General features: G+C 45.1%; 51 protein-coding genes, 6 tRNA genes and 1 other RNA gene (2 of these 58 running past the window's edge). 11 read left to right on the forward strand and 47 right to left on the reverse strand.

Annotated features, from left to right (window positions below):
* On the forward strand, positions 1-391 hold the 3' portion of the coding sequence (locus MKS89_RS12040) for a DUF721 domain-containing protein (RefSeq protein WP_072956019.1). The gene continues 74 nt to the left of window position 1, outside the view; the window shows 391 of its 465 coding nt (coding positions 75-465); its start codon lies beyond the left edge, outside the window; the stop codon is at positions 389-391.
* Between the two features lie 87 nt (positions 392-478).
* Here MKS89_RS12040 and lpxC read toward each other — a convergent pair whose 3' ends face one another.
* The 16 genes from lpxC to MKS89_RS12120 form a co-directional block, all read right to left on the reverse strand.
* Positions 479-1,396 carry a UDP-3-O-acyl-N-acetylglucosamine deacetylase gene (gene lpxC / locus MKS89_RS12045; RefSeq protein ID WP_072956016.1) on the reverse strand — a complete coding sequence of 306 codons (918 nt, stop codon included), beginning with the start codon at positions 1,394-1,396 and terminating at the stop codon, positions 479-481.
* A 95-nt stretch (positions 1,397-1,491) separates the two neighbouring features.
* On the reverse strand, positions 1,492-2,721 hold the full coding sequence (gene ftsZ / locus MKS89_RS12050; protein WP_072956014.1) for a cell division protein FtsZ: 1,230 nt from the start codon (positions 2,719-2,721) through the stop codon (positions 1,492-1,494).
* Positions 2,722-2,751: 30 nt separating this feature from the next.
* The gene (ftsA, locus tag MKS89_RS12055; RefSeq protein WP_072956012.1) at positions 2,752-4,014 is read right to left on the reverse strand and encodes a cell division protein FtsA; all 1,263 of its coding nucleotides are present in this window, start codon (positions 4,012-4,014) and stop codon (positions 2,752-2,754) included.
* Positions 3,995-4,789, reverse strand: coding sequence for a cell division protein FtsQ/DivIB (locus tag MKS89_RS12060; RefSeq protein WP_072956010.1), 795 nt, complete (start codon positions 4,787-4,789; stop codon positions 3,995-3,997). Before MKS89_RS12060 ends, ftsA begins: the two co-directional genes overlap by 20 nt.
* A 183-nt stretch (positions 4,790-4,972) precedes the next feature.
* The gene (murC, locus tag MKS89_RS12065; RefSeq protein ID WP_072956007.1) at positions 4,973-6,436 is read right to left on the reverse strand and encodes a UDP-N-acetylmuramate--L-alanine ligase; all 1,464 of its coding nucleotides are present in this window, start codon (positions 6,434-6,436) and stop codon (positions 4,973-4,975) included.
* 11 nt (positions 6,437-6,447) lie between these two features.
* Positions 6,448-7,512, reverse strand: coding sequence for an undecaprenyldiphospho-muramoylpentapeptide beta-N-acetylglucosaminyltransferase (murG, locus tag MKS89_RS12070; RefSeq protein ID WP_072956004.1), 1,065 nt, complete (start codon positions 7,510-7,512; stop codon positions 6,448-6,450).
* Positions 7,499-8,668, reverse strand: coding sequence for a cell division protein FtsW (ftsW, locus tag MKS89_RS12075; protein ID WP_072956001.1), 1,170 nt, complete (start codon positions 8,666-8,668; stop codon positions 7,499-7,501). Before ftsW ends, murG begins: the two co-directional genes overlap by 14 nt.
* 42 nt (positions 8,669-8,710) lie before the next feature.
* Positions 8,711-10,030 carry a UDP-N-acetylmuramoyl-L-alanine--D-glutamate ligase gene (gene murD, locus MKS89_RS12080; RefSeq protein ID WP_072955998.1) on the reverse strand — a complete coding sequence of 440 codons (1,320 nt, stop codon included), beginning with the start codon at positions 10,028-10,030 and terminating at the stop codon, positions 8,711-8,713.
* Between the two features lie 131 nt (positions 10,031-10,161).
* Positions 10,162-11,244, reverse strand: a complete 1,083-nt coding sequence (gene mraY, locus MKS89_RS12085) for a phospho-N-acetylmuramoyl-pentapeptide-transferase (RefSeq protein ID WP_072955995.1) — start codon at positions 11,242-11,244, stop codon at positions 10,162-10,164.
* Positions 11,241-12,602, reverse strand: coding sequence for a UDP-N-acetylmuramoyl-tripeptide--D-alanyl-D-alanine ligase (locus MKS89_RS12090; RefSeq protein WP_072955992.1), 1,362 nt, complete (start codon positions 12,600-12,602; stop codon positions 11,241-11,243). Before MKS89_RS12090 ends, mraY begins: the two co-directional genes overlap by 4 nt.
* Positions 12,599-14,092: a UDP-N-acetylmuramoyl-L-alanyl-D-glutamate--2,6-diaminopimelate ligase gene (gene murE / locus MKS89_RS12095; protein WP_072955990.1), complete on the reverse strand. Its 1,494-nt coding sequence runs from the start codon at positions 14,090-14,092 to the stop codon at positions 12,599-12,601. The genes MKS89_RS12090 and murE overlap by 4 nt, the downstream gene beginning before the upstream one ends.
* Positions 14,093-14,101: 9 nt before the next feature.
* A complete protein-coding gene (locus MKS89_RS12100; protein ID WP_072955987.1) occupies positions 14,102-15,823 on the reverse strand; it encodes a penicillin-binding transpeptidase domain-containing protein in 1,722 nt (573 codons plus the stop codon).
* Complete coding sequence (gene ftsL, locus MKS89_RS12105) at positions 15,820-16,152, reverse strand: cell division protein FtsL (protein WP_072955985.1); 333 nt, start codon at positions 16,150-16,152, stop codon at positions 15,820-15,822. The genes MKS89_RS12100 and ftsL overlap by 4 nt, the downstream gene beginning before the upstream one ends.
* Positions 16,149-17,105 carry a 16S rRNA (cytosine(1402)-N(4))-methyltransferase RsmH gene (gene rsmH / locus MKS89_RS12110; RefSeq protein ID WP_072955982.1) on the reverse strand — a complete coding sequence of 319 codons (957 nt, stop codon included), beginning with the start codon at positions 17,103-17,105 and terminating at the stop codon, positions 16,149-16,151. The genes ftsL and rsmH overlap by 4 nt, the downstream gene beginning before the upstream one ends.
* Positions 17,106-17,335: 230 nt before the next feature.
* An RNA gene (rnpB, locus tag MKS89_RS12115) (RNase P RNA component class A) lies at positions 17,336-17,727 on the reverse strand.
* Positions 17,728-17,844: 117 nt separating this feature from the next.
* Positions 17,845-19,224 carry an MATE family efflux transporter gene (locus MKS89_RS12120; RefSeq protein ID WP_072955979.1) on the reverse strand — a complete coding sequence of 460 codons (1,380 nt, stop codon included), beginning with the start codon at positions 19,222-19,224 and terminating at the stop codon, positions 17,845-17,847.
* Between the two features lie 129 nt (positions 19,225-19,353).
* Between MKS89_RS12120 and MKS89_RS12125 the strand changes: the two genes are divergently transcribed.
* Positions 19,354-20,250, forward strand: coding sequence for a LysR family transcriptional regulator (locus MKS89_RS12125; RefSeq protein ID WP_072955976.1), 897 nt, complete (start codon positions 19,354-19,356; stop codon positions 20,248-20,250).
* Between the two features lie 103 nt (positions 20,251-20,353).
* Here MKS89_RS12125 and MKS89_RS12130 read toward each other — a convergent pair whose 3' ends face one another.
* The gene (locus MKS89_RS12130) at positions 20,354-22,459 is read right to left on the reverse strand and encodes a methyl-accepting chemotaxis protein (RefSeq protein ID WP_072955973.1); all 2,106 of its coding nucleotides are present in this window, start codon (positions 22,457-22,459) and stop codon (positions 20,354-20,356) included.
* A gap of 636 nt (positions 22,460-23,095) precedes the next feature.
* A complete protein-coding gene (gene rsmI, locus MKS89_RS12135) occupies positions 23,096-23,959 on the reverse strand; it encodes a 16S rRNA (cytidine(1402)-2'-O)-methyltransferase (protein ID WP_072955971.1) in 864 nt (287 codons plus the stop codon).
* A gap of 61 nt (positions 23,960-24,020) precedes the next feature.
* Between rsmI and MKS89_RS12140 the strand changes: the two genes are divergently transcribed.
* From MKS89_RS12140 to MKS89_RS12155, 4 genes are read left to right on the forward strand one after another with little or no spacing between them, the layout of a single operon-like run.
* Complete coding sequence (locus tag MKS89_RS12140; RefSeq protein ID WP_072955968.1) at positions 24,021-25,829, forward strand: penicillin-binding protein activator; 1,809 nt, start codon at positions 24,021-24,023, stop codon at positions 25,827-25,829.
* Positions 25,816-26,184 (forward strand): YraN family protein, encoded by a 369-nt coding sequence (locus tag MKS89_RS12145; protein ID WP_072955965.1) that lies wholly within the window; start codon positions 25,816-25,818, stop codon positions 26,182-26,184. The genes MKS89_RS12140 and MKS89_RS12145 overlap by 14 nt, the downstream gene beginning before the upstream one ends.
* 3 nt (positions 26,185-26,187) lie before the next feature.
* Positions 26,188-26,778 (forward strand): phosphoheptose isomerase, encoded by a 591-nt coding sequence (locus MKS89_RS12150; RefSeq protein ID WP_072955957.1) that lies wholly within the window; start codon positions 26,188-26,190, stop codon positions 26,776-26,778.
* Positions 26,779-26,781: 3 nt separating this feature from the next.
* Positions 26,782-27,366, forward strand: coding sequence for a BON domain-containing protein (locus tag MKS89_RS12155; RefSeq protein WP_072955954.1), 585 nt, complete (start codon positions 26,782-26,784; stop codon positions 27,364-27,366).
* Positions 27,367-27,465: 99 nt separating this feature from the next.
* Here MKS89_RS12155 and sspB read toward each other — a convergent pair whose 3' ends face one another.
* From sspB to zapE, 5 genes are all read right to left on the reverse strand, one after another.
* A complete protein-coding gene (sspB, locus tag MKS89_RS12160; RefSeq protein ID WP_373636453.1) occupies positions 27,466-27,933 on the reverse strand; it encodes a ClpXP protease specificity-enhancing factor in 468 nt (155 codons plus the stop codon).
* A gap of 30 nt (positions 27,934-27,963) precedes the next feature.
* Positions 27,964-28,599, reverse strand: a complete 636-nt coding sequence (gene sspA, locus MKS89_RS12165) for a stringent starvation protein SspA (RefSeq protein WP_072955948.1) — start codon at positions 28,597-28,599, stop codon at positions 27,964-27,966.
* Between the two features lie 377 nt (positions 28,600-28,976).
* Positions 28,977-29,369, reverse strand: a complete 393-nt coding sequence (gene rpsI / locus MKS89_RS12170; RefSeq protein ID WP_038183163.1) for a 30S ribosomal protein S9 — start codon at positions 29,367-29,369, stop codon at positions 28,977-28,979.
* A 15-nt stretch (positions 29,370-29,384) separates the two neighbouring features.
* A complete protein-coding gene (rplM, locus tag MKS89_RS12175) occupies positions 29,385-29,813 on the reverse strand; it encodes a 50S ribosomal protein L13 (RefSeq protein ID WP_072955946.1) in 429 nt (142 codons plus the stop codon).
* Between the two features lie 227 nt (positions 29,814-30,040).
* On the reverse strand, positions 30,041-31,144 hold the full coding sequence (gene zapE, locus MKS89_RS12180) for a cell division protein ZapE (RefSeq protein WP_072956454.1): 1,104 nt from the start codon (positions 31,142-31,144) through the stop codon (positions 30,041-30,043).
* 150 nt (positions 31,145-31,294) lie between these two features.
* On the opposite strand from zapE, the gene zapG reads away from it, so the two are divergent.
* From zapG to degS, 3 genes are all read left to right on the forward strand, one after another.
* On the forward strand, positions 31,295-31,738 hold the full coding sequence (gene zapG, locus MKS89_RS12185; protein ID WP_072955944.1) for a Z-ring associated protein ZapG: 444 nt from the start codon (positions 31,295-31,297) through the stop codon (positions 31,736-31,738).
* Between the two features lie 116 nt (positions 31,739-31,854).
* On the forward strand, positions 31,855-33,222 hold the full coding sequence (locus MKS89_RS12190; RefSeq protein WP_072955942.1) for a DegQ family serine endoprotease: 1,368 nt from the start codon (positions 31,855-31,857) through the stop codon (positions 33,220-33,222).
* 110 nt (positions 33,223-33,332) lie between these two features.
* Positions 33,333-34,397 (forward strand): outer membrane-stress sensor serine endopeptidase DegS, encoded by a 1,065-nt coding sequence (degS, locus tag MKS89_RS12195; RefSeq protein WP_072955940.1) that lies wholly within the window; start codon positions 33,333-33,335, stop codon positions 34,395-34,397.
* Between the two features lie 95 nt (positions 34,398-34,492).
* On the opposite strand, the gene rplS is transcribed toward degS, so the two are convergent.
* The 5 genes from rplS to ffh all read right to left on the reverse strand — a co-directional run bounded on the left by rplS (position 34,493) and on the right by ffh (position 38,028).
* Positions 34,493-34,846, reverse strand: coding sequence for a 50S ribosomal protein L19 (gene rplS / locus MKS89_RS12200; RefSeq protein ID WP_072955938.1), 354 nt, complete (start codon positions 34,844-34,846; stop codon positions 34,493-34,495).
* Between the two features lie 42 nt (positions 34,847-34,888).
* Positions 34,889-35,632, reverse strand: a complete 744-nt coding sequence (gene trmD / locus MKS89_RS12205; RefSeq protein ID WP_072956452.1) for a tRNA (guanosine(37)-N1)-methyltransferase TrmD — start codon at positions 35,630-35,632, stop codon at positions 34,889-34,891.
* A 25-nt stretch (positions 35,633-35,657) separates the two neighbouring features.
* A complete protein-coding gene (gene rimM, locus MKS89_RS12210; RefSeq protein ID WP_072955936.1) occupies positions 35,658-36,212 on the reverse strand; it encodes a ribosome maturation factor RimM in 555 nt (184 codons plus the stop codon).
* Positions 36,213-36,234: 22 nt separating this feature from the next.
* Positions 36,235-36,483 carry a 30S ribosomal protein S16 gene (gene rpsP / locus MKS89_RS12215; protein WP_059121562.1) on the reverse strand — a complete coding sequence of 83 codons (249 nt, stop codon included), beginning with the start codon at positions 36,481-36,483 and terminating at the stop codon, positions 36,235-36,237.
* A 177-nt stretch (positions 36,484-36,660) separates the two neighbouring features.
* Complete coding sequence (gene ffh / locus MKS89_RS12220; protein ID WP_072955934.1) at positions 36,661-38,028, reverse strand: signal recognition particle protein; 1,368 nt, start codon at positions 38,026-38,028, stop codon at positions 36,661-36,663.
* A 251-nt stretch (positions 38,029-38,279) separates the two neighbouring features.
* On the opposite strand from ffh, the gene MKS89_RS12225 reads away from it, so the two are divergent.
* Together MKS89_RS12225 and MKS89_RS12230 are read left to right on the forward strand one after the other, a co-directional pair.
* Positions 38,280-39,074 (forward strand): cytochrome C assembly family protein, encoded by a 795-nt coding sequence (locus MKS89_RS12225; RefSeq protein ID WP_072955932.1) that lies wholly within the window; start codon positions 38,280-38,282, stop codon positions 39,072-39,074.
* An 82-nt stretch (positions 39,075-39,156) separates the two neighbouring features.
* On the forward strand, positions 39,157-40,431 hold the full coding sequence (locus MKS89_RS12230) for an HlyC/CorC family transporter (RefSeq protein WP_072955930.1): 1,275 nt from the start codon (positions 39,157-39,159) through the stop codon (positions 40,429-40,431).
* Between the two features lie 190 nt (positions 40,432-40,621).
* Here MKS89_RS12230 and luxS read toward each other — a convergent pair whose 3' ends face one another.
* From luxS to recA, 19 genes are all read right to left on the reverse strand, one after another.
* Positions 40,622-41,140 (reverse strand): S-ribosylhomocysteine lyase, encoded by a 519-nt coding sequence (gene luxS, locus MKS89_RS12235; RefSeq protein WP_072956449.1) that lies wholly within the window; start codon positions 41,138-41,140, stop codon positions 40,622-40,624.
* A 149-nt stretch (positions 41,141-41,289) separates the two neighbouring features.
* Complete coding sequence (gene gshA / locus MKS89_RS12240) at positions 41,290-42,891, reverse strand: glutamate--cysteine ligase (RefSeq protein WP_072955929.1); 1,602 nt, start codon at positions 42,889-42,891, stop codon at positions 41,290-41,292.
* A 93-nt stretch (positions 42,892-42,984) separates the two neighbouring features.
* Positions 42,985-45,828 (reverse strand): M16 family metallopeptidase, encoded by a 2,844-nt coding sequence (locus MKS89_RS12245; protein WP_072955927.1) that lies wholly within the window; start codon positions 45,826-45,828, stop codon positions 42,985-42,987.
* 9 nt (positions 45,829-45,837) lie between these two features.
* Complete coding sequence (locus MKS89_RS12250; RefSeq protein ID WP_072955925.1) at positions 45,838-46,299, reverse strand: YqaA family protein; 462 nt, start codon at positions 46,297-46,299, stop codon at positions 45,838-45,840.
* Positions 46,293-47,243 carry an NADP-dependent oxidoreductase gene (locus MKS89_RS12255; protein ID WP_072955922.1) on the reverse strand — a complete coding sequence of 317 codons (951 nt, stop codon included), beginning with the start codon at positions 47,241-47,243 and terminating at the stop codon, positions 46,293-46,295. The genes MKS89_RS12250 and MKS89_RS12255 overlap by 7 nt, the downstream gene beginning before the upstream one ends.
* A gap of 123 nt (positions 47,244-47,366) precedes the next feature.
* A complete protein-coding gene (locus MKS89_RS12260; protein ID WP_072955920.1) occupies positions 47,367-48,497 on the reverse strand; it encodes a sodium ion-translocating decarboxylase subunit beta in 1,131 nt (376 codons plus the stop codon).
* Between the two features lie 9 nt (positions 48,498-48,506).
* On the reverse strand, positions 48,507-50,309 hold the full coding sequence (oadA, locus tag MKS89_RS12265; protein ID WP_072955917.1) for a sodium-extruding oxaloacetate decarboxylase subunit alpha: 1,803 nt from the start codon (positions 50,307-50,309) through the stop codon (positions 48,507-48,509).
* Between the two features lie 18 nt (positions 50,310-50,327).
* Entirely contained in the window at positions 50,328-50,591 is a 264-nt protein-coding gene (locus tag MKS89_RS12270) for an oxaloacetate decarboxylase subunit gamma (RefSeq protein ID WP_072955914.1), read from the reverse strand.
* A 283-nt stretch (positions 50,592-50,874) separates the two neighbouring features.
* Positions 50,875-50,951, reverse strand: a tRNA-Arg gene (locus tag MKS89_RS12275).
* Between the two features lie 37 nt (positions 50,952-50,988).
* A tRNA-Arg gene (locus MKS89_RS12280) sits at positions 50,989-51,065 on the reverse strand.
* A gap of 41 nt (positions 51,066-51,106) precedes the next feature.
* A tRNA-Arg gene (locus tag MKS89_RS12285) sits at positions 51,107-51,183 on the reverse strand.
* Positions 51,184-51,238: 55 nt separating this feature from the next.
* Positions 51,239-51,331 (reverse strand) — tRNA-Ser (locus MKS89_RS12290).
* 17 nt (positions 51,332-51,348) lie between these two features.
* Positions 51,349-51,425: transfer RNA gene (locus tag MKS89_RS12295), tRNA-Arg, on the reverse strand.
* Between the two features lie 27 nt (positions 51,426-51,452).
* A tRNA-Ser gene (locus MKS89_RS12300) sits at positions 51,453-51,545 on the reverse strand.
* A 279-nt stretch (positions 51,546-51,824) separates the two neighbouring features.
* The gene (csrA, locus tag MKS89_RS12305) at positions 51,825-52,025 is read right to left on the reverse strand and encodes a carbon storage regulator CsrA (RefSeq protein ID WP_072955909.1); all 201 of its coding nucleotides are present in this window, start codon (positions 52,023-52,025) and stop codon (positions 51,825-51,827) included.
* 88 nt (positions 52,026-52,113) lie between these two features.
* Positions 52,114-53,301 (reverse strand): aspartate kinase, encoded by a 1,188-nt coding sequence (locus MKS89_RS12310; RefSeq protein ID WP_072955906.1) that lies wholly within the window; start codon positions 53,299-53,301, stop codon positions 52,114-52,116.
* 230 nt (positions 53,302-53,531) lie between these two features.
* A complete protein-coding gene (alaS, locus tag MKS89_RS12315) occupies positions 53,532-56,114 on the reverse strand; it encodes an alanine--tRNA ligase (protein WP_072955903.1) in 2,583 nt (860 codons plus the stop codon).
* A gap of 189 nt (positions 56,115-56,303) precedes the next feature.
* Complete coding sequence (gene recX / locus MKS89_RS12320) at positions 56,304-56,768, reverse strand: recombination regulator RecX (protein ID WP_072955900.1); 465 nt, start codon at positions 56,766-56,768, stop codon at positions 56,304-56,306.
* A 65-nt stretch (positions 56,769-56,833) separates the two neighbouring features.
* Positions 56,834-57,671: the 3' portion of a recombinase RecA gene (recA, locus tag MKS89_RS12325; RefSeq protein WP_072955898.1), read on the reverse strand. It continues 209 nt past the right edge of the window; only the last 838 of its 1,047 coding nucleotides appear in the window; its start codon lies beyond the right edge, outside the window — the gene reads right to left on this strand; the stop codon is at positions 56,834-56,836.

Genomic DNA, 57,671 nt, shown 5'->3' on the forward strand with positions numbered 1-57,671 from the left:
TGAGTCAATCAATCAGCTCAGTCAGATTATTTTACCACTGCTGCCAAAGGGCTCTCAGCCTTATGTCCGTGTGGCAAATCTTCGCCGCAGTCATTTAGTGCTGGAAGTGGCGAGTGCGGCAATCAAGATGAAAGTAGACTATGAGCGCTTACAAATCCTGAGCCATTTGCGCAATCAGGGATTTGCTCACCTGATCAGTCTCGAAGTAGTGATCAACCCATCAATTTATCGAATCAAATCATCTTCAGATGAAGAGAAAGCGCCTAAAAATCCACGAATAATTTCTTCTCAAACGGCAGATCTACTCAAATGCATTGCGGATCATGCTTCACCGAAAGTGAAAAAAAGACTAGAAAATATTGCCTGTCTTGCCAACAAGAAAAACGAGTAAGTCAGCCACTCTCGCGTATAAACAATCGCCTAATGCAAAAAAACCAGACACGAAGTCTGGTTTTTTACGAAAAAGATTGATTGTCAATTAAGCCAATACCGTACTTGGATCGGCGAAAGCAACCGGAGAACCAACGTCTTCACCAAACGTCGCCCATTCCCATGCTTCTTGGTCTGCTAGAAGTGCACGTAGCAATTGATTATTCAGACCGTGTCCTGATTTGTAAGCTCTAAATTCACCGACGATAGAATGACCACACATGTATAGATCGCCAATGGCATCCAACACTTTATGTGTGACAAATTCATTCGCAAAACGAAGTCCATCTTCATTTAGAATTCGATAATCATCCAGAACGATTGCACAATCGAAACTACCGCCCAGACAAAGATTCTGTGACTGTAGGTATTCAATATCACGCATGAAACCGAATGTTCTCGCCCGGGAAATATCCCGAACAAACGATTGAGATGAAAAGTCAAATAATAGTCGCTGCTCATCGGATTCAATTGCTGGATGGTTAAAGTCAATCTCAAAATCCATCCGAAAACCTTGATAAGGAACGAGCTCGGCCCATTTATCACCATCTTCAAAACGAACAGGCTTCTTCACCCGAATGAATCGCTTCGGCGCATTCTGAACTTCAATGCCAGCTTGCTGTAAAAGAAACACAAATGGGCTGGCACTCCCGTCCATAATCGGAATTTCCGGCGCATCGACTTCAACCACCGCATTATCGATTCCCATCCCTGCAAGAGCAGCATTCAAATGCTCCACGGTAGAAATTCGGATGCCTTCGTCATTCACAAGCGCGGTGCACAACATAGTGTCACGTACATCTTCTGGGTTTGCCGGAAAATCAACAGGCGGTGTTACGTCAGTTCGGCGATAAATGATACCGGTGTTTGCAGCGGCAGGGCGAAGAGTTAACGTGACTTTTCGACCAGAGTGAAGTCCCACCCCAGTTGTTTTCACTATCTCTTTCAACGTACGTTGTCTGATCATCTGCTTGCCTCAATGTCAGTGCTACAAAACACGGCCAAAATACCTATTGGCCGCAAATAATATCATAATTGTGAACGGTGTCAAATTATGATAAATCAATCAGCCTGACGACGTAAAAAAGCCGGAATATCAAGATAACCACTTTCTTTCTCTTTCGGAGCTGTACTCTGACCAGCGCCTTGAGAATTTGCCGATGAAGGCTGAGATTTTGACTCAACATTTCCTTGCAATTTCGGGGCCACTTTCTCTTCCGTCTTCGCAGCAACATGAGAAACACCACTTTGCTGTGGTGACGCAGCTTGCTGTTGAGTGCTCGCTGTCTGAGCGTTTGCTTTGCCACCGGCAACAAGCGTGATATCCGGTTTTTTCTCATTGCCGATGCCTGTTGCAACAACCGTCACACGAATCTCATCAGCCATATCCGGGTCAAGCGAGGTACCGATAACCACGGTTGCGTTATCCGAAGCAAATGCTTTTACTGTATTACCAACCGTCTCAAACTCATCCAGACGCATATCAAGACCAGCGGTAATGTTAACCAGTACGCCTCGTGCGCCAGCAAGATCGATATCTTCCAACAGCGGACTGGAGATAGCCATTTCAGCGGCTTCTTCTGCCCGGTCTTCGCCTTTTGCGACACCACTCCCCATCATTGCGTGTCCCATTTCAGACATGACTGTTCTCACATCTGCAAAGTCCACGTTGATCATGCCGGGGCGGGTAATCAATTCAGCAATCCCCTGAACTGCATTCTTCAATACGTCGTTCGCACTGGCAAAGGCTTCAAGTAACGTGATACCGCGTCCCAAGACCTTTAGCAGCTTCTCATTCGGAATCGTAATCAAAGAGTCAACATGTTTTGATAACTCTTCGATGCCTTGTTCTGCAAAGGCGAGTCGTTTCTTTCCTTCAAAGCTAAACGGCTTGGTGACCACAGCAACTGTTAATACGCCCAGTTCTTTTGCGACTTCAGCAATCACTGGTGCCGCTCCAGTACCGGTTCCGCCACCCATACCAGCTGCGATAAACACCATATCGGCACCCGTTAGGTATTCTTTAATTTTTTCTTTATCTTCAAGAGCAGCATCACGCCCCACTTGAGGATTTGCACCAGCACCTAACCCTTTGGTGATATCACCACCAATTTGAATTACAGCACTTACACTCGTTTTACGAAGTGCCTGCGCATCTGTGTTAACACTGATGAATTCCACGCCTTCGATGGATTCACGCACCATGTGTTCTACAGCGTTACCGCCGCCGCCACCAACTCCAACGACTTTAATTACAGCATCGTCAGACATTTCCATCATCGGTTCAAACATGTGTTATCTCCGTTTTTCCTGCAACTCAGGTTAAAACTCTTTCTGTATCCAATTACGCAAACGACCAAATAGTCCGGACATCGATTGGCGTTTAGGTTCGCTATATTCCGTCTCGTCGCTAATTTGACTATCCCTTGCATAATGAAGTAAACCAACCGCCGTAGAATGATACGGCTCTTTCACGTAGTCCGTGAGTCCACTCACTTCAAGTGGCTTTCCTACACGAACCTGATTGCGGAAAACACGTTCCGCACACTCGACCAGTCCTTCAATCTGAGCAGCACCACCCGTCAGAACGACCCCGGCAGCTAAATGATGTTTGATCCCTTCGGATCGTAATTTTTCCTGCACAGTATCGATAGTCTGATGAACCAGTCCCATTAATTCAGTGTAGCGAGGCTCTATCACTTCCGACAGAGTTTGACGCTGCAAACTACGGGAAGGACGTCCTCCGACACTGGGTACATTAACCGTGTCATCTTTACTGACTAACTCGCTCAATGCACATCCATATTTTACTTTTATCTCTTCAGCATCGCTGACTGGCGTCCCGAATGCAAATGCAATATCACTGGTCACAGCATTGCCGGCATACGAAAAAACTTCCGTATGGCGCAGAGCTCCGCCGGTCCAGATTGCAATATCCATCGTTCCAGCACCAATATCGACCACACAGACACCGAGTTCTCGCTCGTCTTCAGTGATCACGGCGTTGCTGGCAGCTAGTCCTGAATAGACCAGTTGTTCAACCTTCAACCCACAACGCTCGACAGCCTTAATGATATTTCTGGCCATATCATTATGACAGGATATAAGATGTACACTGACTTCCATGCGCACACCTGATAAACCAAGTGGATTTTTAATTCCCTCTTGGTAATCGATCGTAAACTCTTGGGGAATGACGTGCAGAATTCGCTGCTCATCACCAATCTTAATTGATTTCGCAGTATGAATAGCCCGATCCATATCTTCCTGAGAGACTTCTTCCTCAGAAATGGTTCCCATTCCCTTTTCAATTCGACTCGCAATATGTTTACCAGAGATTGATAAAAAGACATTGCTAATCTGACATTCCGCCATCAGTTCAGCTTGGTCGATCGCTCGCTGAACAGACTTTACAACCGATTCCAAATCATTCACACCACCCTTATCCATACCTCTGGATGGGCTTGTCCCTGCGCCGATGATATTAATCTGCCCATCAGGCAATATTTCTCCGACCAAAGCAGAAACAGTTGCCGTGCCAACATCGAGACCTACAATTATGTTGTCATCGGTCATTTTTGTCATCCGTTGTATTCTCTTGATCTAACTCTTGTTCCGAAAACCACCCGACAGCAGCCCCGGTATCATATCTGAGGTCAATATAGCTTATTTTTTCAGCTTTTTGACCAAAATAACGATAAAGTGCAACGAACCTCATGATTCGCTCCTTGATTGATTCTTTCCCCAGCTCAAGGCGAATACCGTTATCCAGTATAATCTGCCAAGCTCTTCGCTCATTAAGCAATAGAGAGGAAATATTCAATCCTAATTTTTGAAACTCAGGGTTATATTTTCGCCACATATCAAGTACTTCAACCGATGAATTTTCCGGGCCATATAATTTGACATGTTCCCCTTGCACAAGCCCCAAATCGCCATGAAACACCACACCATGTTCGTCTAAAAGAGACTGACCATTCCATATCGCCTGAACTTGGTGTTCAGTCAGAAACACTTTAATCGTATCAGGCCATTGCTTACGAATCGACGCATGTTCAACCCATGGGATCATTTGAACACTACGTTGTAACTGATCCACATCCTGAGACATAAATGTTCCGACGTGCTCCAACGAGGCAAAGGCCTGCTGGACATCATGTGCCGTGACATACTTCAAGTGTCCCTGCAAAATGATTCGAGACAGAGGTAATCGGTCTTCATCCCACATCCAACTTAACGCAGAATAAAGTAACAATCCGATGAAGAAAGTCACCGAGAACAGAAAAATCCCACCCCAGACTCGTTCTCTGAGCCATGGTGACAGTGACAACTGATGGCTTCTCATTAATATTTGCTTCATTCAAGTTCACCATCAGCCATCAATTGATTTTGTACACCCTGCTTTCGAATTACAATTGTGGCAAAACATTCACTATAACCTTCGGATTATACTGAGCTCACTCAAAGTATCAAATAAAGAAAAACAGAAATTTAGCCTTGATGCCAACTTCCACATTATTTGAAACAGATAAATATTAGTTTTTTATCCTATTTGTTGCATTTTATCGATATTCAACTGCAATAACGCTAATTGTCTCGCCACTTTGCCAATATCACCTGCACCTTGCGTCAGCACTAAGTCACCATCTTGTAATACATTAGCGAGAATATTCGGTAACGTTTGACTATCGGGAACAAATATGGGGTCTATTTTGCCACGACTCCGAATTGTGCGGCATAATGAACGCCCATCAGCACCGGCAATTGGTTTTTCTCCTGCCGGATAAACATCCAGCATAATCAACACATCAACTTGCTCAAGTACATTGGCAAAATCATCGTATAAGTCTCGGGTGCGACTATAGCGATGCGGTTGAAAAATCATCACTAACCGTTTTTCCGCCCAACCACTTCTGGCAGCCTGAATCGTCACATCAACTTCTGTCGGATGATGACCATAGTCATCAACCAGCATGACCTTTCCGCGTCCAGAATCAAATACACCTAAGTGATCAAAGCGGCGGCCGGTTCCCTGAGTACTTGCCATCGCTTTCAAAATCGCTTCATCACCAATGTCATCTTCAGTCGCAACAGCAATTGCTGCAGCAGCATTCATTGCATTATGACGGCCGGGAATATTCAAAGTAATCGATAAATCAGGTCGATCTTTGCGAACTACCGTAAATTGACCTTGCTGACCACGCTGCTGATAATTTTCGATACGGACGTCAGCATCCTGCGAAAAACCATATGTGACTACATGACGACTCAATTGAGGAATCAGTTCCCGGACGACAGGATCATCAATGCAGAGGATCGCCTGACCATAAAAAGGCAAATTATGTAAAAATTCGATAAACGTCCGTTTCAAGGTTTCAAAATTACCTTGATAAGTGTCCATATGATCCGCTTCAATATTGGTTACAATACTGACCATCGGTTGCAAGTGTAAGAAAGAGGCATCACTTTCATCGGCTTCAGCGATTAGGATCCGGCTACTCCCCAACCGTGCATTTGTACCTGCACTTTTGACCAACCCGCCATTGACGAACGTCGGGTCTAACCCGGCTTCGAAATAAATTTGTGTCACTAAAGCAGTCGTCGTGGTTTTTCCATGCGTTCCTGCGACAGCAATCCCATGACGAAAGCGCATCAGTTCAGCCAACATTTCAGCCCGACGTACAATCGGTACACGTCTTTCTCTGGCTTCAATGAGCTCAGGATTATTCATATCAATGGCAGTCGAAACAACGACAACACTCGCTTGCGCAACATTTTCCGCCTGATGCCCAATATGAATGATCGCACCTTTCGCTTTTAAATTATCGGTGACCGCATTGGCCGCAATATCAGATCCGGTGATCTGATAGCCTTCATTCAACAGAACCTCGGCGATACCACTCATACCGGCGCCACCAATCCCGACAAAGTGAATACTCTTCACCCGACGCATTTCAGGAATGATTGTTCTAAGCTGGGATAAGTCAGGCGTATAGGTCATTGTCATGAAACTTTCCATTATTCAGTTAAAGAGATGATCGCATTCACAACGATCTTATCGGCATCAGGTTGCGCCAGTTGTCTGGCTTTCGCGGCCATATCGAGCAATCGACTGCGATCAAGTTGAGCAATCGCATCAGCCATTTTCTGCGCACTTAGCTGTGGTTGCTCGATCATTATCGCAGCATCTGCCGCAACCAAATGATCAGCATTCAGTGCTTGTTGGCGATCTTTGTGCATAAAGGGAACAAAAATAGCCCCCACCCCGGCGGCTGCAATTTCAGAAACCGTTAATGCGCCAGACCGACAAATCAGCAAATCAGCCCACGCATAAGCTTCGGCCACATCATCAATAAATTCTGTCACACAAACATGCTCAATGTGTTGTTGACGATATTGTTGCGTAACGGACGACTGATTTCCCTTCCCGGCCTGATGACGAATTTCAACCGGATGATTCGCCAACAATGCCATTGCATCAGGCATCGTCTGATTCAAAATTCGAGCGCCTTGGCTCCCGCCCATCACCAATATACGAATAGGGCCATCGCGATCTTTCATTCTCTGCACCGGCTCCGCCAGTCGGGCCACGTCGGTACGTACTGGATTACCAACGACATCAGCATTCGGGAACGCCCCGGGAAAAGCCTGAAAAACACGTCGGGCAATGCGAGCAAGCCAACGATTGGTTAACCCCGCAACCGCATTCTGCTCGTGTAACACAACCGGAATCCCCAACAGCCATGCAGCAACGCCTCCGGGGCCGCTCACATAGCCGCCCATGCCTAACACCACATCAGGTTGCCATTGTTTGATATAGGCTCTGGCCTGAAAAATTGCATTGATGATTTGAAATGGCGCTTTCAATAAGCGCAAAATACCTTGCCCCCGCAATCCTTTGACTTGGATAAAATCAATCTCAATCTGGTGCTTAGGAACCAATTCCGCTTCCATTCGGTCAGCTGTTCCCAACCAACGAATTTCCCATCCTTGCGCTTGTAGTGCTTTGGCAACGGCAAGTCCGGGGAAAACGTGTCCGCCCGTACCACCCGCCATGACCATTAAACGTTTATTCTTGTTCATCTGCGTTCTTTACAACTTCTTTTTCCACATCCGCAAGTCGGCATTCAAAATCAATTCTCAATAAAATTGAAACCGCAACAGACATTACAATTAAGCTCGAACCACCATAGCTGATGAGTGGCAGCGTTAACCCCTTGGTCGGAACAATCCCCGCTGCCGCTCCGACATTGACCAATGTCTGAAAGGCAAACCAAATACCAATCCCGAAGGCAAGATAACCACCAAATTGTCGCTCATGTTCAAATGCCTTTTTACCGATAAATATGGCTTTCATCACGAGCCACATCAGTAACATTAAAACCAGAACAACCCCGACGAATCCAAGTTCCTCGGCTAAGACGGCAAAGACGAAATCGGTATGCGCCTCAGGTAAATACTCCAGTTTTTGAATCGAATTCCCAAGTCCCTGACCAAACCAGCCACCACGACCGAAAGCCATCAGTGATTGCGTCAACTGATAACCACTACCGAAAGGGTCTTCCCATGGGTCGAGAAACGATGTGACCCGGCGAATACGGTACGGTTCAGCAATGATCAGTCCGATGACTGAAATCACCCCGGCAATCATCAACGCAATAAACTGTGACAACTTTGCACCGGCAATAAATAGCATGCCGAATAAAGTCACCAGCATCACAATAACCGTACCGAGGTCTGGCTGAAGCAACAGCAAAATGGCCAGACATGAGAACACCATAATCGGTTTCATGAACCCGCCAAAAAAGGTTTGCCGGACTTCATCATGCTTTCTGACCAAATAGCCAGACATAAAAATAAATAACGTTAATTTTGCAACTTCTGCCGGCTGTAGGTTAAACAGTCCCAAAGGAATCCAACGGGATGCACCATTCACCGATTTTCCGGCAATCAGGACAATAACTAACAGCACAAATGAGAGTGCTAATAACAATGAACTGTACTGAAACCAACGATATAACGGCACTTGCAACACAACAGCAGATACAACCAGAGCTAATGCTAAAAAAGTCGCCTGACGGAACATGAAATGAAACGGTTGATCGGTCAGTCGTGAACTCACAGGAAATGATGCCGAAGTCACCATCACCAAACCGATTAACATCAGTCCCAGTGCAATCCATACTAGTTGCCGATCAAACAACACCTGAGGACTCGGGGTCTTCAGCCATCGGATCATTCTGGCGCTTGCTTTCGATACAAGTGACACAATCAACCTACACTATGCATATTGGTGCGCTAAATCGACAAAAGCATCGCCTCTTGCCATAAAATTCTTAAACTGATCAAAGCTGGCACAGGCAGGTGAAAGCATCACGATATCGCCTTGTAACAACTGAGGTGCAATATCGGCAATCACATCAGCCATCGTTTCGTACTGTTTCGCTGCGGGGTGCAACGGCATAAACTGCTGACCATCACGGCCAAAACAACACAACCGAACATTCAGTGAATCCAGAGCCGGCGCCAACGGCGAGAAATCAGCCCCTTTACCGACACCACCAACCAATAAATACAGTGTGCCTTTTAAAGTCAAACCTGAGAGCGCTGCCAATGTACTGGCAACATTCGTCGCTTTAGAATCATTGACCCATTGAATCCCACGATTATCTTCAACAACCTGGCAACGATGTGTCAATCCAGTGTAAGACTTGAGTACATCAAGGCCTTTTTCATAGGAAATACCGGCGTGTTGTAATAATGCCAATACAGTTAAAACATTAGCCAGATTATGTCGTCCGACTAATTTGAGGTGATCACAGCCAATCACCGGACGTCCATTTGCCACCAAATATTCACATTCATCAATATATTGAAGAGAAAAATTAGCCACTTGTGAGATGGAAAAGGTGGCAACCGCGCCTGAAAATGTATCAGGGAATGTACATGGATCATCACGATTGACAATGGCTGCTTCGGCATGAGCAAAGATCCGCAATTTTGCTTGCCGATATCCCTCAAGATCTTGATACCGGTCCATATGATCTTCAGACAAATTCAAAAATGCCGCAGCTTTCAGTTTGAGATGGCTCGTTGTCTCCAGTTGAAAACTGGAAAGCTCCAAAACATACAAATCAATCGACTCATCAATCAAATCCAATGCCGGTATGCCGATATTACCACCCACAGCAACCTGAAGACCGGCCGCAGCAGCCATTTTCCCGGTTAAATCAGTGACGGTACTCTTACCATTGGAGCCAGTAATGGCAATGACAGGTTTGTTGATGTGCCAGGCAAATAACTCGATGTCGCCAACCACGGGTGTTCCCGTTTTGATAACCTGTTGAATTTCCGGAGTCGATAACGCGATACCGGGATTAATGACGACTAAATCGGCTGCCGCGAGCCACTCACTGCGCCAGCCGCCTTGATGACATTCAACACCAGCCGGTAACTCACTCAATCCCGGTGGATTGTCCCGAGTATCGATGACCCTGACAGAGAGATTCGGATGATATCTACCCAGATATTTCACAACCGAAAGGCCTGTAATCCCCAACCCAACGACAACGACATTGCTTACATCTTGCCAATCATTCATCTTATACCACGCCATTCCAAGTCGATTCTTAAACTGTTACACACATAAACAAATCATCCCAAAACCACCATAGCGCTTACGATTCAATCACACTGCGCCATTCAACTCACAGTACTTACATCGACAATACATTAACGGACTTTCAGCGTTGCCAGACCAATCAGAACCAGCACAATTGAAATAATCCAGAAACGCACAATCACACGAGGCTCGGGCCACCCTTTCAACTCATAGTGATGATGGATAGGTGCCATTCTGAAAATACGTTGTCCACGTAATTTATAAGACCCGACCTGCAGGATCACCGAGAGTGTTTCCATCACAAAGACTCCGCCCATGATCACCAGAACAAATTCCTGACGAACGAGTACAGCAATGGTTCCCAATGCACCACCTAAAGCGAGTGAACCGACATCCCCCATAAATACCTGTGCAGGATATGTATTGAACCATAGAAATCCGAGTCCGGCGCCGACAATGGCGGTACAGACGACAGAAAGCTCTGAAGCATAAGCGATATAAGGAATATGGAGATAATTGGCAAAATTCACATTACCCGTCGCCCAAGAAATAACACCAAAACCGGCAGCGACTAAAACGGTCGGCATAATTGCCAGACCATCCAGTCCATCCGTTAAATTGACCGCGTTACTGGTTCCGACAATCACGAAGTAAGTCAGAACAATATAAAACATCCCCAACTGTGGCATGACATCTTTAAAGAAAGGCACCACCAGTTCCGTTGCACTGGTATCTTTGCCATGAATGTACAAAGCAAATGCAACACATAAAGCAATCAGAGACTGCCAAAAATACTTCCACCGAGCGATCAGGCCATCGGTATTTTTGCGCACAACTTTACGATAATCATCAACAAAACCAATCGCCCCATAGCCGAGTAGAACGACCATCACAGCCCAGACGTAGGGGTTGGACAAATCCGTCCACAGTAACACCGTGATAAAGATGGATGCGAGAATCATCACCCCGCCCATGGTCGGTGTCCCACGCTTGCTGAAGTGAGACTCAGGTCCGTCATTACGAACAACTTGTCCGATTTGCAGCAATTGTAGTTGCTTAATGAGGCGAGGTCCCATCCAGAGGGAAAAACCCAATGCAGTCAAAATACTGAGAATGGCTCTGAATGACAGATATTCAAACAGACGAAAGAAAGAAAAATATGGCTGTAATAGTTCTGCAAGCCAAATAATCATGCGTATTTCTCCTTGAGAGCAGCAACTATATTACCCATACCGGCACTATGCGCACCTTTGACAAGTAAAACATGCTCTTGATTTTGATCATTATCGAGTTGCCGCTCGATATACTCCATCATGTGTTGATGTGAAGAGAAGTGTACGCCTTGACACACCTCACTGATAACTTTGGCATCGTCGCCATATGTCAGCACATAATCAAACCCACAGGGTGCTGCATGTTCACCGACTTGACGGTGAAGTGCAAGACTTTCATCACCGAGCTCAGCCATATTCCCTAATACAAGCCATCGTACCGCAGAGAATGTTGCCAGAAGATCAATGGCAGATTTTACTGCGGGCACACTGGCATTATAGCTATCATCAATCAGACGAATTTTTGGCGTCAGTATCGACACATCCACGCGACCCTGCACATTTTTCGCGTTTTCTAATCCATCTTTTATTTCATCTAACGTTGCACCGGCAGCCGTTGCCAATGCCGCCGCAGCCAGTGCATTGGTAATATTATGTTCACCGATGATATTTAATTGAACATCTCGCTGACCTTGAGGTGAAACCAGCGTAAAACTTGGACGGGCAGAGGCATCTAAATGAACAGACTGCGCATAAAAATCAGCAGACATCTGTTGTCGTGAAAAAGTAACCACGTGCTTATCAGCAAGAACCTTTTCCCACAAGGCATTCCCCTGACTATCGAGATTAATGACCGCTGTCGCTCCGGGGATCAGTCCTTCAAAGATCTCCCCCTTGGCAACCCTAACGCCCTCTAAAGATCCAAAACCTTCTAAATGAGAAGCGGCAACATTATTGACCAATGCTGCATCCGGTTTGACTAATCGAGTCGTATAAGCGATCTCTCCGACATGATTCGCCCCCAGCTCAATAATAGCAAAATCATCTTCAGGGCAAGATCGGAGTAATGTCAAAGGTACGCCAATTTCATTATTGAAATTCCCTTGTGTATACAGCACCCGTCCTTTTTGGGCTAAAATTGCCGCAACCATTTCTTTCACAGTCGTCTTACCACAACTTCCGGTAATTGCGACGGTTTTCGTCTGACACTGCTGATGAACCCACGCAGCGACTGTGCCTAAAGCCTGACACGTATCACGTACGATAATCTGAGGGACATTTACTTTCAATGCCCGACTCACCAGTAACGCCTGAGCCCCTTGAGCGATAGCTTGATCGGCAAAATCATGCGCATCAAAACGTTCACCGACCAAAGCAATGAACAATGCCCCCTTGTCAATATGACGGGTATCCGTTGAAATTGCGTGAATATAAAGATCTTCACCAATCAGTTCTGCTTCAAGAATATTTGCCAATTGTGATAATGAAACCTGAATCATGCTGTTAACTCCAACAGTCTTATCGCCGTCTCTCGATCAGAGTAGTGATGAACCCCTTCAGCCGTAACCTGATAATCTTCATGCCCTTTTCCTGCGAGCAGGATAATATCGTACTCATCTGCATGGCATAGTGCATATTCTATCGCTTTTTGCCGTTGATGCTCGATATGTATATCCGCCGGAGACTGTAAGCCTTGCAACATATCCTGAATAATCAGTTGAGCCGATTCACTGCGTGGATTGTCATCCGTCAGAACAACATGATCAGCCAGCCGCTCCGCAATGGCTGCCATCATCGGCCGCTTACCGCGATCTCGATCACCACCACAGCCAAAGATGGCCCATAGTTTGCCATGGCAATGAACCCTCAGTGCAGAAAGTGCTTTTTCCAGTGCATCTGGGGTATGCGCATAATCAACGACTATTTTCGCGCGTCCCACTTTCTGGAACAACTCCATACGCCCGATGACAGGCGATAAATGCCCGGCTGTCGCGACTAAATCATCTTTATCAAAACCAAGCGCCAGCATCGTCGTAAACGTCAATAATACGTTACTGGCGTTAAATGCCCCGATTAACGGCACCGAAAAACTGCCGCTTCCCCATGAGCTATCAAAAGACAGGTGAATGCCGTCTTCACGATACTGGATATCCGTCGCCCAAACACCAAGCCGGGTCTGGGGCCGCTCCGACAAAGAAACCCCGATCGCTTCATCCAATTCATCACACCATGAACGACCTACCGGGTCATCGACATTGATCACGGCTCGTTGGCAATGATGCGTACAAAATAATAATTTCTTCGCTTGCGCATAACTCGCCATATCACCATGATAATCAAGGTGATCACGACTTAAGTTGGAGAAAACACCCACATCAAAATATACAGCTTTCACTCGCCCTTGAACCAGACCGTGGGATGACACTTCCATCGCTGTATAGTTCGCTCCCTGATTCACCAAAGCGGATAATGTTTCCTGAATTTCAATCGCACTGCCGGTTGTATTACCAACGGGTTGTAATTGTTCAAGAAACCCATTTCCTGTCGTGCCCATCACAGCGCACTGATTTCCCAATACATTCACCCACTGAGCAATCAATTGAGAAATCGTTGTTTTGCCATTTGTTCCGGTAATTCCCACCAACGAGTGATGTTGACTCGGATGATGATACAGTCGCCCGGCTAATTCAGAGAGATGTGCATTCAGTTCATCCAGATAAATGATCGGCACTGAAGCTCGCGATTCGATGGTGCCATGTTGTTTGTGCGAATCAGACTGCGCAATCACCAGATTCGCGCCCGCAGTCACCGCTGCATCGATAAACGCCCGTCCATCGATTTGATGTCCGATGACGGCAACGAACGTATCGCCGGAGTGAACCTGACGACTATCGAGTACCAGTCGGTGAACCGGAATATCAGCATATGTGGTCGCCTCTAATTGAAGCCAAGGAGAAATCAATTCTGCAATCGAGATACTGTCACACATACGTATTCCTTATTTACTTCGGGGCTGGTTATCATCGGGAGCGATGTTCATTATTTGGAGTGCTCCTTTCATGATTTCAGCAAAAACAGGCGCGGCAACCGAGCCGCCATAATATTCATCGCCTTGAGGCTCATTGACGACCACAACCAAAGCCAAACGGGGATCACTGACCGGCGCTATCCCAGCGGTAATCGTGACATACTCATCACTATATCCGCCTCTGGTTGCTTTCCGTGATGTTCCCGTTTTTGCCGCAATCCGATACCCGGGAATCGCAGCCCTTGTCGCGGTTCCTCCGGGTTGGGTTACCGTTTCCATATATCCCAGCACTAACTTTGCGGTATCATGGTCAATCACCTGCTTCGACATGTCCTGCTGGTTATTCTCGATAATATGCAACGGTTGATACAGGCCATAATTCCCCAGCGTCGCATAAGCATGAACCAGTTGAATCGGTGTGACAGAAATGCCATATCCAAATGCTAAAGTTGCGATCTCGAATTTAGACCATCGTGTCCGGTTGGGGAAAATCCCCATGGATTCGCCAACCAAATTCAATCCGGATAGCTCGCCTAACCCGACGGAACCATAGACGCCTAATAACGCCTGAATCGGCATCCTTAAAGCCAGTTTCGCAACCCCGATATTACTCGATTTTTGGAGGATCTTTTGTAGGTTGGCTTTTCCGGCCCGAGACACATCCCGAACACGGCTACCACCAATTCGGAAAACGCCGTTCCCAGTATCAATCACCGTATCCGGCGTGGCGGCACCATTTTCGAGTGCTGCAATCTCCGTAAACGGTTTAATGGTTGAGCCCGGTTCCATGGCATCGGTCAAAACCCGGTTTCTCATGCGAAATGTTTGAAGATCAGTGCGATTATTCGGGTTATACGAGGGGGCATTGACCATTGCCAGAATGGCACCGCTTTTCACATCCACAATCACTGCCGATGCCGATGTTGCCCGGTGATCCGCCTTCGCTTGTTTTACCGCCCGATAAGCAATCGCCTGAATCCTTTGATCGATGGTGAGCTGTAACGGCTTTCCTTCCTGCTTGGCTTCTAAGGCAATATTCTCAACGACCCGCCCATAACGGTCTTTACGAATCACCTGTTTGCCGGCTTCACCGCTGAGCCAGTTGTCATAACTTTTTTCGACCCCTTCTAATCCGTGACCATCAATCCCGGTAACACCAATCAAGTGAGCACTAACTTCACCAGAAGGGTAATAACGTCGCGATTCAGATTTCAGGCCGACACCTTTTAATTTCAGCTCACGGATGTATTTTGCCATCGGTGGATTCACCTGACGCTGCAAGTAGATAAAGCGACGGCTTTTATTGTCAGAAATTTTATCAATCAACGCCTGCCGATCGAGTCCCAGCACATCGGCTAAAGCGTACCAGCGGTTCCGCTCGTCCAATTCATGATATTTAACAATAGTTGCAGGGTCGGCCCATACAGCATCGACAGGGACACTCACGGCCAGCGGCTCTCCGTTTCGATCGGAGATGATCCCCCGTGCTGATGGAATTGTTTTCGCGCGGATTGAGCGCAAGTCGCCTTGATACACCAAGTTATCAGGCTCAATGACCTGAATATAGGCGGTACGCCCAACCAGAATGCCAAAGGCAGAAAAAACAAAAAGTAAGATAATATAGAAGCGCCAACGGATGAAAACATGGCTTTGAGAAAGCTGCTTTTTGGGAGAGGATTCTATCTTTTTCATTTCAGAGGAACTACCACTTCCTTGTCTGCATCGGGACGAATCATATTCAGGTCTTTCTGCGCCAAATCCTGAACTCGGCTGTTATCTGAAAGCGCCGTTTCTTCCAATAGCAGGTTACGCCATTCACTATCTAAGCGCTCTCGTTCAACCATTTCATGTTCTCTGGCAGTGATAGCGAGCCGAGCTTGATGGGTCGTAAACACAATACCCATCGCGGTAACAAACATAATGAAAAGCAAAAACAGCGCTAAACGACCCACGGTAAATAGATCGGTCAAAATCAATCGAACCAGGTTCGGATTGAACTGGCTGTTTTTTGTCTGTGTCATGCCAGCTTTTCCGCAATCCGGAGCACTGAACTTCTGGAGCGGGTATTCTGTGCGACTTCTTGTTCAGAAGGTTTGATAGCCTTACCAATCGTCTTGAGGTGAGCACTGCCCAACGCCTGAATCTGAGCATCCGTTAAAGGAAGTCCATGAGGAACCTCAGGCCCTTTGCTCTCTTTACGCATAAAATGTTTCACCATACGATCTTCTAACGAATGGAAACTAATGACAGATAAACGACCTTGTGGCGCAAGGATCGATAACGCACCTTTTAGCGCACAATCAATTTCTTCTAATTCACTATTGATATAAATCCGAAACGCCTGAAAAGCGCGCGTCGCAGGATGTTTCTTCTCTTTATAATTTTTCGGCACGACATCGGCAATCAGTTGAGCCAATTGCCGGGTCCGCAATAACGGCTCATTCTCTTCATCATCGCGATAATTGATAATTGCTTTAGCGATTCTGCGGGCATAACGATCTTCACCAAATTCACGAATGACCCAAGTGATATCATCTAAATCCGCTTCACTCAGCCACTGCGAAACCGGAATACCTGATGTCGGATCCATGCGCATATCCAACGGACCATCTTTTAAAAAGCTGAATCCGCGGTCAGCGTCATCCAACTGCGGTGAAGAGACGCCTAAATCAAACAGAACACCATCCACTTTACCATTCAAGCCATATTCCTCGGCATAATCAGCGATTGCGGAAAACGGGCCATGAATGATCGTAAAACGGGGGTCGTCGATTTGTCGGGCGACTTCAATCGCCTGTGGATCACGATCGATACTGTAGAGTTTTCCTTGTGGGCCTAATTTGGACAAAATCGTACGCGAATGCCCACCCCGGCCAAACGTGCCGTCGATGTAGATACCGTCCGGTTTGATATCCAGTCCTCGGATTGATTCATCCAACAGGACGGAAATATGCTGAAATGCTGTCTGCGTCATTTGTTCTCTCGTAAAACCTATGCAAGTAACCCATCCCATATGCAACAAATACAGGGGCCGAATACGTTCAACTTGCTCAGAACACTATGGTAGTAGAATGCCTGAAACACTGCTACCATCTTCCCGAATACCAGACGTGATATTGCACCAAGTTTAAACGATCTGGGACAGATAACGTCAATATAAAGCAAAAAACCCATCATGACTGAATATCATGATGGGTCAAGAATAGCCGGAGTTAACCTATAAGCCGGGTTCTGTTCCGTTTTGCAACGGTAGTAGCCATTCCTCTAGGCCAGCAATCGCTCACTGGCTCAAGCAACCTACCCGCTCCCAGACGCGAGCCACGCCATATGAGAGCCTATTTGGTCTTGCTCCGGGTGGAGTTTACCTTGCTACGAACTGTTACCAGACGCACGGTGCGCTCTTACCGCACCCTTTCACCCTTACCTGACCCAAGGGTCATCGGCGGTCTTCTCTCTGCTGCACTTGTCGTGGGCTTACGCCCCCCAGGCGTTACCTGGCACCCTGCTCTATGGAGCCCGGACTTTCCTCCCCTTTATCAGTCTCCCCCAGCAAAACTAAGGGACATCAATAAAGCAGCGACTACCCAGTCAACTCCGAGCGCGAATTGTATAGAGAAAGAGAAACGCTGTCTACCGATGAAAAAGCGACTGGTTGTTTTTCCATCCGATATCAGCATGATTGAACCGTATCAATTCGGATGTTTTGTTCCCACTTATTGCTGACATTTAGATAAAAGACCAGTCTCTGCCGAAAGCAGTTGTTTACTTCTCAAACCGTTTAAATTCATGAATAGCATCGGTAAGACAATCGCCGTGAAAACAATGTTTGATAACGGCACCGACAACCACACGCCTTCAATCCCCCACAGTCTTGGTAAAATAAACAAGAAAGGCAATTGCACCACCATGTTTCCAACTGAAACAAACAAGGCTTGACCGCCTTTCCCTACCGCCACAAAGTAAATAGACGCCATAAATAAGAAGCCATCTAAAAACAGCGCCATCAAATGCAAACGAATCCCAACCTTGGTGGCCTCAATTAACGGCCCGTTCGCATGTGTAAAGAAGCTGGCGAAAAATTCCGGGAAGCAATTCAACACAATAACCACAACAATGCCGGAACCGACAGTCACAGAAAATGCTAATTTCACGGTTTGGATAATGCGCTGGTACTGCTTTGCCCCAAGGTAATAACTGACTGGCGGCTGTAAGCCACTGACCAGACCTTCAGCAAAAAAGTAATAACAACCGGCTAAATAACCGACAATGGCAAACGCCGCTAATTGGGTCGTGTCGCCATAGTCCATAAAGAGTCGGTTGTGCAGGGCGATGATAAAACTCATATAGATAAACATCACCAAGTTTGACGCGCCCAACTGCATCATTCGCTTAGCAATACTGCTATCAAACTGATTGAGCGATAAGGTGGTTTTTGCTTTAGACGAGGTAAAATACCGCAGGCATAAAACGCATGTCGCAAGCTGTGCAATCAAGGTTGCCACCGCCGCCCCTTTTAACCCCATGCCTAACATCCCTAAAAAGACATAGTCCAAAACAATATTCAGTAATGCCCCGACCACAATAAACAGCGTGGCCATATTCGGACTATCATCATTACGTACTAGCATCGGCATCGCACTGGCGCCAATGGAAATCAAAGCCCCATACGACATGATTTCAACATACTGCCAACTCAGCATCAGCGTGTGACCCGTCGCACCTTGCAGGTGCAAACCACTTTTGCCGAAGATAATAAACACCAGTGAGGCAAATAAGCCAATGCCGACCACCAAAAACAGAGCCGTCACCAATGTTGCTTGCGTTGCATAGAGATTCTTCTCGCCGCGATACTGGGACAACACACTGCCGCCGCCCATGCCGATGAGAAGCCCAAAGCCCATGATCAGACCCAATAACGGAATCGCCATATTGATGCCGGCTAATCCTTCACTCCCGACATAACGTCCGACAAAGAAACCATCGATGATCTGGTACAAACCACTCACCAGCATGGCGACAATAGAAGGAATCGCAAAGCGCCAAAAGGCCTGTGCAACCGATTGGGGTAGCTGAGTTGGTGTCACGGTTGGCATTTTGCCTCTCCCATTGCATAGATGTGGGAGAATCATATAACGAATTGAGATACAATAAAGTTAGTTACTATCTGATTATGGGATAGGTCAACAACATTCAATCGGCAAACTGAGCCATTGGAGAACGATATGAACTGGACTCTTGATCAACTGCTCGCTTTTGTGACCGCCGCCGAATCAGGCTCTTTTTCTGCCGCTGCAAGAAAGCTGAATAAAGCACAATCACGCATCAGCAGTGCGATTTCCAATTTAGAACTTGATTTAGGTTTTGAGTTGTTTGATCGCCGTTCTAAGTACCCGGTACTCACCTCACTCGGAGAAGAAATACTGCCCGAAGCGCAAGCTGTTCTAAACCAATGTTTACGCTTGGAATCAAGGGCCTTAACGGCCGCACGTCAGGAGCCGATTTCATTACGCATTGCCATAGACGAGGCGCTTCCCTTAGAAACGATCCATACCATTTTTCCCCAATTCGGCGATACCTTCCCCAACACTCACTTGGTCATCACCAATGGTTCCCAAGATGACATAGCCGTAGCGATTGCCAATCACAACGCGGATATTGGCCTCATGATCAGTAATGATGAATTGCCCGCTAAATTACAACTACACCCGCTTGGCTATTTCAAACAGGTTCTCATTGTTGGAAAACAGCACCCTCTGGCCAGTAAAGACACCCTAAGCTTGGCGCAATTACAGCAGTATCGACAATTCGTATTATGCAATCGCTCAGGAGAAAATCGGGAACATGCCTTAAGTCCAGACCATTGGGACATCGATAGTTATTATTTAATTTGTGAGTTGGTCACACAGAATCAAGGATGGGCCATTGTGCCTGAGCATATAGCCAGCGATAAGTCGTTTTCTCAGCATATCAAAATCGCCAGAAGCGACGTGTTATCGGATCGCTTTATTGAAGTCGGCATTGTCACACTTATCCAAAACCCGAGCTCCAAGCTAACGGATTGGATTATTGACAAAATGCGCCAATTGATGGCAAATCACCCGAATGAAAGAGCAACATAATGACACCGTAATACGCTGCTCAATGGGGGAACGATAAATAGATAAAAGAGTGGTATTCTTATCAAGAATACCACTCTGACGTAAACCATCGATTAACGGCTGACTACTTCACTTTCAACAGCGACAGAATCGCGGTAAATTCCACGACAGCCTTAGAGCTATCTGCATTACTACTTTCCAGCTCACTGACAATTTCTTTAAGCTTGGTCGAAGACTCATGAATACCAACCAAGCTCCTATTTATATCCTCTGCCACGTTCGATTGCTGCTCTGCCGCTGCTGCAACTTGGATTGTATTATCCGAAATCCCTGCCACCCTTTCATTCACAATGCCCAATTTATTCGTATTTTCGACAGAAGAAGCGACGGTTTGCTGAGCACTTTCTTGGCTCTCCTCGATCAACGCCACAGCCGATTGAACATCCTGTTGCAAGCCTTTGATCAGGACATCCACTTCTTCTGTTGACTCCTGTGTTCGTGCCGCCAAATTACGCACTTCATCAGCCACCACGGCAAATCCTCGACCTTGATCCCCCGCGCGAGCCGCTTCAATGGCTGCATTCAATGCCAATAAATTAGTTTGCTCTGCAATCGCTCGAATCGTATCCAAAATACTGTAAATAGAATCACTGCGTTGAGACACCTGTGCAACTTGATTGCTGGCATCGTTTAACTGAGCTGCAAGACCTTCAACCATCTGTCGATTCGATTGAACAAGCTCATACGACTCAGTTAAGTACTGACTAATTTCTGTTGCGGCTTCACCATTATGCCGAGCCAAGTTTGCGACTTCTGTTGCCGAGCTAGACATTTCCGTGACAGCGGAGACAACAGAATCTATCTGCTCTGCCTGTACCAAAGTGGACTGATGGGCTGTCGCTGTCGCCTTGGTAAACTCATCATTCGTTTTAGCAACCACATCTCGCTGCTGAATCAGACGAATCATCATGTCCTGCAATTTACCCGTAAACTGATTAAATCCTTGCGCCAACAACACAAGCTCTAAATGGTTTTGTGTATCGAGACGCTGGGTTAAATCGCCTTCTTCTGACGCTAGTTTTTCCATGCGCAAAGCAATACTACGTAGTGGTGACGTTACCGTATTGACGACTAAAAAGACTAGCACAAGTCCAGCCAATAACAGTCCGATGGACAATCCCATAAACAAAGTGATTGAACTGTGTGTTTTTTCATCCAGTTGACTGGACATTTTGGTGACAGGCGCTAATAAAACAGAAGTTGGCACAGAGACATAGATTTTCCAGACATTGGGAGCCGCATTGATGGTCATGCTGCTGCTGTATACCCATTGTTTATCATCTTTGATTAGCCCTGATTTTTGATTCGCAAAGCTGAGTCCCACCGTGTTCATATTTTTACCGATCGCATCAGGCACTTCGCTGGATCCCACAACCAAACCTTTTTCACTGACAATGGTAATCTTACCCTCGCCACCAAATAAGTGACTGCTGATTTGCTCCAGCTTTTTTTGAATCTCAGACAAATTGACATCCGCACCAACCATACCAACAAACGTTCTCTCTGCTATAACAGGTGCCGAATACGTGGTCATCAATACTTTTTGACCATTTGTCAGTTCAAATAGATAAGGGTCTGATAAACATGCTTTTTTCGTGTCCATCGGGCACAAGTACCATTCGGATACTCGAACGCCATTTTCATCCTTATCCTGAACATATTTCATGTCGGGCTGTCCCGCACTGTAAATATAGTTCTCCTGACCATCTTTTAACCAATAGGTGTCTAAAGTGCCAACTGAAGATGTATGATCACCGGTCCCCATCGACGCTTGGTCTTTACCATCATAACCATTCGGTTCAAATTGTGCGTACAGCGCATTCATATGCGGTGAGCTTTTGAGCAACGACAGAGTCATATCTTTAACTTTTTGACGAGCAAAAGGAAGGCCGCCATTGCCCACTGCTGTATCCGCTAAGACTTTAGAAAAACTGGTCACAACCGCTGCTGTATCGCCAAGATAATTAGACACTTGGGCATGAACTTCACTGGCTGCCGACTCTAGTAAAAGGCCGGCTTGCTCTTCTTGATACAGTTTTAATTCATTGGCAGAAAAATCACTCAAAGAACGAATTGAGTGCGCAGACAAATAAATCAGTATGCCGATAAGGCAAGCAAAGAACACACCGGTTATCACAACCAATTTTATTCTGATACTGAATTTAGACATAAAAAAACACCTCAGGTCAGATTTCATATATTTTCTAAACCGACATCGATAAGAAAACACAGCCTTAGATTGAAGTCACATCCAAAACAGCACAGGCCAAAACAGGATGCTCTCTATAAAGGTTAGTATTTTTTCTATATAAATCACTTTATCGGTTATTTGTGATAAAACTCGTCAATTCCTACTGAGAGAAAGAAAAGGCAACTCACTGGCGAAAGACGCGAGCAATAATGATCGCTTCATACCACTCAACGCATTTCTGTCATGTCTTCGATGGCGCAGTTATCTGCTTGCAGATTATCTTGGTGATGGCAAAGAGAAAGTCCATTAGGCAAGCTCTGGTGCATCTAAATCCAGGCCCATGTCTTTTAAGACGTTACCAGCGGTGTGAAAGGCATCAACCGACGCGGGTACGCCGCAGTAAATTGCTACTTGCTACATTACACGGACTTGGCGCGTTAAGACACCGTTTATTCGATAGAAAAAATGATGTTTTGAAGAGGATTCTCTAAAGATCAGTCGTCATACTCCAATTAGCCCTGATTAGAGAAAACAGGAGAGTTCAGCAGCAACATCAGACAAAAAAAGCCCCCGTTCAGCAACTGCGGAACGGGGGCTTTTTTATCATTCATCGGATCAATCCAAATGTTCAAGTCCCCATTTGTAAAGCGCATTTTTCTTCAGATGATAAATTTCAGCCACGAGACCGGCAGCTTTTTTTAAAGGCAGCTCCTGAGTCAGAATCTTGAGTGTCCGAAGTGCATCTTCAGGAAATTCATCCCGTTCAGAACGCCGATAGCCATGAATCAGTAACACCATTTCTCCCTTGCGACGGTTTTCATCTTCCATTACCCACGGGATTAACTCTCCCAATGGTAACCCCTGAATGGTCTCAAAGGTTTTCGTCAACTCTCTTGCCAGCACGACTTCGCGATCAGGCCCGAGCACATCCTGCAAATCATGGAGTGATTCAATAATGCGATGGGTTGATTCATAGAAAATACAAGTTCGTTCCTCATGAGCGATCTCTGCTATTTTATCTTTACGAGCTTTGGTTTTCGGGGGAAGAAATCCTTCAAAACTAAATCGGTCCGACGGTAAACCGGAAGCGCTTAATGCCGCGATAACAGCACAAGCCCCGGGCAGAGGGACTACTTTTACACCCGCCTGACGACAAAGTTTAACAAGATGATATCCTGGATCGCTGATCAACGGTGTTCCGGCGTCAGAAACTAAAGCAATCGACTGTCCGGATAGCAGTTTGTCAACCAATACCGAAGCTTTCTCCTGTTCATTATGATCGTGGAGAGAAAAAGTTTTGGTTTGAATGTTCAGGTGAGATAAAAGTTTCCCAGTGTGGCGCGTATCCTCAGCAGCGATCATGTCGACCTGAGAAAGAACATCAATGGCTCTTTGCGTTATATCGCCTAAATTACCAATTGGCGTAGGAACAATGTATAGTGTTGTCGCTTGCTCCTGCAACGTTTTATGATTCGTCATTTGTTTATCATCACTTCAAAGATTATTATAGAGACAATTTTACCGGAATAAATTACAGCTCATGGCTCAGAAAAAGCATAACAGACTCAATGTGGCACGCCTAATCACTCAGATTACATTCACAATCTTTCTTGCGGCATGTGCTTCCAATTCAATAGACTCGAACCGTGTCGATATTACTCAACGTCCGACACTCAGTTCGCAGGACTATCTCATGAGAGCCAATAGCACTGAAGGGTCAATACAAAATGACTGGCTGATCATGGCGCTAAAAGCAGCGGTGAAAGAAAACCAGGTCGCCCAAGCGAATCTACTGTTATTCCGACTGACCAAACAAAAATTGTCAGAAACGCAACAAGCGGAATGGCAACTTGCTCGAGCCAGACTCTTTCTCAATAATGATCAGAATGAAACAGCACTTAAACGACTGACTTTTAAACCTTGGTGGAAACTTCCTGATGCTCAATGGTTAGCATTCTATCAGACTAAAGCCGATATTTTCATGAGTCTTGAAAAATGGTTTGATGCCGCCCGAGCTTTAGTCGAGGTCTATGACCTGAGTCCACAGAATGTCCAGGCTAAAGTTGCTCGTCAGATTTGGCAGAATCTTTCCCATTATTCCGCGACAGAGATTACAGAGTTAAACGTTGCATCCGATGAAGATGAATTAGCGGGTTGGCTCCAACTCGCCATCTATATGAAAACGCTGGATGGCAATTTCTCACAACTTAAAAATACACTCGAAAAATGGTTAGCGGAGAATAGCCATCACCCGGCTGCTATCCATATGCCCGGAGGTGTCAAAGCGGTTCTGGCGATGAAAATCTCAACCCCAAAAAGAACAGCTTTACTCCTGCCATTGAGCGGTAAGTTTTCTCAGCAGGCTCAATTAATCCGAGACGGATTTATGTTTGCGATGATGAATGATCGGGACAGAGATACCGATATGACGCTGAATGTGATCGATACAAATGAGCAATCATTTTCAGATACAGTCAATCAATTGATGCAAGAGCATATCGACTTCGTTGTCGGTCCGCTAATCAAAGACGATATTACCCAACTACAGCAGATAGAGAAGCAAAAGAAACACCAAATCCCTATGTTGGCCTTAAATATTCCGGAAAATATCAGTTCGAATTCGCCTGCATGTTACTTTGCCCTGTCTCCTGAACAAGAGGCCAGCCAAGCCGCAAAACATTTGTTCCGCTTGGGATATCAGTATCCAATGATCCTTGTGCCGCAAGGAAGCTATGGTGAACGGGTCGCAGAAGCCTTTCAACAAGAGTGGCAAAAGTATAGTAAGCATCCACTTACAATCAGTCGGTTTGGTGATAAACGTCACTTACAGCAAAATATCAACACGGTGTTCGGTTTGCAGAATAGCCAAAAAAATATTGCTCAAATGGAATCATTGCTAGATATGAAGCTGGAAAGTCAGCCGCGTAGCCGACGCGATATCGATACCGTTTATATTGTTGCCAACAGCGCTGAACTCACACTCCTCAAACCATTTATCGAAGTGGCGATCAACCCGGATACGACGCAGCCGAAACTGTTTTCAAGCTCCCGGAGTAATAGTAGCAATCAATATGAAGATCTCTCGGGGGTCACATTCAGTGATATTCCGTTACTGCTCAAGCCACAAGCTGCGACCAAAGAACAGATGGAAGATTTGTGGCCAAAAGATTCCAATGCTGAGAAACGATTGAAAGCGATGGGAATGGATGCGTACACTTTAATGACATCGCTCCCGCAAATGAAAGCGGTCGAGGGATATCAAGTTCAGGGGCAAACCGGCACGCTCAGCATTGATAAACAGTGTATCGTGCAGCAAGAATTAACTTGGGGAGAGTATGGCTCGCTTTAGCCATCGCGAGATCGGTGCTCGCTATGAACAAGCAGCCTCAGCTTTTTTACTGGCACGAGGCTTACAATTGATCACCCAAAATTTTTCATGTCGTACCGGTGAAATCGATCTGATTATGCGCGATCAACAAACGACTGTATTTGTTGAAGTAAAGTATAGAAAAAACCGACACTTCGGTCATGCGGCTGAAGCCGTGACACCGACAAAAACCAAAAAATTAATTCAGACAGCTCAGTTCTGGTTATTAACACAAGGTTTGTCACCTTATGACACTGATTTTCGTTTCGATGTGATTGCTATTCATCAAAATGGCAATGACATCGATTGGTTCCAAAATGCAATAACGCAGGAATAATCGATGCTCGAAAGCATTAAAGCTAGTTTTACTGAAAGTATTCAAATTCAGATTGCTGCCGCTGAAGCATTACCAGATGCTATTACACATGCAGCACAGGCCATGGTTGCCAGTTTGCTCAATGGTAACAAGATCCTTTGTTGTGGTAATGGTGGGTCATCAGCAAACGCCCAACAGTTTTCATCTTGCCTACTCAACCGTTTCGAAACTGAGCGCCCTAGCCTACCGGCTATGGCCCTGACGGCAGACAACACGACGATGACAGCCGTCGCCAACGATTACCATTACCAAGAAATTTTTTCCAAACAGGTGCGAGCCTTTGGGCAAGCAAACGACATCTTGCTGGCAATTTCAACCAGTGGGAATAGCAAAAATATTATCAAAGCCATGGAAGCAGCAGTGACCCGAGACATGACTATCATTGCTCTGACAGGGAAAGATGGTGGTGAAATGGCTGGTCTATTGGGAGAAAACGATGTAGAAATTCGTATTCCTTCTCTCCGCACTGCCCGTATTCATGAAGTCCATATGGTGACACTGCACTGCCTTTGTGACCTGATTGATCAAGTCTTATTTCCACCCCATGAAGAGTAAATCATGAAAAACTTAACCATTCTGATTACGTTATCTCTTGCAGTCATGTTATCTGGATGTGTTGGGTTGTTTATTGCTGGTGCAGCAACAACAGCCGATATCGTCACAGATCCACGAACCACTCAAGAAATCTGGGATGACAATTACATTGAAGCTGAAATAACCGGCTTGATCAGAAAACCCCCTTACCGCGGCAAGACCCGTATTGTATCCAACTCATTTCGTGGTGTTGTTGTATTGATGGGTCAATCTCAAGATGACAATCTTTTGAAATCATTAGAAAAAGATGTACAGCAAGTTAAGGGGGTCAAAGAAGTCCATGATCAGGTTCGAATTCGAAAGCCCCTAAGTACATCGGATATAAGCGAAGACAGTTGGATCACCACAAAAGTTAAATCATCACTGTTAACGGACAATCAACTGAGTGGTGTTAAGATTAAAGTGATTACGGAAGATAAAGAAGTGTTCTTATTTGGCTATGTCACACCGGAACATGGTAACCATGCTACCGAAATAGCACGTAATATCTCCGGTGTGAAACGAGTGATTAAAGCGTTCCAATATTCACCCAGTCAGCAGAAAAAATAATAAACTGTGGGCGATAAAGCATCACTATCATGACCGAAATAAAAAAAGCAGCAAAAGCTGCTTTTTTTATCACGAATTTTGACAAAACTTCAACCGTATCTATTTTATGACTCTCAGACTCGGTTTTCCGCGAGGTCGAGGAGGCTCGTCGTCGCTAGGGGAAACTGTATCATCAGTGTCAACCGTCTCTACGACGTCAATACTTTGCAGCTCTTCCTGCTCTTGTTCTTGAGCCTGTTCAAGTTGCTGAATGTATGAGTCTTCCGGTTCAAACATCGTCCCTGCACCATTTTCACGTGCATAGATTGCCTGAACAGCGAAAATAGGCACAATAACAGAGTGAGGACGCCCGCCAAAACGAGCGTTGAACATGATTGCATCGTTACCAAGCTCTAGATTCCCGACAGCCCTTGGGGCGATGTTCAGAATGATCTGCCCGTCCTGAATGAACTCAACTGGTACCCGAACACCAGGCAGCGTTGCATCAACAACCAGATGAGGTGTCAAATCGTTCTCTAGTAACCAGTCATAAAAGGCCCGAAGCATATACGGGCGCCGAGGCGTCATATTATCCATGAGTTATACATCCTGCCCGAATTAACGAGATAAACGCATCTCACGCTCAGTTTCAGTTAAAGAAGCCAAGAATGAATCTCGTTCAAAAACACGGTTCATATACACTTTCAACTCTTTTGAACCCGGACCAATGAGATCGATTCCCAACACAGGTAAACGCCATAATAGCGGTGCGAGATAACAATCCACCAAGCTAAATTCTTCACTCATGAAATACTCAAATTCAGCAAATACTGGCGCTAATGTCAGTAAATCATTTTGTAACTTACTTCTTGCAGACTCGGCTTCGCTAACAGAACCATTTATAACTTTGTCAGCGAGTGAATACCAGTTCCGTTCAATACGATAAACCATTAAACGGCTATTACCGCGTGCTACAGGATAAACCGGCATCAGTGGTGGATGTGGAAAACGCTCATCCAGATATTCCATAATAATTTTTGAGTCATAAAGTGCAAGTTCACGATCGATAAGGGTCGGTACTGATTTATATGGATTTAACTCAATCAGTTCCGCAGGTAAGTTCGATTCATCAACTAACTCTACCTCGACACTCACACCTTTCTCAGCCAGAACAATTCTCACCTGATGACTATACATATCTGAGGCACTTGAAAATAAAGTCATCACAGAACGTTTATTGGCAGCAACAGCCATGGAACCCTCCAGCACACAATAATAATAAAAACAATGGAGGCAAGCCTCCATTGATAATTCAAACTCTGACAAACAGCGTGACATAATAGCATAATTAGTGCACATCACGCCAACACTCTTTCTTCAGAGAACAAAGAATCACCTAAGGATACTTATCTAGAAGATAATATGTCATACACTATATTCAACACGGTTATCACCATTGATAACATGCGAGAGTCTGGCATGTTGAATCCACTCCAGGAAGAGGTTTAAACACATGACACGATTTAGTTTTCAATATTTCACTCTTCCAAACCGCTCGAATAGATAATTCATCCAACCGATATAAAAAAACCCGGCAATATGCCGGGTTTTCGAAACCACATAAAACGTAATTAACGTTTTGAAAACTGTGGACGACGACGTGCTTTACGTAGACCAACTTTCTTACGTTCAACGCGACGAGCGTCACGAGTAACGTAGCCAGCTGCGCGTAGAGCAGGACGTAGAGACTCATCATATTCCATCAACGCACGAGTGATACCGTGACGAATAGCACCTGCCTGACCTGAAATACCGCCACCTTTTACAGTGATGTACAGATCAAGTTTGTCAGTCATCTCAACTAACTCAAGCGGTTGTTGAACAACCATACGAGCTGTAGGACGACCAAAGTACTCATCAAGGCTACGCTTGTTGATTACGATGTTACCGCTGCCTGGTTTAATAAAAACACGTGCAGCTGAGCTTTTGCGACGGCCAGTGCCGTAGTATTGATTCTCTGCCATTTCCGAAATCCCCAATTAGATGTCTAGTACTTTTGGTTGTTGAGCAGCATGGTTGTGCTCAGCGCCAGCGTAAACTTTCAGTTTACGGTACATAGCACGGCCTAGAGGACCACGTGGAAGCATACCTTTAACCGCTAGCTCGATAATCATCTCTGGTTTGTAGTCGATCAGTTTATCAAAAGTGATAGACTTGATACCACCAGGAAACTCAGAGTGACGATAATAAGTCTTAGCTGCAGATTTATTACCTGTTACAGCCACTTTCTCTGCGTTAACAACGATGATGTAATCACCAGTATCAACGTGAGGCGTATATTCAGCTTTATGCTTGCCACGTAAGCGAGATGCAATTTCACTTGCCAGACGACCAAGAGTTTTACCCTCTGCGTCCACAACATACCAGTCGCGTTTTACAGTTTCTGGTTTAGCAACGAAAGTTTTCATGCTAATAATAACCCGTTATTTAAAATTTACACTTAAGGAGCAATTGCTCCCACTGTCTAGAGCCCAGTCATCACCCCTTCGAGTGGTTGGCACTCTCGGTCTGAATAAGAAACAGACCTACAGTAACGGTGGGTCGCAGGATTATAGAGAAGTGCGAAAAAAAAATCATCTTTTTTCTGACAAAAATTTATTTTTTAACCCAATCAATTTAAAAGCTTGTTAAACGGTTATGACAAGTGCTCTTTCAGCAAATATTCACGACTTTGCATCTCAATCAAACGAGAACGGCAACGCTGAAATTCAAATGCTAACTGTCCACCTTGATATAATGCATCCAAAGCAACTTCTGCTGAAATAATCAATTTAACATGACGCTCATAAAACTCGTCAACGAGGGCGATAAAGCGCCGAGCGCCATCATCCAACGCCGCATTCATCAGCTTCACATCAGCTAATAAAACGGTATGGTACAAACGAGACAGTTCAATGTAATCATTCTGACTTCTCATACTTTGGCATAGCTGTGCAAATGTGGCGAACAGCACACCATTGGCTGCTTTTAATACTGGTACTTGCCGATGATTGATTTCAATACTAGACGTGACATCTGAGTCATGGCTGATGAGTTGACGATAGTAACTTTCCAAACGGGTTCTTGATTGTTCATCGTTCGGGAAATGATAAATTTCTGCCTGTTCAAGCGTCCTCAACCGATAGTCAACACCGCTATCGACATTCATCACAAGACAATGCTTTTTAATTAACTCGATTGCTGGAAGGAAGCGTGCTCGTTGTAAGCCATTCCGATATAAATCGTCCGGTGGAATATTCGAAGTGGCAACCAAAACGATATTCCGAGCGAAAAGCGCCTGGAAAAGAGTCCCCAAAATCATGGCATCGGTAATATCCGAAACAAAAAACTCGTCAAAACAGATAATCTCGGTTTCCGAGCTAAACTTATCAGCAACTATTTCGAGTGGGTCATTCACATGATGAAGGAGCTTCAACTCTTCATGAACGCGATACATAAAGCGGTGAAAATGCACTCTCATTTTTTTCTGAGTCGGGAGCGCATCATAGAAAGTATCCATCAGGTAAGTTTTCCCTCTCCCGACGCCCCCCCAAAAATATAACCCTTTGGGGGGAATGGGACGCTGGACGTTTTTTCTGAGCAAACGAGTCAATAACGAATCTCGTTCAATCGGTCTTTCCAGATAGGCGAGAAATCGATGATACAGATCATCCAAAGCGTCGACTGCCATTAATTGAGCGTCATCTTTCTGAAAATTATTGTCTTTCAAATCTTGATCGTAACGTTGCCTAGGTGTCATAAATATCGAGTAAAATAAGAAGAGAGGAAAGTGTGCAGCGCAACACATGCTTTTTGCTTTATCAGCTAAGGAAGTCATAGTACCATGTCCTTTGAGCATGTGTAACCTTTTGGTAAAAAACATGTTAAATAACAACAATAAGGAGCGGTTATGCCTTGGATCTATACCATCATAGGTTTGCTGATTGGATGTGTCGTCGGTGTCGTGATCACTCGCCTGACAACCCCCCAATATAAAAACCAGAAGTCCGTACAAAAAGACTTGGATAATGCGAAGTTTGAGCTAGAGCAACAACGACAAGAGCTAATGGATCATTTTGCCCAAACCGCAGAGATGCTGGACACAATAGGCAAAGATTATACGAAGCTCTATCAACATTTAGCGAAAACATCTTCTGAGCTGATTCCGAATCTTCCTGAACAAGATAATCCATTTATCAAAACGATCGTCAAGCATAAAGAGGTTGAATCTCAAGAATCTCCGGACCAAAGTCTGCCGCCAAAAGACTATGCATTGGGTGCTTCAGGCCAGCTAAGAAATGAAGAAAAACCAATTATCCACTCGAAAGATATTATTAACGCGCAACCAAATTAAAATTTTTGTGAACTTTGCAAAGGTTTTTGAGTCTTAAAACACACTGACGCTGTTGAAAATTTTATATCAAGATATCAAATAGTTACAACAGGTGATTTCCATAGAGGAGTTTTAAGATGAAAAAACCTTTGCTTGCATTAGCAACCCTATCATTATGCATGAGTTCGATCATCACCCCGCTACCAGCAGCGGCAGCTCTGCCTATCGCCGTTAACGGAGAGCAATTACCAAGTCTAGCGCCAATGCTTGAGCATGTGACGCCAGCCGTCGTTTCTATCGCAGTTGAAGGGACACAAGTATCCCATCAGCGCCTACCAGAACAATTCCGTTTCTTCTTTGGCCCGAATTTTCCAACTGAACAACTCGAGAAACGTCCTTTTAAAGCACTTGGTTCAGGGGTCATCATTAATGCAGACAAAGGGTATGTCGTCACCAACTACCATGTTATTAACGGTGCCGACAAAATCCGAGTAAAACTCTCTGACGGTCGTGAATATAAAGCCGAACTCGTCGGTGGCGACAAAATGTCAGATATCGCGCTGATTAAATTAGAGAAAGCGAAAAACCTCACTCAAATCAAACTATCCGATTCAGACAAAATCCGGGTTGGTGATTTTGCAGTTGCAATTGGTAATCCATTCGGTCTGGGACAGACCGTCACTTCCGGCATTATCTCTGCTTTAGGCCGAAGTGGACTAAATATTGAAAACTTCGAAAACTTTATCCAAACCGATGCCGCAATTAATAGCGGTAACTCGGGGGGTGCACTGGTCAACCTAAAAGGCGAACTGATCGGGATTAACACTGCGATACTTGGCCCGAATGGCGGCAATGTGGGCATTGGTTTTGCGATTCCAGCCAACATGATGAAAAACCTGACGGATCAAATCCTCGAATATGGTGAAGTCAAACGCGGGATGCTTGGTGTCCAAGGTGGAGAAGTGACTTCAGAACTGGCACAAGCGATGGGATATTCATCGAGTAAAGGTGCATTTATCAGTCAAGTCGTCCCGGATAGTGCCGCAGATAAAGCTGGATTAAAAGCAGGTGACATCATTGTCTCCGTCAATGGTAAAGATATTGATTCTTTCTCTGAACTGCGAGCCAAAGTGGCAACCCTCGGTGCAGGTAAGAAGGTGAAACTCGGTATCCTCAGAGATGGAAAAGAACAAACATTCGATGTCACGCTGGGTAAACAAAACGAGACTAAAACTCAGGCGAAAGCCCTGTACGAAGGACTCTCTGGCGCCGAGCTGTCTAACACGACTTCAAGCGACCCAATCCAAGGGGTCAAAGTGACCCATGTTGAAAAAGGCTCTCCGGCTGAAGGCTATCAGCTTCAAGAAGGAGATATCATTATCGGTCTGAACAGACAGCGAGTGAAAAACATTGCTGAGTTGAGAAAGATTCTGGAGAAATCACCAAGTATTCTAGCCCTGAATATTCAACGTGATGATCGAACCATCTACCTCGTCATCCGTTAATTCCAGCTATTATTGGGCCTTTCTGATGAAAGGCCCATTTTCTATTGATTCAGAGAGTGCTATTCTTTCCACCTTATATACATGTTTGTAATGGTTCAGTGGATTGAAATATGATAGCTAACTTACTTCGTTCTGTTGGAATTGGATTAGTGACCGCACTCGTCGTCATTATTTCTGTTCCGTCTTTGAGAAGCCATATTTTCCCCCCGGCAAAGAATCCACAACCAACTAATATCAACACGCTACAAATCACTTTCAATCAAGCCGTACGTAGAGCAGCACCAGCAGTCGTGAATATTTATAGCCGTAAGTATGCTGCCAATGACCGCTCAAAGTTATCAACACAAGGTTTGGGCTCAGGCGTCATTGTCAGTGAAAAAGGCTATATCATTACTAATTACCACGTCATTGCTCAAGCCGATCAAGTGATCGTTGCACTTCAGGACGGTCGGGTTGCAGCAGCGCAACTGGTTGGTAAAGACCGTCGTTCAGATATTGCAGTCCTTCGAATTGAAGACTCGAACTTACCCGTTATTCCTCAAAATCCAAACTATTCACCCCAGGTTGGAGATGTTGTACTCGCAATTGGTAACCCCTATAACTTAGGCCAAACCACCACCTTCGGAATTATTTCAGCGACGGGACGTTCTTCAATCAGCATTGATGGTCGGCAGGCATTTATTCAGACTGATGCAGCAATCAACGAAGGTAACTCTGGCGGTGCTTTAGTCAATACCCAAGGTGAACTTGTCGGTATCAATACGGCTTCATTTCAGCAAGCAACGGATCTGGAAACTTATGGTATTTCTTTTGCCATCCCCTATAAACTTGCCAATAAGATTATGGAAAAAATCATTGCTGACGGACGCGTGATTCGAGGGTATATAGGGATTGACGGACAAGATATCAGTTCAGTTGAATCTCGGCTTCTCGGGAATGAACATATCGGTGGGATCATTGTTCTCGGTGTCGATCCGAATGGCCCTGCTGCTTCAGCAGGCTTTAAGCCTCAAGATATCATCATCAAAATTGACGGTAAAAAAATTAACGGACGTCAAAGTGTTATGGACTTAGTGACCGATCTGCGTCCGGGGACAACCATTCATGTCGATGTCATCAGGAAAGGCAAGGAAATCACCATTCCGGTCACTGTTGCTGAAGATACTCGGGATTAATCCAATCAATCCTCTTCCTCATATCATGAAATAGAAGACATAAAAAACGGAGCCATCTGGCTCCGTTTTTTTGAGAACGCATGTCTGAGACAGCATTACTTCTTAGTAAGTTTCTCTTTAATACGAGCTGACTTACCAGAGCGTTCGCGTAGATAGTACAACTTGGCACGACGTACTGCACCACGACGCTTAACTTCAATACTGTCAACAGCTGGAGAGTGTGTTTGGAACGTACGCTCAACACCTTCACCGTTAGAAATTTTACGAACGGTAAATGCTGAGTGAAGACCACGGTTACGAACAGCGATTACAACGCCTTCAAATGCCTGTAAACGCTCACGCTCACCTTCTTTAACCTTGACTTGCACAACGACAGTGTCGCCTGGTGCAAATTTTGGTAGGTCTTGCTTCATTTGCTCTTGCTCAAGAGCTTTGATGATATTACTCATTGTTAATTTTCCTAGAATAAACTGATACTCAATTAATTGAAGTTACTTAGCTTGATATTCTTGAATGAATTCAACTAGTAACTGTTCCTGTTCGTCAGTCAGAGCTAGGTTTTCCAGGAGCTCCGGTCTTCTTAGCCAAGTACGGCCTAACGACTGTTTCAGTCGCCAACGACGAATGTCCCGATGATTCCCCGATTTCAATACGGCGGGAATTTCTTTCCCATCCAATACTTCCGGGCGCGTATAATGAGGACAATCCAGCAATCCATTAGCAAAAGAATCTTCTTCTGCCGATGCAAAATCCCCAAGAACACCGGGGACAAACCGAGCTGCTGCATCAATCATTATCATTGCCGGCAATTCACCACCAGTCATGACAAAGTCTCCGACAGACCACTCTTCATCAACTTCTGACTCAATAATACGCTCATCGACCCCTTCGTACCGACCACAAATCAAAATTAAGTTTTCATCTGCTGCCAGTTCTTCAACCCCACATTGATCGAGTTTTCGTCCCTGTGGAGAAAGGTATATAACTTTCGTCTTTCCGGGAGCGGATGCTTTGGCTGCATGGATGGCATCACGCAAAGGCTGTACCATCATGAGCATACCAGGCCCACCCCCATAGGGTTTATCGTCAACTGTACGATGCCTATCATGAGTAAAGTCTCTCGGATTCCAGACTTCAACTGATAGTAACCCTTTTTTTACCGCTTGACCTGTGACGCCATAATCAGTCACAGAACGAAACATTTCAGGAAAAAGGCTAATAACGCCAACCCACATCATTTTCTCGCTCTGTACCGTGGCATCAGAATCCAGGATCCCAGTCAACTTCGATCCGTTGAGCGGAGCGATCAATATTCTTAATCACTTGCTCTTCAAGGAACGGAATTAAACGTTCCTTTTGTCCAAAAGCATCTTTTAGATTCGCTTTCACAACCAAAACATCATTTGAGCCGGTTTCCATGAGGTCAATGACCTCGCCCAGATGGTAGCCACCTGTGGTGATCACCTGCATCCCAAATAATTCTCGCCAGTAGAACTCATCTTCTGACAGTTCAGGGAGTGACGCAGAGTCAACTGAAATCTCAAAATTGGTTAAAAGAAGGGAGTCTTCACGAACATCCAATCCTTCAAGCTTTACCACCATCCCTTTGTTATGGCGTTTCCAGCTTTCAACTTTGTACTCAATCCACTCTCCCTTACGGTTAATATACCAAGGGCTATAATCAAAAATACTTTCCGGATTGTCTGTGAAGGAAAAAACCTTAAGCCAACCGCGAATGCCGTAAGTTGATCCAAACTTACCAACAACAATTTTACTTTTCGGTTCACTCATTGTGCCTTGACCTTCCATCGACATTTACTAGTCATCTACAAATAGATTAAGCCGCTTTTTGAGCGTCTTTTACTAGTTTTGCTACACGATCAGACAGAGATGCACCTTGTCCAACCCAGTGGTTTACACGATCCAAATCAAGGCGAAGACCTTCTTCTTGACCAGATGCAGTAGGGTTGAAGAAACCTACTTTCTCAATGAAACGACCAGTAGCAGCATTGCGGCTGTCCGCAACTACAATTTGATAAAATGGACGCTTTTTAGCGCCGTGACGTGCCAAACGAATGGTTACCATATCGTCCTCTTTGCTTGCTTATATAATAAAATTAACCCCAAGAACTGTTTTTCAGAACAGTCGATTGGGGTCTCGTGCCAATTTAAAGCCCCCGAATTTTACTCTTATTCAGAGTCATTGCAAGGGCTTTAGCTATTTTTTAGCCATTGTGCGTCAACATGACGAAACCGCAGTAACTTACCGTCCAAATGGGTTAAAACCGCCACCCATCATCCCCTGCATATTTCTCATCATGCCTTTCATGCCGCCTTTCTGCATTTTTTTCATCATTTTCTGCATTTGCGTAAACTGCTTCAGTAATCGGTTCACATCTTGTACCTGTGTTCCGGAACCAGCAGCGATTCTCTTCTTCCGAGAGCCCTTAATTACATCGGGATTCTGACGTTCTTTCATTGTCATCGAGCTGATAATCGCTTCCATCTGTTTGAACATCCGATCATCAACTTTATCTTTAATACCGTCTTTCATGTTTGCCATTCCGGGAAGTTTATCCAGCATTCCCATCATGCCACCCATATTTTGCATCTGTCCCAATTGCTCCCGGAAGTCTTCCAAATCAAAGCCTTTTTTCTCTTTAAACTTTTGAGCAAGTTTCTGGGCTTTTTCCTGATCAACGTTACGCTGTAGATCTTCAATGAGAGAAAGAACATCCCCCATCCCCAAAATACGCGACGCAACGCGATCTGGATGGAAGGGTTCTAAAGCATCGGTTTTTTCTCCGACACCCAAGAACTTGATTGGTTTTCCCGTCACATGACGAACAGATAGCGCGGCACCACCACGTGCATCCCCATCGACTTTAGTTAAGACGACCCCTGTCAGAGGCAGTGCATCACCAAAAGCCTTCGCGGTATTTGCAGCATCCTGACCTGTCATTGCATCGACAACAAACAGCGTCTCAACAGGATTTACCGCCCGATGAAGCTCCTGGATTTCAGACATCATTTCTTCATCGATAGCCAAGCGCCCTGCCGTATCGACGATGAGAACGTCATAAAACTTTTTCCGCGCCTGATCAATTGCAGCTAAAGCAATATCAAGCGGTTTCTGGTCTGCTGTTGAAGGAAAGAAGTCAACGCCAATATCGGTTGCCAGTGTTTCCAATTGTTTGATGGCAGCAGGACGATAAACGTCTGCGGAAACCACCAAGACTTTCTTCTTATCTCGTTCTTTCAGTAGTTTCGACAGCTTACCGACACTGGTTGTTTTACCTGCACCTTGTAAGCCTGCCATCAAAACGACAGCCGGAGGCTGAGCGGCAAGGTTCAGCGCTTCATTCGAGGCGCCCATCACCGCTTCAAGTTCAGCTTGTACAATCTTGATGAACTCCTGCCCCGGAGTGAGCGATTTGGAGACTTCGACGCCAACCGCGCCTTCTTTGACCCGACTGACAAATTCACGGATAACAGGAAGTGCGACATCGGCCTCAAGCAGAGCCATCCGCACTTCTCTCAGTGTTTCTTTGATGTTTTCTTCGGTCAAACGACCTTTACCACTGATATTCTTCAGCGTCTTGGACAAACGATCAGTTAGATTCTCAAACATACTGCATCTCTTCGCGGTGCTGTGAATTTCTATAAATTAGGTCCGAGTATACCTTAGCCAAAGCAGATAGTCATATCTGTTCAATCATCGACATCTCTTCCCTGGCTTCGATATTCTGGCGAAATCGGCAATCCCCCATTTCGGCTGTAAACGATTTGTTTTATGTCATTCAAAATTAAGTAGTCAACCGTGGCTCATTGACACATAGGCATGTATAATTCATCTTCTTTACAATCTTTTTGATGAGATATATGGATAAGTTTATCGCAATAGTTGCTTCGCTTTTTTACTGTCTCGCTATTGCAACCATCATTCCGGGGCTGGCCAATCAAACGGGTATCAAAGCAAAAGCCGTATTGATTTTCGCTGCAACTGCGCTGCTCTTACATGCGTGGTTACTCAGCGATCTGATCTTTCATCCTAACGGCCAGAATCTAAGCATCCTGAACGTTGGTTCTCTCATCAGTTTCATCGTTGGCTTAGTGATGAGCGGTGCGATGCTAAGAACCCGGTTGTGGTTTATGCTGCCAGTGGTTTACTGTTTTGCGGCAATTAATTTGTCGGCGGCTGCAAGCCTTCCCGGAAATTTCATCACTCATATGGAAGACAACCTACCGTTGCTGATCCATATTTTCCTTGCGCTATTCTCTTATTCGACACTGACAATCGGAGCACTGTATGCACTCCAATTAGCTTGGTTAGATCATAAGCTAAAAGCGAAAAAATCATTGGCGATTAATCCAAATCTCCCTCCTTTACTCCAAATAGAGAGACAACTGTTCCGTATCATTTTGATCGGTAATGTGCTGTTAACCGGTACCTTAATCACCGGTTTTGTCTTCATCGAAGAAATCTTTGCTCAAGGGAAAGAACACAAAGGTATCTTGTCGGTCATTGCTTGGGTTGTATATACCGTGCTTCTATGGGGCCACTATCAGAAAGGATGGCGAGGAAGAAAGGTGACCTGGTTTGCGATTGCCGGAGCTTTTATTTTAACTTTGGCTTACTTCGGCAGCCGTTTTGTCCGAGAATTCATCTTACATTAACTTGTTGAAATACTTTATGGATTGACACAAAAATAGAGTTCAGCCATAAAGGTCACAACATCAATAAAGGAAGTCATTTATTTTGGACGACATATCAACTGGTGTCTTATTTACGCTACTTGCGTGTCTTATCATCATCTCAGGATATTTCTCCGGTTCAGAAACAGGCATGATGGCATTAAATCGCTATCGCCTGAAGCATCTGGCTAAAACAGGCCATAAAGGTGCAAAGCGTGTTGAAAAACTATTAAGCCGCCCAGACCGTCTGATCGGTCTGATTCTGATCGGCAATAACTTAGTCAATATTATCGCTTCCGCAATTGCGACGATTCTCGGCATGCGGCTGGGTGGAAACATGGGGGTTGCGATAGCAACCGGTATTTTGACACTGGTGATTCTGGTCTTTGCCGAGGTCACGCCGAAAACACTCGCAGCACTCCATCCAGAAAAAGTTTCTTATATCAGTAGTTTCCTGCTGACGATTCTCATGAAACTCCTGTCGCCACTAGTACTCTTCGTCAATCTTATCACCAACGGATTTATTAAGCTGTTGGGTGTCTCGGCACGACAAAATGGCGGAGATCATCTCAGTTCGGAAGAACTAAGAACCGTGGTTAATGAAGCGGGTGGGCTGATCCCGAAACGACATCAAGACATGCTATTATCTATTCTTGATTTAGAGCACGTCACCGTAAACGATATTATGGTCCCTCGTAATGAGATTACCGGCATTAATATCAATGATGACTGGAAATCGATCGTCCGTCAGTTAACCCATTCACCTCATGGTCGAGTGGTCCTCTACCGAGATAATATTGATGAAGTCGTGGGGATTTTAAAACTCAGAGACCCCTTCCGTCTGATGCTTGAAAAAAACGAGTTCAATAAAGAGATGTTACTTCGCGCCGCAGACGAGGTGTATTTCATTCCGGAATCAACACCACTCAATGTGCAGTTACTGAAGTTCCAGAGAAATAAAGAGCGGATTGGACTGATTGTTGATGAATATGGCGATATCAATGGCCTTGTCACGCTTGAAGATATTCTTGAAGAGATCGTTGGCGAGTTTACGACTTCAATTTCTCCAAGCCTTGCGGATGAAATTACACCGCAGAGTGATGGTAGTTTCCTCATCGAAGGCAGCGCCAATATTCGGGATATCAACAAAAGCCTGAAATGGAAATTACCAACCAACGGACCAAGAACTTTAAACGGTTTAATTCTGGAACATCTAGAAGATATTCCTCAAACCCAACTCAGCATCAATGTTGCCCAACATGCGATGGAAATCATTGATATTGAAGAAAATAGAATTAAGCTCGTCAAAGTTTTTCCGGACAAAGCCAAAAAATCGTAACGTATACTCAATAACAGATCATGGTGATGGCTTTGGCTTCAGTATTTAAAATCAACTGACACATCCACTAAAAACAATCACCACCGCCCAAGGCGGTGGTTTAGAGCTGACAATAAAAAGCTTGGCATAGAGCCAAGCTTTTTTGTAAACATGCATTGTCTTTGTAAACATGTATTGTCGTCAGCGACAATCAGTCCACTTTCAGTTCCTGAAGCATTGATTCTGGTAGCGCCAGAGCATCATTCTGATTCACACTGATACCACTTGAAATGACAGCTTTAGCAATATCTTTCGCCTCATCCAGAGAGTGCATCGCTGCAGTTCCGCATTGATAAATATTTAATTCCGGAATCTTGTTCTGGTCTTCAACCTTCAGTACATCTTCCATTGCGGCTAACCAAGCATCAGCGACTCGCTGCTCAGAAGGCACGCCAATTAAGCTCATGTAGAAGCCTGTCCGGCATCCCATTGGGGAAATATCAATAATTTCAACGCCGTTACCATTGAGATGAGCTCTCATAAAGCCCGCAAATAAGTGTTCTAATGTATGAATACCTTTCTCGGAAAGGATATCTTGATTCGGCACGGTAAAGCGTAAATCAAACACTGTAATCGTATCGCCTTTAGGGGTATTCATTGTTTTAGCAACACGAACGGCAGGGGCATTCATACGTGTATGATCCACCGTAAAACTATCTAATAATGGCATAATAATAATTCTCCACTTTGACTGATTCGAACAATCAGCATCAATTGTATCTTGTTGGTCGTACAACATTATCTCAGATAACCTTCACTAAACTTTGATGTTTAGTGCAAAGTTATTACAACGATACCCGACACCTGTATTTCCAGTGATTATTTACATGCAACTTGGAGCGGTTGTTCTTCCTGAGTATTCAAATAGGAAAAATACTGCTGTAAAAATGCATCGAAGTCACAACGATCATCTTGTTCAATTTGATCTTGCTCTACCATAGAACGAGTGACTTCTTCTTCCATCAGTTTTTGTGAGTAATACTGATAATTATGCGCCAGATGATACTGACGATAAACGTCACCAAGCGCTCGGCCCGTTTTTCCTAATCCACCAGACTGTCTAATCTGTTCCAAGAACTGTCCGGATAATGTACTTTCCGGCAGATCAATACAAGTCGATAACTGTTCACAGACATCCTGATAAGCGTGATCACCCGTGGCTTGATCCATCCATTCAGCGACAAGTTTTAACTCACCGAAAACCCGCTTCGCCCAAGCTTGTAAAGTCAGCACTTCACCATGACACCCGATTTGAAGCTCTAATCCGGGCTTTCTGCCTTCCAGAATCACTTTTTGCCAGTTTTCTCTCCAGCAATTCAGCTCACAATCATCCATCGGTTCCGAGTCCGATAATGCCGTCCAAGTCAGGAAAAGATCCAAGAAGCGTATTTGAGGTTCAGTAATGCCTATCGGGCTAAATGGATTAACATCCAATGAACGCACTTCAATGTATTCAATACCTCGATTTTCCAATGCTTCAGAAGGCTTTTCGCCACTCTGTGTCACACGCTTAGGTCGAATCGGAGCATATAATTCGTTTTCGATTTGAAGCACATTACTATTCAGTTGATTGTACTCACCATTAACTTTCACGCCGATCTGAGCAAATTCTTCCGATGGAGAATGAATCGCCTGACGAAGCCCTTCAAGATATTGTTCGAGACTATTGAAACCGATTTTGAGAGTACTCTGAGCACTATTGGTATAGCCTAAATCACTCAGTCGTAGCGAGGTAGCATACGGCAGGTATAACGTCTCACCGATGTTTTCAAAAGGTAGTGATGTTTCACGGCCTTTGATAAATGATGAACATAATGCTGGCGATGCACCAAACAGATAAGGGAGTAACCAGCCGAATCGGTAGTAATTTCGAATCACGCCCAGATAAGCTTCTGATTTCGAAGCGCAGCGTTCACTGTCAGATTGCTTGCCGTATATGGCATCCCAGAAAGATTCCGGAAAAGAGAAATTAAAATGAACCCCAGAAATAATCTGCATCAGACTACCGTAACGATTCTTTAATCCCTGACGGTACAGCGTCTTCATCTTACCGATGTTCGACGTCCCATATTTTGCGAGTTGAATGTTTTCTTCATCGCCGACATAGCAAGGCATTGACATTGGCCATAGCCCCTCGTCATCGATTGTGACCTGCGCAAAACGATGAATGTCGGATAGTTGCTGAACCAAAGTCGAAATATCCTGACTCACCGGTGTAATAAACTCAAGCAACTGTTCTGCAAAATCTGTCGTAATAAACTGGTTTGTTAATGCAGCACCCAATGCTTCCGGGTGCGGTGTCTGTACTAACTGTCCATCTTTGGTATATCGTAACGTCTCTCGCTCAACACCCCGATTAAAAGCGTTGACGATATCCGGTTGTTGAGCAACCAACTTTAGTCGTGTGGCAAAATTAGTCAAAATATTATTCGCTTCTTGTAAGTTTGTCGTACCCAGTCAGAAAATCCCAGACACCCCGACAAATCAGCTTCTCGTATAGTCTTTATGTGTACTCTAATGGACGATTTCAAGATCTTCCATCGGGATTTTTAACTTTTCTAACTGCGGTTTTAGGGTCTTCATGTCACCCACAACAATAATCTGATAATCCTTCGGATTGAACCATTTTTTTGCCAGTTGATCCAATACATCTCGATCAACCGTCGCAACAATCTGATTTCTCTGCTGAAGATAATCATGATCCAAACTATATGCCATAATACCATTGAGCAGTTGAGACTTTTGTGACGGTGTCTCGTAAGACAATGCATCCTGCTGCCCAACGGCAAGGCGCATGAAATGCATCTCTTCCGGCGTCATCCCCGATTGACTGTAACGCTTCATTTCACGTTGTATTTCTCGAATCGCATTGACTGTTGCATCATTGCGAACCGAGGCACTATAGATGATGACGCCAATTTCCCGGTTGCCTGCCAACGTGCTACTCACGCCATAGGTATAACCTTTGTCCTCTCTCAAATTCTGATTCATTCGGCTATTGAAGTTACCAGCCAAATTAAAATTCGCCAGTTGTGTCAGGAATTGCTCTCCCGTCGCATCAAACGGTAATCCCTGACGGACATAACGAACAATACTTTGTAAAGCACCCGGCTTGTCAACAAGATAGATCTTCTGTCCATGCAGCTCAGGAACGATTTGGGGATCCAACAAAGGTGCATCATCACCTTTCCATGCCGATAAAGAAGCAACTGATTTAATCGCTTCTTGCTTGGAAATATCACCCACAATAGCAATCTGAGTACCATGGGGAGTATAGTGCTGATGATAAAAAGACTTCACGTCATCCAAAGTGATTGCACCAAGCGACGTTTCAGTCCCCTCGCTGATACGTGAAAACAACGAATCACCGAACAATACTTGCTGAGTCGCCTGTGAAGCAAGCCAGCCCAACTTTTGATGTTGATAAATCGCACCTTGAATCATTTGATTTCGAATCCGCTTAAAGTCTGATACGGCAAACTTAGGCTGGAATAGCATCTCCTCAACAATTGCCATTGTTCGAGGCAGATTCTTACTCAAACTCGAGATGGTAATACGTGTCGTATAAGTTTGAGTATCAACAGATATCACTGAGCCAAGTTTATCCAGTTCGGATTGTATTTGCTCCGCTGAGTGAGCCAGACTGCCTTCAGATAATAGAAGAGCCGTTAATTCAGCCAGCCCCTCTTTTCCCTGAGGAACAAAACGATTTCCTGCCGGTAAATTAATACTCACCAAAACCGTCGGAGTCTCTGTTGTGACCGTCCCCATCAGCGCAATACCATTTTCATAATATGCGCTATAAAGCTTCGGCATGTGTAACGTGACCGGGCCAGACGTCGAAGGAATCACCGAGCGATCAAAAGAGTCGCTAACAGTCCGAAATGCCAGCGCCTGATCATCAATATGACGAGGAGCGGCACTGATATGCTTTGGTGCGACAAAGTTCGCAGGCCTGACCGCCAGATTATTGTGTCCTTGAGGTACAACACTTAAAGTCACTTTATGATGATTAACAATAAATTGCCGCAACACACGCCGCACCGACGCAGAAGAAACCGTGTCCAGCTCATCCAGTTCTTGCTGCAACCGATCCGGTTGCCCAAAGAATGTTTGGTTACTGGCTAACTGAGTGACCTTTCCTTTGACACTTTCCAAAGCAAAAACGGCATTGGCTTTTGCCATTCCTTTAATTTCATCCAGCCGTTCCTGTGCAACGCCCTGCTTTTCAAGCTTTCTGACGATATTGAGTAGTTTCTGAGACAACTGTTGCAAATCATGCTGCTTGTCTGATGGTGCCATTGCATAAACATAGAATGTACAGGCAAGCTCACCACACTTCTGAAAAGCACCGGCACTTAACGCTTGCTGAGTTTTGACCAGTGACTGATAGAGTAAACTGTTATTCCCATCACCAAGCACTTGAGCCAGCACATCAAGCGAAGCTTGGCTTTTCGCCCCTTCATATTCCGTCGGCCAGCCGATCACAACCATCGGTTGCCGAATACGATCTTTCATTGTGACATATCGATCTGTCGACAACGTAACCGGACGTTTTAAGGGCCCCTTCACCTCAGGTCCTTTAGGGATGGACCCAAAATACTTTCCGACCCAAGCGAGGGTCTGTTCAGTATCGATATTCCCCCCGATGGTCAAAACAGCATTGTTCGGGCCATACCAACGGAGAAAGAATGCTTTTAAATCATTGACATCCACATGGTCTAAATCCTGAACATATCCGATTGGCTGCCATGAATAGGGGTGCTCCTGAGGAAACATTGCTTCTCCCATTTTTTCCCACATCAAGCCATAAGGACGATTATCATAATTCTGAGCCCGCTCGTTTTTAACGGTGTCACGCTGAATTTCGAATTTTCGTTGCGAGACAGCGTCCAACAAAAAGCCCATCCGATCAGACTCAAGCCAAAGCACTTTTTCAAGCTGGTTAGCCGGCACCGTTTCATAATAATTAGTGCGGTCCTGATTTGTAGACCCATTCAAAGAGCCACCCGCTTCGGTAATCAACTTAAAATGCTGTTGATCCTTCACATGCTTTGAGCCTTGAAACATCATATGTTCAAAAAAATGAGCGAATCCGGTTCTTCCCTGCGACTCTCTGGCAGAACCGACATGATAAGTGACATCGACATGCACTAATGGATCAGAGTGATCCGGAGACAAAATAACTGTCAGGCCATTGGCTAGTTTATATTTAGAATATGGAATTTGTACTTTACCGGGTTGAGGCTGTTGCTTCTCAACCAAAGTGACACCTTGAGGAAGGGCATCAGAATTACGAACGGAAGAACAACCGGAAAAAACAACCAGACAGAGAAGGCAAAGCAATAGCTTTCTCATCTTATCTCCTTAAAACAAACCATAAAATAACGCAGCCAATATGGCATATCGAATCGCTTTACCGATCAGGATCAACAACATAGAAGGAAGAAAGCGCATCCGAAGCCAGCCAGCGGCAATACACATTGCATCACCAATCACAGGTAACCAACTAAATAACAAAGCCCAGTAGCCATATTGTCTTAACCAAGCTAAAGACTTCTGACCGCGTTTATTCTCCTGAGTTCTATTCGGAAGCCATATACCGATCCCATAATTCACCATGCCACCCAGCGTATTGCCCAACGTGGCCACAGCAATAATCGTGAAAGTCGGATATTGATGAAGATTGAGGATCGCAATTAAAGCGGCTTCAGAGCCGCCCGGTAGAATGGTAGCACTCAGAAAGCCACCAATAAAGAGTGCCCAAAGTGCTGATTCCTGTAAAGAAAACCCGTATCCTGAAAAAAAGGTTTCCAAGAATTCTAACATTGCATATCAAGCAGAATTTTGCCTCGGGTATGACCGATTGCAACTTGGCGATGCGCTTCTTGCACCTCATATAGCGGGTAAATATGCTGAATTTCTGTTTTCAGTAAGCCAACCCCAACCATATACAGCATGGTATCAAGTTGTTCAGGCTCCGGATCAACCAGCATTCCCATCGCATTAAAACCGAGTAACTTGGCTTTGTCACAAATCATCTCAGCCGTCACCGTCGGTACTGTAACGACTGTTGCCTGATCTTTTAGGCATTTCAAGGCATCTAATGCAACCTGCCCGCCAACCAAATCGATCAGTACATCCACATCTTCCAGTCGTTCAGATACTGGTGCAAAGTTATAATTAATCGCGTGCGCGCCCAGCGTTGCCAGATAATCAAGATTTTCTTCACTGCAAGTGGTGTAAACTTCCGCTTTGGCAGCTACTGCAATTTGGACAGCTAAATGCCCGACCCCGCCAGCACCGGCAAGAATCAAGACTCGATCGCCTTCTTTCACCTGCGCTTTATTTAATGCCTGAACCGCCGTTTGACCCGCCAATGGCAATACAGCAGCCGCTTCCAGTGTAACCGAAGGAGGCACATAGCTTAATTCACTTTCAGGCACACAAACATACTGGCTATAGCCACCACCTTTCAAAGGAAAACCAATGAAACCAGCGACAAAATCATTCACCTGAAACCGTTCAGCGTCTTGACCACATCTAATCACGGTCCCGGAAATATCATAACCGGGTACCCATGGCAGTTGATCTTTGTTCTGATCGGCAGCCCACCCCAACCCGGATCGGGTTTTTACATCGATTGGATTGATACCAGCAAAAGCAACTTTGACCAACACTTCTCCGGCTCCGGGTTCAGGTATCGAATTGGATTGAATCACCAATACATCTTCGTCACCAAACTGGGTTATCGCAATTTGCTTGTTATCCATATCCAAACATCCTTTACTTATTCATATCGATGTAAAAATCAAAGGAATACCCTGAGGTATTCCTTTGAATATATATCATTTTACCCTCTATCGTGAACATCTGACGATAAATTTGCAGAAAAATTAACCGACTAGCGCTAAAAGAATCCCCGCAGCAACCGCAGATCCTAAAACTCCAGCCACATTGGGGCCCATCGCATGCATCAGTAGAAAATTCTGCGGGTTTGCCTGCAACCCGACCTTATTCACCACTCGGGCTGCCATCGGTACAGCAGAGACACCCGCAGCGCCAATCAGCGGATTAATGCTTTCTTTAGACAGCTTATTCAATAGTTTAGCCATCAATATGCCACCAGCGGTCCCGATACTAAATGCCACCGCACCTAATGCCAGAATACCTAACGTTTCAAGATTTAAGAATTTATCGGACTGTAATTTAGAACCAACCCCTAATCCAAGGAATATTGTCACAATATTAATCAGTTCATTCTGAGCGGTTTTCGATAAACGCTCGACAACCCCGACTTCCCGCATAAGATTACCGAGACAAAACATCCCCACCAAAGGCGTCGCTGATGGCAACAAGAGGATCGTCATCAATAACACCAGCATCGGAAAGAAAATTTTCTCTAGCCTGCCAACATAGCGCAATTGTGCCATTTGTATTTGTCGCTCTGCCGGTGTTGTCAGCGCTTTCATGATCGGGGGCTGAATAATCGGTACTAACGCCATATAGCTATATGCTGCAACCGCAATCGCCCCTAATAAATCAGGTGATAAACGACTCGCCAGAAATATCGCTGTCGGCCCGTCAGCACCACCAATAATTGCGATTGACGAAGCATCCGCCATGGAGAATTCCATCCCCGGCACCAAGTTGAGCAGAATCGCCCCAATCAAAGTAGCAAAAATCCCCAATTGAGCCGCAGCCCCCAGCCATAACGTCTTCGGGTTCGCAATTAACGCCCCAAAATCAGTCATGGCACCGACCCCCATAAAGATCAACAGGGGAAATACACCAGATTCAATACCGACATGATAGATATAATAAAGTAATCCACCCGGCTCGGTAAAACCTGCGTTGGGAATATTGGCTAAAATAGCACCAAAGCCAATCGGCAATAGCAGTAAGGGTTCAAACCCTTTGGCAACCGCTAAAAATAGCAACAGACATCCGACAAGAATCATGCAAATCTGACCAAATTCAAAATTTGCAATACCGGTCTCTGTCCATAAGGTTAGTAATCCGTCCATGAGTCACCCTTATGCCAAACTGAATAGCGGTGAACCGACATGCACTGAGTCACCTTCTTTCACCAGAACGTCCTGCACAGTGCCATTTTTGGCGGCACGAACCTCTGTCTCCATTTTCATCGCTTCTAATACAATCAGCACATCTCCCTCATTCACGGGATGACCGGGCAAAGCATTCACTTTAAAAATCGTTCCCGCCAAAGGTGCCGCAACGACCTCTGCGTCACTTTTCGAGACCGGCTCAGTCGGTTGTGCTGCCGCATTCGAGGCGGATGTCACAGACGTTAACTGCCCTTGCGGACCTACTTCAACCGCATAGACTTGACCATCGACTTTCACACTATAGGATTCGACACCTTTATTGTTAGAAACAGTGATGTTGGAGACAGCACCAGGCACTGCTTTTGCTGCTGTCGCGTCTTCAACGGTGGGTAACGGTTCGAACGCGTCAGGATTATTTCTGTTTTTGAGGAACTTGAGTCCAACCTGCGGGAAAAGCGCATACGTCAGAACATCATCAACGACTGACTCAGCCAAAGTGATCCCTTCCGCTTTTGCTTTCTCGGTCAGCTCACCGGTGAGTATCGCCATTTCAGCTTCAATCAAATCAGCCGGGCGACAAGTAATGGGCTGCTGCCCTTCGAGTACCCGAGCCTGAAGTTCAGCATTGACAGGGGCAGGCGCAGCACCATACTCCCCTTTCAGAACCCCGGCGGTTTCTTTGGTAATACTCTTATATCGTTCACCCATCAACACGTTGATTACCGCTTGAGTCCCGACAATTTGTGATGTCGGTGTCACCAGTGGGATATAACCGAGATCGTGGCGAACTTTCGGAATTTCAGACAAAACTTCATCAATACGATCAGCCGCGCCTTGATCCTTTAACTGGCCTTCCATATTGGTTAGCATTCCACCGGGTACTTGAGCAATCAGAATACGAGAATCCACCCCTTTAAGCTGCCCTTCCCATTTCGCATATTTCTTACGAACATCACGAAAATAAGCAGCAATGGGGGCTAACTGCTCTAGAGAAAGCCCGGTATCTCTCTCACTCTTCTCCAACATAGCAACAACCGTTTCCGTCGGTGTATGTCCATATGTCTGACTCATCGATGAAATCGCTGTATCTAAAATATCAACTCCCGCTTCAACGGCTTTGATGGCTGTTGCTGTCGATAACCCCGTGGTCGCGTGGCAATGTAGTGCTAACGGCACATCACAAGCCTGCTTAATTCTACGGATTAACGTTTCAGCTTCATAAGGTTTCAATAATCCTGACATGTCTTTGATACACAAAGAGTGACATCCAAGATCTTCCAGACGCTTCGCCAGATCAACCCACATGTCAATGTTATGAACAGGGCTCGTGGTGTAAGAAAGCGTACCTTGAGCGTGCGCGCCGACATCGATTGTCGATTGAACCGCTTTCTTGAAGTTACGCACATCATTCATCGCATCAAAGATCCGAAAAACGTCCATCCCATTTCGATGTGCTCGCTCCACGAATTTTTCGACGACATCATCTGCGTAATGACGATATCCCAATAGATTCTGACCACGTAGCAACATCTGCATCGGGGTTTTCGGCATCGCCTGCTTCAGCGATCTGAGACGCTCCCACGGATCTTCTCCCAGAAAGCGAATGCAAGAATCAAACGTTGCGCCTCCCCAAGTTTCTAAAGACCAATAACCGACCTGATCAAGCGCTGATGCGATGGGTAACATATCTTCAATACGCATCCGCGTCGCAAACAAAGACTGATGTGCGTCACGGAGAACGACGTCAGTAAGTGCTAATGGTTTAGACATACAACACTCCTATTTATACTATTTATGTTTGGCTGATGAGCGATATTGGTGTACAGCGGCTGAAATAGCAGCAACAACCTGAGGGCTAACATCCGTTGGATGGGTAAGCGTCGGTGGAGACTGACGACTGACGTCAGACGGTAATGGTGGTGTCTCTTGAGGAACAATCTTGGACATCAGACTGACTAGATAGACCATAATCGTCAGAAACGCGAAGACAACGAGCATTCCTGTCATCATTAAGGTAGCAGCTTCTGACAATAAGCTTCCTATATGACTCATTCTATTTCCTTTTCATCGATTGTCTGGGTAGACATTTGTTAAATATCCTTATCAACAAACTTAAAACGGGTTTCTCTCAAACCCTAACAGATCTCATTTCACCATAAATATGGTCAAGATCTCATATATCACATCAAAAATTCAATGCAAATAGTATCGAATAAAGTTTATGCAAATGCTGGGATAAAGATAAAAAAAAGAATAAATCAAGACAGCAATACGTGAGTAAGCTATCAAAAAATAAAAGAATAATTGGAAACAGATAGGAAGATACTTAAGGAAATGGCGCGCTCGGAAGGATTCGAACCTTCGACCGCCTGGTTCGTAGCCAGGTACTCTATCCAGCTGAGCTACGAGCGCGCTGATGAAATGCATCGTTAATCAAAAATTGAAGTAATGGCGCGCTCGGAAGGATTCGAACCTTCGACCGCCTGGTTCGTAGCCAGGTACTCTATCCAGCTGAGCTACGAGCGCACTGTTAAATCAATTTACTGATATTGCCGTCAACATCAAAGTGGCGCGCTCGGAAGGATTCGAACCTTCGACCGCCTGGTTCGTAGCCAGGTACTCTATCCAGCTGAGCTACGAGCGCGCAATACTTCAATATTCACTGCTGTGTTGTTCCATTCACGAATGATTCGTACTTATGGCGGTGAGGGAGGGATTCGAACCCTCGATACGGCTACAAACCGTATACTCCCTTAGCAGGGGAGCGCCTTCAGCCTCTCGGCCACCTCACCACAACACAATCATAAAGTGGCGCGCTCGGAAGGATTCGAACCTTCGACCGCCTGGTTCGTAGCCAGGTACTCTATCCAGCTGAGCTACGAGCGCGCAATACTTCATGTATCAAGCAAGACATGGCGGTGAGGGAGGGATTCGAACCCTCGATACGGCTACAAACCGTATACTCCCTTAGCAGGGGAGCGCCTTCAGCCTCTCGGCCACCTCACCGTCTTGCGGAGGCACATATTACGATTTACCAAAAATATGTCAAACATTTTCTTGGAAAAAACAGGAAAAAACGCATTAAGCGTTGGGTATTTAATCAATGTGAAACAAATTGATTCTTTTATCGCCAGACAAGACACTGCTCGCCCTAAGTCACCAATCAATCGATTTGTGACTCGAATCATCAGCGTCATAAAAAGCAAGAAGACAAGAGAGAATTTTTACGACTCGGCTGGAACAAAAAAGGCTGACAAAGATGATTGCCAGCCTTTCATTGAGGGATTAATAGCTCGGTGTACCTGAGCTGCTATTTCCCCCTTTTTCTGCTTGAATACGCATGTATATTTCTTCACGGTGAACAGATACTTCTTTGGGAGCATTGACACCAATTCTCACTTGGTTGCCTTTCACACCGAGTACAGTTACTGTGACTTCATCACCTATCATGAGCGTTTCGCCTACACGGCGAGTCAAAATTAGCATTCTTTGGCTCCTTGAGTCATCTCTGTTTTGCCTTAACCATATTATTATCTATTAAAAACCCTATAGGGGTAAACTGTCTCATACAAAATCAGCCCATAAAACGCTGTTTGGGCTCATGATCAACAAATGAACCGGAAATGACATAAGCTTCATGAATGACATTTGCAGCACTATCTATTTGTTCAGGCGCGATCACCAGACTATGAGATAAGCTATCAGAATAACCACTATCTATCAGAATATTGGCAGAACAAAGCAACTGATATGTTGAATCAATCAAATCATTCGCTTTCTTGCCGACAATCGTCAGTAAGCTAACTGGCTTACTATTACGGATTTTCTCTTCAAACACCAGTCCCAACTTAGCACTAGCATCCGGTTTAATCAGTAAAGCTGTGAATTCTGCATCCTCGATCACATTCCATACATCAATTCCTAATAAATGGCATTGTTTCAGAATGGAATCAATATGATGAGGTTCAAAGCTCAACTTAACCATCTCTTTTTGGATCGCAATACCACACACATCATATTGTGAGCTTTCCCCACGAATGAGAGTTCCCTCATTCTGTTCAAATGTCGATAAAACCCTCAACGGAACCTGATGTTGCAATGCATACTGGACACACGGCAAATGGAGCACTTTTGCCCCCTTCCGGGACATCTCTTCCATTGACGGGAAATCGATAATATCGAGTTTTCGGGCATTGTCGACAATTCTGGGATCCGTGCTATAAATGCCATCAACATCGGTAAAGATCTGACATTCATCCGCAGCCAGCATTCCGGCAAGCGTCACCGCGGTCGTATCAGAACCGCCTCGTCCCAGCGTCGTGATATCACCCTTTTCATTCACACCTTGAAAACCAGCAACAATCACGATCGTATCTTCATTCAATAACTGCTGAATTCTCGCTGTATCCGCTTGTAGAATCGTCGCATCATTGTGCTGATTTGTCGTCATAATACCAAGTTGGGAACCTGTGAATGAACGCGCTGAATACCCCATTTTATGCAGCGTCATTGCCAAAAGAGCCATCGATACTTGCTCTCCAGCGGATAAAATCACATCCAGTTCCCTAGCATTTGGAACCCGATCAACCTGATGGGCTAAATCTAATAATCGATTGGTCTCACCAGACATAGCCGATACCACAACGACAACCTGCTGACCACATTCTTTCGCATCGATTACATGTTTTGCTACCGTATGGATTCTTTCAATCGAACCCATCGATGTCCCACCAAATTTTTGAACTATAAGGGGAGTTTTCACCAGTCGTCACCTTCCTAAGACAAAGTCTCACTCAGAAATCAACCCAGACAATCAGTTTGGGCCTCATTCGGTCCATGGCGATGTCATCTTATTATTCCAAGAACATCACCGTAAATGTGATAAAAACAAAACCAAGTGGCTTATCAGCTTAGTTTACAGGCGCTAATTAAACCACTTGGTCAAGAATAAGTAATTATTTTGAATCAATCTAAAGTTAGATGTAACTCAGATTACAACTGGGACTCAATCCATGCTTCCGCCGATGCCAAAGCTTGAGGCAGTGCATTTACATCGCTACCGCCAGCCTGAGCCATATCCGGACGACCACCGCCCTTGCCACCGACTTGTTGAGCAACCAGATTAACAAGCTCACCGGCTTTCACCATCCCCGTCAAATCTTTTGTCACCCCGGCAATGAGACCAACTTTGTCGTCATTCACATTCCCCAACAGAATCACCCCGCTGCCCAGTTGGTTTTTCAGCTCATCAACCATACCGCGAAGTGCTTTATTATCCGCACCTTGTAATTGAGCGACTAAGACTTTCACGCCAGCCATCTCTTTCACTTGCTGGAGCAGATTTGAACTGGCCTGAGATGCCAGCTTATCTTTTATCTGCTGAATTTCTTTTTCCAACTGTCTGGCTTTCTGAGCCGCTTCCGCCAACTTACCTTCGTAACTAGCTTGCTGCTCATCAATCATATCCAGCGCAGATTCACCGGTGACTGCTTCAATCCGACGAACACCCGCAGCGATACCACTTTCAGAGACAATCTTAAATAACCCGATATCACCGGTACTGCTCACATGGACACCACCACACAGTTCCGTAGAAAAGTCACCCATCGACAATACGCGAACTTTGGTATCGTATTTTTCGCCGAATAAAGCCATCGCGCCTTTTGCTTTCGCTTCATCAAGCCCCATAATATTCGTTTCAACCATATGGTTTTTCCGAATATGTTGGTTGACCATTCGCTCGACTTCTTTCAGTTCTTCAGCCGTCATTGCCTCCATGTGAGAGAAGTCAAATCTCAGGTTTTCCGCCCGAACCAATGAACCTTTCTGAGTCACATGCTCACCCAAAGTGCGGCGCAATGCTTCGTGCAACAGATGCGTCGCAGAATGGTTCAGCGATGTTGCTGCTCTTCTTTTGGTATCAACCTGAGCCTGAGCCATTTCACCTTGATTTAGAACGCCTTCAACCAATGAACCATAATGAATGATTGCATTGCCCTGTTTCTGAGTGTCGACAACCTGAAACACGCCGCTATCGGTACGGATAACACCGGCATCACCACACTGACCACCAGATTCCGCATAAAATGGCGTTTCATCCAATACCAGCATAGCGTGATCACCGGATGACAAAGTCTCAACCGCTTCACCATGAACAAACATGGCAACAATTTTGCCTTGTCCTTCCGTCCCTTCATAACCACAGAAATGGCTTGAAGCGTCAACTTTAATCATGTTGTTGTAATCGGTACCGAATTGTCCGGCTTCGCGAGCACGTTGACGTTGTGCTTCCATCGCCTGTTCAAATCCGGCTTCATCAATGCTGAGGCCATGTTCACGTACGACATCATTGGTCAAATCCGCAGGGAAACCATAGGTGTCATAAAGTTTGAAGACAGTTTCTCCGTCGAGAACTTTGCCATCCAGATTTTTCAGCGCGTCATTCAGAATAGACATGCCGCGTTCCAGTGTTCTCCCGAAGTTTTCTTCTTCGATGCGAAGCACTTTTTCAACCACAGCTTGCTGTTTCTTCAATTCTTTACCGGCACTGCCCATGATTTCAGCCAATGGACCAACCAATTTATGGAAAAATACGCCCTGAGCCCCCAGTTTGTTGCCATGACGTACAGCGCGACGAATAATGCGTCGTAGAACATAACCACGCCCTTCGTTAGATGGCACTACACCATCAACAACTAAGAACGAACAAGAACGAATATGATCCGCAACCACGCGAAGCGACTGATTCGAGAGATCGTCACACCCAATCACTTGCGCAGCTTCTTTAATCAGAGTCTGGAATACGTCGATTTCATAATTGGAGTGCACACTTTGCATGATCGCAGAAACACGCTCAATCCCCATTCCTGTATCGACGGACGGTTTTGGCAGGGGTTCCATCGTGCCATCAGCATGGCGGTTGTACTGCATGAAAACGTTGTTCCAGATTTCAATAAATCGGTCACCGTCTTCTTCCGGTGATCCCGGAGGACCGCCCCAGATGCTCTCACCATGGTCATAAAAAATTTCAGAACACGGACCACACGGACCAGTATCGCCCATTTGCCAGAAATTATCCGACTCATAAGGCTTGCCGCCCTTCTTATCCCCAATACGGATGATCCGATCAGTTGGCAGACCAATCTGCTTATGCCAGATATCGAACGCTTCATCATCAGTCTGATAAACGGTGACGAGCAAACGCTCCTGAGGCAACTTAAGGATTTCAGTCAGGAACTCCCACGCATACTGGATTGCGTCTTGCTTAAAATAATCACCGAAACTGAAGTTACCCAACATTTCAAAAAATGTATGGTGTCGTGCGGTAAAACCGACATTTTCCAGATCATTATGTTTACCACCAGCCCGAACACAGCGTTGCGCGGTAACAGCGCGAGTATAGTCACGCTTTTCTAATCCAAGAAAACAGTCTTTAAACTGGTTCATCCCCGCATTCGTGAATAGCAGTGTTGGATCATTGGCAGGGACCAACGATGAACTGTCTACGATTTGATGTCCTTTTGTTTCAAAGAACGAGAGGAACGCCTGGCGAACCTCGTCAGTGCTCATGTACATGCGCTATTCCTGAAAATATTCAAAGATTCAACTAAAATTTTGCGACCTATTGTAAAGCATGGATAAGTGTTCGCCTAGTTTTGTTTTGAAGTGTCTATACAGATAAACAAGGCCGTTCACCGACGTCATGCGATTGAAAAGGCTGGTCAGTGGAGTGAATCAGTGCGGGGGTTTAAATATGGAAGTACATTATCTGTGGTTAGGATTCAATGCATATTGAATCTGTTCAAAATTAAATCCTCGATACTGCAAAAAACGGACTTGCTTTGCATACACCTTAGGATCTTTCACTGGCTCTTCGATGCTGAGACCAAACTTTCTCTGTGCCGTTGATGTTGCTAATTCAAACCAATCTACATCTAACTCAGCCAACTGCTCCGCGATAATTGACTCATCAATTTGCTTTTGCTTCAGCGATTGATAAATTCTCTGTTCACCATGACCTTTGGCAATATGGTGCCGGATCATACCTTGTGTATAGCGAACATCATCCAAGTAGCCATACTGTTCACACGCTTGAACTGCCTGCTCAGCTTCATTGTCGTCAAAACCTTTGCTCATCAACTTACGGAATAACTCAATTCGACCATGATCCCGACGACTCAATAGCTGGATAGCCGTTTCCAGACCTGTTTTTGAATGTTCTCTGCTCATCAGGAATTCCCTTAAAAAAAGCCCCGCATCTGCAGGGCTGTTTCAACATCGGATCACGTTACGAATTAATCTTCTTGTGGAAGCGCTTGATCAATCCCTTCATGCTCATCTTCAGGAATCGGCTCTTTACTCAGCAACATTTCACGAATTTTATGGTCGATAACTTTGGCAACTTCAGAATTTTCACGCAGGTACTTACATGCATTCGCTTTCCCTTGGCCGATTTTATCCCCATTATAGCTGTACCAAGCACCGGCTTTCTCAACAAGCTTATGCTTGACACCCAGATCAACCAGTTCCCCTTCGCGGTTAAACCCTTGACCATACATAATTTGTGTATTTGCTTCTTTAAATGGTGCAGCAATTTTGTTTTTCACAACTTTAATGCGGGTTTCATTACCAACCACCTCATCGCCTTCTTTAATTGAGCCAGTACGACGAATATCAAGACGAACTGAGGCGTAGAATTTTAAGGCATTACCACCGGTTGTTGTTTCAGGGTTACCAAACATTACCCCAATTTTCATCCGGATTTGGTTGATGAAAATACACATACAGTTCGATTGCTTCAGGTTTCCGGTCAACTTACGCATCGCTTGAGAGAGCATCCGCGCTTGTAGCCCCATATGGCTATCACCCATCTCACCTTCAATCTCTGCTTTCGGAGTCAATGCAGCAACCGAGTCGATGACCATGACATCGATCGCACCAGAGCGCGCCAGTGCATCACAGATTTCCAACGCTTGCTCACCAGTATCGGGCTGAGAGACGAGCAATGCATCAATATCGACTCCAAGTTTCTTCGCATAAACAGGATCCAACGCATGTTCAGCATCGATAAATGCACAGGTTTTACCTTCACGCTGTGCAGCAGCGATCACTTCCAGAGTCAAGGTTGTCTTT

The sequence above is a fragment of the Vibrio gazogenes genome (genome assembly GCF_023920225.1).
Lineage (GTDB): Bacteria > Pseudomonadota > Gammaproteobacteria > Enterobacterales > Vibrionaceae > Vibrio > Vibrio gazogenes.

What these genes read in the sequence shown, in the direction of transcription:
- lpxC (WP_072956016.1), bottom strand. Translation starts at nt 1,396, where the DNA reads ATGATCAGACAACGTACGTTGAAAGAGATAGTGAAAACAACTGGGGTG.
- ftsZ (WP_072956014.1), bottom strand. Translation starts at nt 2,721, where the DNA reads ATGTTTGAACCGATGATGGAAATGTCTGACGATGCTGTAATTAAAGTC.
- ftsA (WP_072956012.1), bottom strand. Translation starts at nt 4,014, where the DNA reads ATGACAAAAATGACCGATGACAACATAATTGTAGGTCTCGATGTTGGC.
- MKS89_RS12060 (WP_072956010.1), bottom strand. Translation starts at nt 4,789, where the DNA reads ATGAAGCAAATATTAATGAGAAGCCATCAGTTGTCACTGTCACCATGG.
- murC (WP_072956007.1), bottom strand. Translation starts at nt 6,436, where the DNA reads ATGACAATGACCTATACGCCTGACTTATCCCAGCTTAGAACAATCATT.
- murG (WP_072956004.1), bottom strand. Translation starts at nt 7,512, where the DNA reads ATGAACAAGAATAAACGTTTAATGGTCATGGCGGGTGGTACGGGCGGA.
- ftsW (WP_072956001.1), bottom strand. Translation starts at nt 8,668, where the DNA reads ATGATCCGATGGCTGAAGACCCCGAGTCCTCAGGTGTTGTTTGATCGG.
- murD (WP_072955998.1), bottom strand. Translation starts at nt 10,030, where the DNA reads ATGAATGATTGGCAAGATGTAAGCAATGTCGTTGTCGTTGGGTTGGGG.
- mraY (WP_072955995.1), bottom strand. Translation starts at nt 11,244, where the DNA reads ATGATTATTTGGCTTGCAGAACTATTACAGCCATATTTTTCTTTCTTT.
- MKS89_RS12090 (WP_072955992.1), bottom strand. Translation starts at nt 12,602, where the DNA reads ATGATTCAGGTTTCATTATCACAATTGGCAAATATTCTTGAAGCAGAA.
- murE (WP_072955990.1), bottom strand. Translation starts at nt 14,092, where the DNA reads ATGTGTGACAGTATCTCGATTGCAGAATTGATTTCTCCTTGGCTTCAA.
- MKS89_RS12100 (WP_072955987.1), bottom strand. Translation starts at nt 15,823, where the DNA reads ATGAAAAAGATAGAATCCTCTCCCAAAAAGCAGCTTTCTCAAAGCCAT.
- ftsL (WP_072955985.1), bottom strand. Translation starts at nt 16,152, where the DNA reads ATGACACAGACAAAAAACAGCCAGTTCAATCCGAACCTGGTTCGATTG.
- rsmH (WP_072955982.1), bottom strand. Translation starts at nt 17,105, where the DNA reads ATGACGCAGACAGCATTTCAGCATATTTCCGTCCTGTTGGATGAATCA.
- MKS89_RS12120 (WP_072955979.1), bottom strand. Translation starts at nt 19,224, where the DNA reads ATGCCAACCGTGACACCAACTCAGCTACCCCAATCGGTTGCACAGGCC.
- MKS89_RS12125 (WP_072955976.1), top strand. Translation starts at nt 19,354, where the DNA reads ATGAACTGGACTCTTGATCAACTGCTCGCTTTTGTGACCGCCGCCGAA.
- MKS89_RS12130 (WP_072955973.1), bottom strand. Translation starts at nt 22,459, where the DNA reads ATGTCTAAATTCAGTATCAGAATAAAATTGGTTGTGATAACCGGTGTG.
- rsmI (WP_072955971.1), bottom strand. Translation starts at nt 23,959, where the DNA reads ATGACGAATCATAAAACGTTGCAGGAGCAAGCGACAACACTATACATT.
- MKS89_RS12140 (WP_072955968.1), top strand. Translation starts at nt 24,021, where the DNA reads ATGGCTCAGAAAAAGCATAACAGACTCAATGTGGCACGCCTAATCACT.
- MKS89_RS12145 (WP_072955965.1), top strand. Translation starts at nt 25,816, where the DNA reads ATGGCTCGCTTTAGCCATCGCGAGATCGGTGCTCGCTATGAACAAGCA.
- MKS89_RS12150 (WP_072955957.1), top strand. Translation starts at nt 26,188, where the DNA reads ATGCTCGAAAGCATTAAAGCTAGTTTTACTGAAAGTATTCAAATTCAG.
- MKS89_RS12155 (WP_072955954.1), top strand. Translation starts at nt 26,782, where the DNA reads ATGAAAAACTTAACCATTCTGATTACGTTATCTCTTGCAGTCATGTTA.
- sspB (WP_373636453.1), bottom strand. Translation starts at nt 27,933, where the DNA reads ATGACGCCTCGGCGCCCGTATATGCTTCGGGCCTTTTATGACTGGTTA.
- sspA (WP_072955948.1), bottom strand. Translation starts at nt 28,599, where the DNA reads ATGGCTGTTGCTGCCAATAAACGTTCTGTGATGACTTTATTTTCAAGT.
- rpsI (WP_038183163.1), bottom strand. Translation starts at nt 29,369, where the DNA reads ATGGCAGAGAATCAATACTACGGCACTGGCCGTCGCAAAAGCTCAGCT.
- rplM (WP_072955946.1), bottom strand. Translation starts at nt 29,813, where the DNA reads ATGAAAACTTTCGTTGCTAAACCAGAAACTGTAAAACGCGACTGGTAT.
- zapE (WP_072956454.1), bottom strand. Translation starts at nt 31,144, where the DNA reads ATGACACCTAGGCAACGTTACGATCAAGATTTGAAAGACAATAATTTT.
- zapG (WP_072955944.1), top strand. Translation starts at nt 31,295, where the DNA reads ATGCCTTGGATCTATACCATCATAGGTTTGCTGATTGGATGTGTCGTC.
- MKS89_RS12190 (WP_072955942.1), top strand. Translation starts at nt 31,855, where the DNA reads ATGAAAAAACCTTTGCTTGCATTAGCAACCCTATCATTATGCATGAGT.
- degS (WP_072955940.1), top strand. Translation starts at nt 33,333, where the DNA reads ATGATAGCTAACTTACTTCGTTCTGTTGGAATTGGATTAGTGACCGCA.
- rplS (WP_072955938.1), bottom strand. Translation starts at nt 34,846, where the DNA reads ATGAGTAATATCATCAAAGCTCTTGAGCAAGAGCAAATGAAGCAAGAC.
- trmD (WP_072956452.1), bottom strand. Translation starts at nt 35,632, where the DNA reads ATGTGGGTTGGCGTTATTAGCCTTTTTCCTGAAATGTTTCGTTCTGTG.
- rimM (WP_072955936.1), bottom strand. Translation starts at nt 36,212, where the DNA reads ATGTCGATGGAAGGTCAAGGCACAATGAGTGAACCGAAAAGTAAAATT.
- rpsP (WP_059121562.1), bottom strand. Translation starts at nt 36,483, where the DNA reads ATGGTAACCATTCGTTTGGCACGTCACGGCGCTAAAAAGCGTCCATTT.
- ffh (WP_072955934.1), bottom strand. Translation starts at nt 38,028, where the DNA reads ATGTTTGAGAATCTAACTGATCGTTTGTCCAAGACGCTGAAGAATATC.
- MKS89_RS12225 (WP_072955932.1), top strand. Translation starts at nt 38,280, where the DNA reads ATGGATAAGTTTATCGCAATAGTTGCTTCGCTTTTTTACTGTCTCGCT.
- luxS (WP_072956449.1), bottom strand. Translation starts at nt 41,140, where the DNA reads ATGCCATTATTAGATAGTTTTACGGTGGATCATACACGTATGAATGCC.
- MKS89_RS12245 (WP_072955927.1), bottom strand. Translation starts at nt 45,828, where the DNA reads ATGAGAAAGCTATTGCTTTGCCTTCTCTGTCTGGTTGTTTTTTCCGGT.
- MKS89_RS12250 (WP_072955925.1), bottom strand. Translation starts at nt 46,299, where the DNA reads ATGTTAGAATTCTTGGAAACCTTTTTTTCAGGATACGGGTTTTCTTTA.
- MKS89_RS12255 (WP_072955922.1), bottom strand. Translation starts at nt 47,243, where the DNA reads ATGGATAACAAGCAAATTGCGATAACCCAGTTTGGTGACGAAGATGTA.
- MKS89_RS12260 (WP_072955920.1), bottom strand. Translation starts at nt 48,497, where the DNA reads ATGGACGGATTACTAACCTTATGGACAGAGACCGGTATTGCAAATTTT.
- oadA (WP_072955917.1), bottom strand. Translation starts at nt 50,309, where the DNA reads ATGTCTAAACCATTAGCACTTACTGACGTCGTTCTCCGTGACGCACAT.
- MKS89_RS12270 (WP_072955914.1), bottom strand. Translation starts at nt 50,591, where the DNA reads ATGAGTCATATAGGAAGCTTATTGTCAGAAGCTGCTACCTTAATGATG.
- csrA (WP_072955909.1), bottom strand. Translation starts at nt 52,025, where the DNA reads ATGCTAATTTTGACTCGCCGTGTAGGCGAAACGCTCATGATAGGTGAT.
- alaS (WP_072955903.1), bottom strand. Translation starts at nt 56,114, where the DNA reads ATGTACATGAGCACTGACGAGGTTCGCCAGGCGTTCCTCTCGTTCTTT.
- recX (WP_072955900.1), bottom strand. Translation starts at nt 56,768, where the DNA reads ATGAGCAGAGAACATTCAAAAACAGGTCTGGAAACGGCTATCCAGCTA.